General features: G+C 50.6%; 56 protein-coding genes (2 of these 56 only partly in view). 26 read left to right on the top strand and 30 right to left on the bottom strand.

Going from position 1 to position 57,671, the window contains the following annotated elements; translation table 11 throughout:
- Nucleotides 1-527, bottom strand: partial view of a superoxide dismutase gene (locus tag BGL48_RS15905; protein ID WP_069363558.1) — the 5' portion only. It extends 94 nt beyond the left edge of the window; only the first 527 of its 621 coding nucleotides appear in the window; the start codon lies at nucleotides 525-527; its stop codon lies off the left edge, out of view.
- Nucleotides 528-692: 165 nt separating this feature from the next.
- Here BGL48_RS15905 and BGL48_RS15900 point away from each other — a divergent pair, with 165 nt between their 5' ends.
- The 4 genes from BGL48_RS15900 (at nucleotide 693) to BGL48_RS15885 (ending at nucleotide 3,254) form a co-directional block, all read left to right on the top strand.
- Complete coding sequence (locus tag BGL48_RS15900) at nucleotides 693-1,823, top strand: patatin-like phospholipase family protein (protein ID WP_069363557.1); 1,131 nt, start codon at nucleotides 693-695, stop codon at nucleotides 1,821-1,823.
- 120 nt (nucleotides 1,824-1,943) lie between these two features.
- A complete protein-coding gene (locus BGL48_RS15895) occupies nucleotides 1,944-2,798 on the top strand; it encodes a GGDEF domain-containing protein (protein WP_069363556.1) in 855 nt (284 codons plus the stop codon).
- A 62-nt stretch (nucleotides 2,799-2,860) separates the two neighbouring features.
- Nucleotides 2,861-3,064, top strand: a complete 204-nt coding sequence (locus BGL48_RS15890; protein WP_069363555.1) for a YaeP family protein — start codon at nucleotides 2,861-2,863, stop codon at nucleotides 3,062-3,064.
- Nucleotide 3,065: 1 nt separating this feature from the next.
- Nucleotides 3,066-3,254 carry a DUF4250 domain-containing protein gene (locus tag BGL48_RS15885; protein WP_046074193.1) on the top strand — a complete coding sequence of 63 codons (189 nt, stop codon included), beginning with the start codon at nucleotides 3,066-3,068 and terminating at the stop codon, nucleotides 3,252-3,254.
- A 77-nt stretch (nucleotides 3,255-3,331) separates the two neighbouring features.
- On the opposite strand, the gene BGL48_RS15880 is transcribed toward BGL48_RS15885, so the two are convergent.
- The 19 genes from BGL48_RS15880 to rpsB form a co-directional block, all read right to left on the bottom strand.
- Entirely contained in the window at nucleotides 3,332-4,681 is a 1,350-nt protein-coding gene (locus tag BGL48_RS15880; protein ID WP_069363554.1) for a sodium-dependent transporter, read from the bottom strand.
- Nucleotides 4,682-4,876: 195 nt separating this feature from the next.
- The gene (gene tilS / locus BGL48_RS15875) at nucleotides 4,877-6,187 is read right to left on the bottom strand and encodes a tRNA lysidine(34) synthetase TilS (protein WP_069363553.1); all 1,311 of its coding nucleotides are present in this window, start codon (nucleotides 6,185-6,187) and stop codon (nucleotides 4,877-4,879) included.
- Between the two features lie 95 nt (nucleotides 6,188-6,282).
- Nucleotides 6,283-7,242: an acetyl-CoA carboxylase carboxyl transferase subunit alpha gene (gene accA / locus BGL48_RS15870; RefSeq protein ID WP_069363552.1), complete on the bottom strand. Its 960-nt coding sequence runs from the start codon at nucleotides 7,240-7,242 to the stop codon at nucleotides 6,283-6,285.
- A gap of 55 nt (nucleotides 7,243-7,297) precedes the next feature.
- Nucleotides 7,298-10,777 (bottom strand): DNA polymerase III subunit alpha, encoded by a 3,480-nt coding sequence (gene dnaE / locus BGL48_RS15865; RefSeq protein WP_069363551.1) that lies wholly within the window; start codon nucleotides 10,775-10,777, stop codon nucleotides 7,298-7,300.
- Between the two features lie 42 nt (nucleotides 10,778-10,819).
- A complete protein-coding gene (rnhB, locus tag BGL48_RS15860; RefSeq protein WP_069363580.1) occupies nucleotides 10,820-11,419 on the bottom strand; it encodes a ribonuclease HII in 600 nt (199 codons plus the stop codon).
- Nucleotides 11,412-12,566, bottom strand: coding sequence for a lipid-A-disaccharide synthase (gene lpxB / locus BGL48_RS15855; protein WP_069363550.1), 1,155 nt, complete (start codon nucleotides 12,564-12,566; stop codon nucleotides 11,412-11,414). The genes rnhB and lpxB overlap by 8 nt, the downstream gene beginning before the upstream one ends.
- Nucleotides 12,566-13,354, bottom strand: a complete 789-nt coding sequence (gene lpxA / locus BGL48_RS15850; protein WP_069363549.1) for an acyl-ACP--UDP-N-acetylglucosamine O-acyltransferase — start codon at nucleotides 13,352-13,354, stop codon at nucleotides 12,566-12,568. The genes lpxB and lpxA overlap by 1 nt, the downstream gene beginning before the upstream one ends.
- 2 nt (nucleotides 13,355-13,356) lie before the next feature.
- The gene (gene fabZ, locus BGL48_RS15845) at nucleotides 13,357-13,809 is read right to left on the bottom strand and encodes a 3-hydroxyacyl-ACP dehydratase FabZ (RefSeq protein ID WP_069363579.1); all 453 of its coding nucleotides are present in this window, start codon (nucleotides 13,807-13,809) and stop codon (nucleotides 13,357-13,359) included.
- Nucleotides 13,810-13,892: 83 nt separating this feature from the next.
- Nucleotides 13,893-14,918 carry a UDP-3-O-(3-hydroxymyristoyl)glucosamine N-acyltransferase gene (lpxD, locus tag BGL48_RS15840; protein ID WP_069363548.1) on the bottom strand — a complete coding sequence of 342 codons (1,026 nt, stop codon included), beginning with the start codon at nucleotides 14,916-14,918 and terminating at the stop codon, nucleotides 13,893-13,895.
- Between the two features lie 14 nt (nucleotides 14,919-14,932).
- Nucleotides 14,933-15,442, bottom strand: a complete 510-nt coding sequence (locus BGL48_RS15835) for an OmpH family outer membrane protein (RefSeq protein WP_069363547.1) — start codon at nucleotides 15,440-15,442, stop codon at nucleotides 14,933-14,935.
- 20 nt (nucleotides 15,443-15,462) lie between these two features.
- Nucleotides 15,463-17,895: an outer membrane protein assembly factor BamA gene (bamA, locus tag BGL48_RS15830; RefSeq protein WP_069363546.1), complete on the bottom strand. Its 2,433-nt coding sequence runs from the start codon at nucleotides 17,893-17,895 to the stop codon at nucleotides 15,463-15,465.
- A gap of 33 nt (nucleotides 17,896-17,928) precedes the next feature.
- Nucleotides 17,929-19,284, bottom strand: a complete 1,356-nt coding sequence (gene rseP, locus BGL48_RS15825; protein ID WP_069363545.1) for a sigma E protease regulator RseP — start codon at nucleotides 19,282-19,284, stop codon at nucleotides 17,929-17,931.
- Entirely contained in the window at nucleotides 19,281-20,477 is a 1,197-nt protein-coding gene (gene ispC, locus BGL48_RS15820; RefSeq protein WP_069363544.1) for a 1-deoxy-D-xylulose-5-phosphate reductoisomerase, read from the bottom strand. The genes rseP and ispC overlap by 4 nt, the downstream gene beginning before the upstream one ends.
- 18 nt (nucleotides 20,478-20,495) lie before the next feature.
- Nucleotides 20,496-21,347 (bottom strand): phosphatidate cytidylyltransferase, encoded by an 852-nt coding sequence (locus BGL48_RS15815; protein WP_069363543.1) that lies wholly within the window; start codon nucleotides 21,345-21,347, stop codon nucleotides 20,496-20,498.
- 15 nt (nucleotides 21,348-21,362) lie between these two features.
- Entirely contained in the window at nucleotides 21,363-22,133 is a 771-nt protein-coding gene (locus tag BGL48_RS15810; RefSeq protein WP_069363542.1) for an isoprenyl transferase, read from the bottom strand.
- Nucleotides 22,134-22,208: 75 nt separating this feature from the next.
- Nucleotides 22,209-22,766 (bottom strand): ribosome recycling factor, encoded by a 558-nt coding sequence (gene frr, locus BGL48_RS15805; RefSeq protein WP_069363541.1) that lies wholly within the window; start codon nucleotides 22,764-22,766, stop codon nucleotides 22,209-22,211.
- A gap of 53 nt (nucleotides 22,767-22,819) precedes the next feature.
- Nucleotides 22,820-23,548: a UMP kinase gene (gene pyrH, locus BGL48_RS15800; protein ID WP_046074177.1), complete on the bottom strand. Its 729-nt coding sequence runs from the start codon at nucleotides 23,546-23,548 to the stop codon at nucleotides 22,820-22,822.
- 82 nt (nucleotides 23,549-23,630) lie between these two features.
- Nucleotides 23,631-24,473, bottom strand: a complete 843-nt coding sequence (gene tsf / locus BGL48_RS15795) for a translation elongation factor Ts (RefSeq protein WP_069363540.1) — start codon at nucleotides 24,471-24,473, stop codon at nucleotides 23,631-23,633.
- Nucleotides 24,474-24,605: 132 nt separating this feature from the next.
- Nucleotides 24,606-25,334, bottom strand: coding sequence for a 30S ribosomal protein S2 (gene rpsB, locus BGL48_RS15790; protein ID WP_046074175.1), 729 nt, complete (start codon nucleotides 25,332-25,334; stop codon nucleotides 24,606-24,608).
- Nucleotides 25,335-25,781: 447 nt separating this feature from the next.
- Here rpsB and map point away from each other — a divergent pair, with 447 nt between their 5' ends.
- From map to BGL48_RS15775, 3 genes are all read left to right on the top strand, one after another.
- Nucleotides 25,782-26,576 carry a type I methionyl aminopeptidase gene (gene map / locus BGL48_RS15785; protein WP_069363539.1) on the top strand — a complete coding sequence of 265 codons (795 nt, stop codon included), beginning with the start codon at nucleotides 25,782-25,784 and terminating at the stop codon, nucleotides 26,574-26,576.
- Nucleotides 26,577-26,630: 54 nt separating this feature from the next.
- Nucleotides 26,631-29,249 carry a bifunctional uridylyltransferase/uridylyl-removing protein GlnD gene (gene glnD / locus BGL48_RS15780; RefSeq protein ID WP_069363538.1) on the top strand — a complete coding sequence of 873 codons (2,619 nt, stop codon included), beginning with the start codon at nucleotides 26,631-26,633 and terminating at the stop codon, nucleotides 29,247-29,249.
- A gap of 78 nt (nucleotides 29,250-29,327) precedes the next feature.
- Nucleotides 29,328-29,705: a DUF3461 family protein gene (locus BGL48_RS15775; protein WP_069363537.1), complete on the top strand. Its 378-nt coding sequence runs from the start codon at nucleotides 29,328-29,330 to the stop codon at nucleotides 29,703-29,705.
- 63 nt (nucleotides 29,706-29,768) lie between these two features.
- Here the strand turns inward: BGL48_RS15775 and truC are convergent, their stop codons facing one another.
- Both truC and BGL48_RS15765 read right to left on the bottom strand, forming a co-directional pair.
- On the bottom strand, nucleotides 29,769-30,521 hold the full coding sequence (gene truC / locus BGL48_RS15770; RefSeq protein WP_241824114.1) for a tRNA pseudouridine(65) synthase TruC: 753 nt from the start codon (nucleotides 30,519-30,521) through the stop codon (nucleotides 29,769-29,771).
- Nucleotides 30,518-30,835 (bottom strand): YqcC family protein, encoded by a 318-nt coding sequence (locus BGL48_RS15765; protein WP_069363535.1) that lies wholly within the window; start codon nucleotides 30,833-30,835, stop codon nucleotides 30,518-30,520. The genes truC and BGL48_RS15765 overlap by 4 nt, the downstream gene beginning before the upstream one ends.
- A gap of 139 nt (nucleotides 30,836-30,974) precedes the next feature.
- On the opposite strand from BGL48_RS15765, the gene BGL48_RS15760 reads away from it, so the two are divergent.
- The 4 genes from BGL48_RS15760 (at nucleotide 30,975) to BGL48_RS15740 (ending at nucleotide 33,752) form a co-directional block, all read left to right on the top strand.
- Nucleotides 30,975-32,027, top strand: a complete 1,053-nt coding sequence (locus tag BGL48_RS15760) for a DUF3549 family protein (protein WP_069363534.1) — start codon at nucleotides 30,975-30,977, stop codon at nucleotides 32,025-32,027.
- On the top strand, nucleotides 32,017-32,340 hold the full coding sequence (locus BGL48_RS15755; protein ID WP_069363533.1) for a DUF3301 domain-containing protein: 324 nt from the start codon (nucleotides 32,017-32,019) through the stop codon (nucleotides 32,338-32,340). Before BGL48_RS15760 ends, BGL48_RS15755 begins: the two co-directional genes overlap by 11 nt.
- Nucleotides 32,341-33,203: 863 nt before the next feature.
- Nucleotides 33,204-33,437, top strand: a complete 234-nt coding sequence (locus BGL48_RS15745; protein ID WP_069363531.1) for a DUF2789 domain-containing protein — start codon at nucleotides 33,204-33,206, stop codon at nucleotides 33,435-33,437.
- Between the two features lie 36 nt (nucleotides 33,438-33,473).
- A complete protein-coding gene (locus BGL48_RS15740) occupies nucleotides 33,474-33,752 on the top strand; it encodes a hypothetical protein (protein WP_069363530.1) in 279 nt (92 codons plus the stop codon).
- On the opposite strand, the gene BGL48_RS15735 is transcribed toward BGL48_RS15740, so the two are convergent.
- Both BGL48_RS15735 and syd read right to left on the bottom strand, forming a co-directional pair.
- A complete protein-coding gene (locus tag BGL48_RS15735; RefSeq protein ID WP_069363529.1) occupies nucleotides 33,749-34,528 on the bottom strand; it encodes a Zn-ribbon-containing protein in 780 nt (259 codons plus the stop codon). The genes BGL48_RS15740 and BGL48_RS15735 overlap by 4 nt on opposite strands.
- Complete coding sequence (gene syd / locus BGL48_RS15730) at nucleotides 34,525-35,073, bottom strand: SecY-interacting protein (RefSeq protein WP_069363528.1); 549 nt, start codon at nucleotides 35,071-35,073, stop codon at nucleotides 34,525-34,527. The genes BGL48_RS15735 and syd overlap by 4 nt, the downstream gene beginning before the upstream one ends.
- A gap of 63 nt (nucleotides 35,074-35,136) precedes the next feature.
- Between syd and queF the strand changes: the two genes are divergently transcribed.
- The 5 genes from queF to xni all read left to right on the top strand — a co-directional run bounded on the left by queF (nucleotide 35,137) and on the right by xni (nucleotide 42,407).
- Complete coding sequence (gene queF / locus BGL48_RS15725) at nucleotides 35,137-35,985, top strand: NADPH-dependent 7-cyano-7-deazaguanine reductase QueF (RefSeq protein ID WP_069363527.1); 849 nt, start codon at nucleotides 35,137-35,139, stop codon at nucleotides 35,983-35,985.
- A gap of 57 nt (nucleotides 35,986-36,042) precedes the next feature.
- Nucleotides 36,043-38,388: a tetratricopeptide repeat protein gene (locus tag BGL48_RS15720; protein WP_069363526.1), complete on the top strand. Its 2,346-nt coding sequence runs from the start codon at nucleotides 36,043-36,045 to the stop codon at nucleotides 38,386-38,388.
- A 77-nt stretch (nucleotides 38,389-38,465) separates the two neighbouring features.
- The gene (locus BGL48_RS15715; RefSeq protein WP_069363525.1) at nucleotides 38,466-40,022 is read left to right on the top strand and encodes a GGDEF domain-containing protein; all 1,557 of its coding nucleotides are present in this window, start codon (nucleotides 38,466-38,468) and stop codon (nucleotides 40,020-40,022) included.
- A 119-nt stretch (nucleotides 40,023-40,141) separates the two neighbouring features.
- On the top strand, nucleotides 40,142-41,497 hold the full coding sequence (ppnN, locus tag BGL48_RS15710) for a nucleotide 5'-monophosphate nucleosidase PpnN (RefSeq protein WP_069363524.1): 1,356 nt from the start codon (nucleotides 40,142-40,144) through the stop codon (nucleotides 41,495-41,497).
- 118 nt (nucleotides 41,498-41,615) lie between these two features.
- Nucleotides 41,616-42,407 (top strand): flap endonuclease Xni, encoded by a 792-nt coding sequence (gene xni / locus BGL48_RS15705; RefSeq protein WP_141698108.1) that lies wholly within the window; start codon nucleotides 41,616-41,618, stop codon nucleotides 42,405-42,407.
- Nucleotides 42,408-42,438: 31 nt separating this feature from the next.
- Here xni and rlmM read toward each other — a convergent pair whose 3' ends face one another.
- The 4 genes from rlmM to BGL48_RS15685 all read right to left on the bottom strand — a co-directional run bounded on the left by rlmM (nucleotide 42,439) and on the right by BGL48_RS15685 (nucleotide 45,552).
- Nucleotides 42,439-43,515: a 23S rRNA (cytidine(2498)-2'-O)-methyltransferase RlmM gene (gene rlmM / locus BGL48_RS15700; protein WP_069363578.1), complete on the bottom strand. Its 1,077-nt coding sequence runs from the start codon at nucleotides 43,513-43,515 to the stop codon at nucleotides 42,439-42,441.
- Between the two features lie 119 nt (nucleotides 43,516-43,634).
- Nucleotides 43,635-44,015: a DUF423 domain-containing protein gene (locus tag BGL48_RS15695; protein ID WP_069363522.1), complete on the bottom strand. Its 381-nt coding sequence runs from the start codon at nucleotides 44,013-44,015 to the stop codon at nucleotides 43,635-43,637.
- Complete coding sequence (locus BGL48_RS15690) at nucleotides 44,012-44,650, bottom strand: alpha/beta fold hydrolase (protein WP_069363521.1); 639 nt, start codon at nucleotides 44,648-44,650, stop codon at nucleotides 44,012-44,014. The genes BGL48_RS15695 and BGL48_RS15690 overlap by 4 nt, the downstream gene beginning before the upstream one ends.
- Complete coding sequence (locus tag BGL48_RS15685) at nucleotides 44,647-45,552, bottom strand: transcriptional regulator GcvA (RefSeq protein WP_069363520.1); 906 nt, start codon at nucleotides 45,550-45,552, stop codon at nucleotides 44,647-44,649. The genes BGL48_RS15690 and BGL48_RS15685 overlap by 4 nt, the downstream gene beginning before the upstream one ends.
- A 357-nt stretch (nucleotides 45,553-45,909) precedes the next feature.
- On the opposite strand from BGL48_RS15685, the gene BGL48_RS15680 reads away from it, so the two are divergent.
- The 8 genes from BGL48_RS15680 to BGL48_RS15645 all read left to right on the top strand — a co-directional run bounded on the left by BGL48_RS15680 (nucleotide 45,910) and on the right by BGL48_RS15645 (nucleotide 54,066).
- Entirely contained in the window at nucleotides 45,910-47,121 is a 1,212-nt protein-coding gene (locus tag BGL48_RS15680; protein ID WP_069363519.1) for an aminotransferase class V-fold PLP-dependent enzyme, read from the top strand.
- Nucleotides 47,122-47,140: 19 nt separating this feature from the next.
- Entirely contained in the window at nucleotides 47,141-47,566 is a 426-nt protein-coding gene (gene csdE, locus BGL48_RS15675) for a cysteine desulfurase sulfur acceptor subunit CsdE (protein WP_069363518.1), read from the top strand.
- Nucleotides 47,567-48,077: 511 nt separating this feature from the next.
- Nucleotides 48,078-48,818, top strand: a complete 741-nt coding sequence (locus tag BGL48_RS15670; protein WP_069363517.1) for an SDR family oxidoreductase — start codon at nucleotides 48,078-48,080, stop codon at nucleotides 48,816-48,818.
- A 15-nt stretch (nucleotides 48,819-48,833) separates the two neighbouring features.
- Nucleotides 48,834-50,045, top strand: a complete 1,212-nt coding sequence (locus tag BGL48_RS15665; RefSeq protein WP_069363516.1) for an acetyl-CoA C-acetyltransferase — start codon at nucleotides 48,834-48,836, stop codon at nucleotides 50,043-50,045.
- Nucleotides 50,046-50,103: 58 nt separating this feature from the next.
- The gene (locus tag BGL48_RS15660) at nucleotides 50,104-50,451 is read left to right on the top strand and encodes a phasin family protein (RefSeq protein WP_046074153.1); all 348 of its coding nucleotides are present in this window, start codon (nucleotides 50,104-50,106) and stop codon (nucleotides 50,449-50,451) included.
- A gap of 79 nt (nucleotides 50,452-50,530) precedes the next feature.
- Nucleotides 50,531-52,345 carry a class I poly(R)-hydroxyalkanoic acid synthase gene (phaC, locus tag BGL48_RS15655; RefSeq protein ID WP_069363515.1) on the top strand — a complete coding sequence of 605 codons (1,815 nt, stop codon included), beginning with the start codon at nucleotides 50,531-50,533 and terminating at the stop codon, nucleotides 52,343-52,345.
- A 116-nt stretch (nucleotides 52,346-52,461) separates the two neighbouring features.
- Nucleotides 52,462-53,226 (top strand): substrate-binding periplasmic protein, encoded by a 765-nt coding sequence (locus BGL48_RS15650; RefSeq protein ID WP_069363514.1) that lies wholly within the window; start codon nucleotides 52,462-52,464, stop codon nucleotides 53,224-53,226.
- 60 nt (nucleotides 53,227-53,286) lie between these two features.
- Nucleotides 53,287-54,066, top strand: a complete 780-nt coding sequence (locus BGL48_RS15645; protein ID WP_069363513.1) for a substrate-binding periplasmic protein — start codon at nucleotides 53,287-53,289, stop codon at nucleotides 54,064-54,066.
- 7 nt (nucleotides 54,067-54,073) lie between these two features.
- Here the strand turns inward: BGL48_RS15645 and tcdA are convergent, their stop codons facing one another.
- A complete protein-coding gene (gene tcdA / locus BGL48_RS15640) occupies nucleotides 54,074-54,889 on the bottom strand; it encodes a tRNA cyclic N6-threonylcarbamoyladenosine(37) synthase TcdA (protein WP_069363512.1) in 816 nt (271 codons plus the stop codon).
- 32 nt (nucleotides 54,890-54,921) lie between these two features.
- Nucleotides 54,922-55,839 carry a LysR substrate-binding domain-containing protein gene (locus BGL48_RS15635; protein ID WP_069363511.1) on the bottom strand — a complete coding sequence of 306 codons (918 nt, stop codon included), beginning with the start codon at nucleotides 55,837-55,839 and terminating at the stop codon, nucleotides 54,922-54,924.
- Nucleotides 55,840-55,938: 99 nt separating this feature from the next.
- On the opposite strand from BGL48_RS15635, the gene BGL48_RS15630 reads away from it, so the two are divergent.
- The gene (locus BGL48_RS15630; protein ID WP_069363510.1) at nucleotides 55,939-57,264 is read left to right on the top strand and encodes an aspartate aminotransferase family protein; all 1,326 of its coding nucleotides are present in this window, start codon (nucleotides 55,939-55,941) and stop codon (nucleotides 57,262-57,264) included.
- Between the two features lie 40 nt (nucleotides 57,265-57,304).
- On the top strand, nucleotides 57,305-57,671 hold the beginning of the coding sequence (locus BGL48_RS15625) for a 3-keto-5-aminohexanoate cleavage protein (protein ID WP_069363509.1). It continues 461 nt past the right edge of the window; the window shows 367 of its 828 coding nt (coding positions 1-367); the start codon lies at nucleotides 57,305-57,307; its stop codon lies beyond the right edge, outside the window.

Below are 57,671 nucleotides of genomic sequence, written 5' to 3'. Positions count from 1 at the left end.
TTCTGATAGTTAAGATAGTAAGCATGCTCCCACACATCACAGCCTAACAGCGGCTCTCCTTTCACCTCTGCAATATCCATCAATGGATTATCTTGATTAGGTGTCGATGTAATCGCAAGCTGTCCATCTTCTTTCACTACCAGCCACGCAAAGCCTGACCCAAACTGACCAATCGCCGCCTGACTAAAGGCCTCTTTAAACGCATCGAGTGAGCCGTAGGTCGCTACAATGGCATCATAGAGCGGTCCTTCTGGTGTCCCCTTAGGGTTGGGCGTCATCGATTGCCAATAAATCAAATGGTTGTAATAACCACCGCCATTATTACGAATGGCAGCAGGCAGCGTTGAAACCTCAGCAAATAAAGTCTCAAGCGATTCACCATTACGCGCCGTCTCTTCAATCGCCGCAACAAATTTATCGTAATAGGTTTTGTGGTGACGCTGATGATGAATGCGCATGGTTGCCTCATCAATGTGGGGCTCTAGCGCATCATAAGCATAAGGAAGATCGGGAAAAGAGTAAGTCATGGTGTTGCTCCATCGATGATTAAGACACCACCAGCCTAGATCGAATTGATAACAATTTTCAACCTCATTATCATTAATGATATTTGGGGTCTGTGATATACCGCCGCGCGTGAGATGAAAGAGCGTCTATAATCAAACTGTTAGCGTGGTAATAATGGTAGCCCTATGTCGAAAAACAAACCCAAAATTGCCTTGGTGCTCACTGGCGGCGGTGCACGAGCCGCTTACCAAGTAGGCGTACTCTCGGCGATCGCTCACTGGTACCCGCGGGTGCACACTAGCCCCTTTACCATTTATTGCGGCACATCCGCCGGTGCTATCAACGCGGTATCTTTGGCAAGCTATGCGTCATGTTTTCGACTAGGCGTCAAAAAACTGTCTTGGCTATGGCATCGATTGAACACCTCCCGGGTGCTCGCCAGTCAGCCCAGTGCACTTATCGGCCATCTTTTGTCGCAAACCGGGCAACGCTTTCAATCTCACTACCAACCCACTCAGCCTTTCGGGTTGCTCAATAATCGGCCATTAAGAGAATTACTGAATCAAACGATCAGCTTTAACAAGCTTAATTATCAATTGCTTGCTGGTCATTTAAATGGCTTGTCTGTCACTGCCTCAAACTACCAAACGGGGCAATCGGTGAGTTTCTTTCAAGGCGCATCTCATATCAAACCGTGGGAAAGAGCCCGCGCAGTGGGAAAGCGAAGTCAAATTTCCACCGAACACTTACTGGCCTCTTCAGCCATTCCTTTCGTTTTTCCTGCCTCCAGGATTGGCCACGAGTTTTATGGTGATGGGGCAATTCACCAAATTTCCCCGTTGCGTCCCGCTGTCAAAATGGACGCGGAGCGGATTTTAATTCTGGATCTGACCACAGGAATACGGCGGCCTGAACAAATTAAACACACCGCGCCAGGTTTAGCGATGCTCGGCGGTCATTTAATGAATGCTATCTTTGCGGATACGCTCTCGGCAGACTTAGAGCATTTACAACGGCTTAATCAGGTTGCCAGCGCTTTATCTCCCGACCAGAAAGAGCGTCTAGGGCTGCGCCACATTGATGTGCTTCATCTTCGGCCTTCAGAACCATTTGAACCCATGGCGAACCGCTACTACAGCCATATGCCACTCGCATTGCGCAGCTTGCTTAAGCTTTTGGGGATTAATGCCAGTCAAGATGCCACCTTTGCCAGTTATCTATTATTTGAGCCGGCATACCTTCGCCAGTTGATTGACATTGGCTACCGTGATGCACACAATCACCAATCTGAGATCCTCTCTCTATTGACAGATTAGTTACTTTAAAACAGTATCCTCACTCGCATCCACCCATCGCCATTAGCAAAAATATATAGACTGGCACGATACCTGCTTCATAGATTGAAACCGACGTTATTACTGAGTAGTTGATCACGCATGAATGCCTCGCACATCAAACAATATACAAACTCTGATCGCGCCCCGCGGATTGTCCCGCTCGGTGCCGATCAACGTTTGTTGTTGTTACAAAAGCTGCAAGGCCACCTTGATATCAAAGTGTTGTTTGAAGTCTACGCGCGTGAACTAGAAAAGCAGATCGATATTGGGCGCATTATTTGGGAGCATGATGATATCTCCAACATCATTCGTCGTGGCGCACAACACACATTTCGTCAGACGTTTTCCATCAAGTTCAATAAGCAGCCATTGGGTGTGTTGCAATACTCTACCCCTTACAAGCTCGATCCAGATGAAATCAGCTTGCTCCATACCTATCACAAGCTGCTCGCCGGCCCGCTGAATAATGCCGTTGAATATACACGCGTGAAAAACATGGCATTGCTCGATGGTCTCACTGGCCTACATAACCGCACCAGCTTTGAACAAGACCTTCAGCATGCCGTCGCCGTCTGTGAACGGGAAAATATTGGTCTGGTCATGGTGATGTTCGATATGGACAACTTCAAACAAGTTAATGATACCTATGGCCACTTGGATGGTGATAAGGTACTACGCCGCTTTTCATTGCTGGTCAAAGAAGCTGTGCGCGGCAGCGATCGTTGCTATCGACTCGGTGGCGATGAATTTGCCGTGATCTTGCAACCTGCCAGTAAAAGCTCGGTGAAACACGTGACCTCACGAGTGAAGAGCTTAGTTGGCCAAGATCATTTGTTATCAAGTCACCAGATCAGCGCGTCAGTTGGTTTCTCTGTCTATCGACAAGGTGATAATAACTTGTCGCTCTATGAACGTGCCGACCAAAGTATGTACCGGCAAAAACGCGCACGTTAGCGCTTTCCTCTCCCTAACCAGATTGGGTATAGTGATCCTCATCATTACGTGAGGAGAACACCATGAAAATAGCAGACTGCTGTGACTTGATTCGCCAACGCTACGCGGAAATTGGTAGTGGCGAGCAAGGCTATATACCAGCGGCGATCCATTGCGCATTAAAAGCCCTCAACGATATTGCACAAGACACTGAGATCCAGCAATCGCGTCGAGAGCAAGCCGCATTTGCCGCGGCCAACTTGTTGATCAGCGATCACGAGGACTAAGATGGATCTAAACAATTACGCCACCATGGACCCTGTCATGCTGATGAGCATTGTCAATATGAAGCTACGTGACGAGTTTGACAGCTTGGAGGATCTGGTTCGCTATTATGATATCGACAAAGCCGTACTGTGCACGCGGCTCGAAGAAGCAGGCTTTACGTATATCGAAGACGCCAACCAATTTCGTTAAGTCAACGTCTATACAACGCAAAAAGCGGACATTTCGTCCGCTTTTTTCATTATTGGTCGCGATCTCGACGGCTTTTGTTAGCCCAGTGACACCCACAGGACGGTCGCCACTAATATAGGACAAACGAACTTGACGTAGACAGGCCATATTTTCCAAAACAGGCTCTGCTCAATATCCGCATACCCCTCACGCAAGGCCGACAATTTGCGGTCACGCGACCAAATCCACCCACCAAACAAGCAGAACAATAGCGCTGCAAAGGGCTGGAAGTACTGTGTCGCCACTTTCGCCACCAAACCAAACAAGGTACCGAAATGGAAGACAATCACCGCACTAAACGCGGCAATCAGACCACCCAGGACCCAACTGGTGATTTTACGGCTTGAGCCTAGTCGTTCACTGGCAAGAGCAACCGGGCACTCGAGCATAGAAATCGAAGAGGTCAGCGCCGCAATAGTCATCAGTAAGAAAAAGACCAAAGACACGTAAGGCCCTGCCGCTCCGAGGCTTTCAAACAACAAAGGTAACACGGTAAATACCAGCGTATCGGCACTCAGCAAGCTACCATCTTGCGCGTATATTTCTACGCCTTGGTGCATGGCAACAAACATGGCAGGTAGCACCACCAGACCCGCAATGACTGCCACCGCGGTATCGACCAGCGTGACGCTCAATGCCATCTTAGGCAGATTTTCTTTCTGACTCAGATAAGAGCCATAAATCAGCATCGAGCACCCACCAATGGTCAGCGAGAAAAAGCCTTGTCCCATCGCGGCCAAGAGCAGATCTCTGTCCATGATCTTGGAGAAGTCAGGAATAAGGTAGTGCTTTAAACCCTCTGTCGCCCCAGGTAACGTCATGATGTAGATAAACATCGCGGCAAACAGCACGAATAACGCGGGCATCAACCGCGTCGACCAACGTTCAATCCCTTGTTTCACACCTGCTTGCACAATAAAGATCGTCAACACATAAAAGAGAATAGCGCCAAACAAGTTACGTGAAGCCGAGAAGCCTTTTAACCATGCTGCCGCGTCGGTAAAGTGCAAGATCTCTGCAACCGCCGCAAGGAGAAAAGACACTAACCAGCCGCCAACAATGCTATAGAACGCCAGCACCATACAAGGAACGGCCAGTCCCACTAAACCCACACCGCTTCCTAAGCGCTTCATCAAAGGATTATCACTGAGTGCACGCATGCTATCCAGTGGGTTCGCACGCCCATGACGGCCAATCGCCATTTCCACCACCAACATGGGAAATGCCACCAGCAAAATCATTAACAAGTAGACGAGTAAAAACGCGCCACCGCCATTACTGGCCGCTTGAGTGGGAAATCCCCAAATATTACCCAGTCCCACTGCAGCCCCTGCTGCAGCTAGAACAAAGCCAATCCTAGTACCGAATAATTCGCGACTTGATGCCATTACTGCTTACCTTATGTATCATTAGACTAGTACATTAAGTAATTCGTCACGATTAAGCAAGATAAGATAGTCTAACTGCTCAATTAATCATCACCCGTTCAGTATTCTGATCTCATCCAACTCGCCCGACGTTTGCTCTAGCACCTGGTGAGCGAGCGATGTTAAGTGAGCGAATCGCGCCGGGTGACAGGGAGATTAAGACTCATGCTGCCAAACAAGCCGCCATTGTTTACCGCTTGCGGCCTGACTAACATACCTATCGGCAATGGCCACCACTGTCTCGCCATCGCAAATAATCGGTTGGCGTCGACGTAACCAGCTGGGGATCTCGGCTTCTTGGTAGAGTTTTTTTAGCTTTCGGCGCCCTTGTCGGCCGGCAGGATGAATCGATAAGCCACGAGGGTTAAAGTGTACACGCAGTGCCCGCGACGTGAGATCCCCCAGCGCGAGCCCTTTCGCTTTCGACGAATACGGCAGTAAGTACAAGGTACCCAGTCCATCTGGCAGTGCTAACGGTGTTTCTGGCGTCAATGTGCCCTGCCATTGGGATAAATCGGCATAAGGCAGCACGATATAAAGCTGTTGCTGGAAGCGGCGAATACTCACCGTGCCCACGCTCAAGCTCGGGTTGGCATCCGGTTTAGCGTTGATGACATCAAAGAGCAATGTCTGTAACTGTGCTTGCGTCAAGGTAATACTGTGACGCTTTAGCCAATGGCGCAGCATGGCCTGCGTGAGTGCTAAGTCGTTCTGTGGTAACGCGGTAATAGCCAGGCTGCCCGCTTCTGTCTCCGCTTGTGTCACCATAGGCTCTATCAATCGCGCCAATAAGGACGCTTGTTCACCACACAAGCGCTGGGTGCGCTCAACGGCTTTACGAAAGCCAGGCCAACGAGCATCCGCTTGCGGTAACCAGTGCTGACGCAAAAAATTGCGATCAAAGCGCGTGTCTTGGTTGCTCGGATCGTCCACCCAATCGAGTTGGTGTTGCCGCGCATATGCCTCAAGGCTCGCTCTTGATAGCGTCAAAAAAGGACGTACCAGATAGCCCTGACCCAGAGCACGCACCGCTGGCATCCCAGCTAATCCTTCCAACCCACTGCCGCGCTTCAGGGCGAGGAAAAAGGTTTCAACCTGATCATCACTGTGCTGGGCGGTTAACACCAGTCCATTGGGCTTAAGCAGGTGCGCGATCGCCTGATACCTTGCTTGTCTCGCCGCATGTTCCACACTGAGCGATGTATCCAAGCTCACCCTTTCTACCCAGCAGCGAAATCCGGCGTTGTCCGCCCACATTTGGCACAGCTCAGCCCATTTATCGGCATCGGGATGCAAACCGTGATGAACATGAACCACAAGATAATCATGTTGGGGGTGCTGGTCGCGATACTGCGTCAATAATGCTAGCAACACGCGAGAGTCTAATCCGCCACTGAGCGCCAGTACCACCTGTCGCGGTGTCGATGTCAGCGGGGCTAATGTGTCACTCAGTTGATGGTAAAGCATAGCCATTCATCATTGATATAATGTGTCATTGTTGCCGCCCTTTACGTAAAAGAAAAGGGCCCGCAGGCCCTTTATCGCAGTTCATTCCATCACGATTAGCAGTAACCGTAATTGAGCAAGCGCTGATAGCGGCGATCCCGCAAGCTTTCGGTATCAAGACTGTCTAAATCGCTTAGCTGGGTAAGCAGTGTTTGCTTAATGCTATCCGCCATCGCGTTAATGTCGCGGTGTGCGCCACCCAGAGGCTCAGTGATTACACTATCAACCAAGCCAAGCTCTTTGAGGCGAGGCGCGGTTATCCCCATCGCATCAGCCGCTTGCGGCGCTTTCGCCGCATCACGCCACAAAATAGATGCACAACCCTCGGGGGAGATCACCGAGTAGGTGGAGTACTGCAGCATATTGACATAATCCCCCACGCCAATCGCCAACGCACCACCTGAACCACCTTCACCGACCACATTACAAATTACCGGCACGGTTAGGCCCGCCATTTCTTTGAGGTTACGTGCAATCGCCTCTGATTGGCCTCGCTCCTCGGCTCCGACACCTGGGTAAGCGCCTGCGGTATCGATAAAGGTAATCACCGGCATATTAAAACGCTCGGCCATTTTCATCAGGCGCAGTGCTTTGCGGTAGCCCTCGGGCTTGGGCATACCAAAGTTACGCTTGACCTTTTCATTGGTGTCTCGCCCTTTTTGGTGACCAATCACCATCACAGGACGCCCTTCTAATCGCGCCATTCCTCCCACCAATGCTTTGTCGTCAGCATAGGCGCGGTCGCCAGCCAATTCATCAAACTCATGGAAAATGCGATCCAGATAGTCGTAGGTATATGGGCGCTGCGGATGACGCGCAAGTTGTGCCACCTGCCACGCGCCTAAATCACCAAAGATTTTTCGCGTCAGCTCTAGGCTTTTTGTTTCCAGTTGTTCAATCTCTTTATCCAAGTTAACCGCGTCTTCTCCACCCCGCTTGGAAACAGCGCGAAGGGCCTCAATTTTGGCTTCTAATTCTGCGATAGGTTGTTCAAACTCTAAAAAATTAAGACTCATACCAAGAGAATCCTATTGGTCACCGCCAGTGTACGCGACACGTCACCAGCCTGGATTAGTTAAACTCTAATTCGACCTGCTCTTGACCGAGCAAGCCTTTCAAGGTGTCGATTAATTCATCGGTTGGCGTTACGCGCCACTCTGCGCCTAAGCGTAACCGCGCGCGCGCATCGTCGCGCTGATAGTAAAGATTCACAGGTACTGTACCGGAGCGGTAGGGTGCCAGTGCATCATGAAATCGTTCAAAAAAGGACGCATCGACCTGATCCGAGGTCATCGAAATCCCTAAACAACGCGCATACTTTTCCCGCGCCTGACTAATGTCCATCACTTCACGGGCGGTCATTTTAAGCCCCCCGTTGAAGTCATCAAAGCTGACCTGTCCTGAGACCACTAAAATCCGATCTTTCTCCACCAAGTCAAGATATTTGTCGAGCACATCAGAAAAAAGCATCACTTCCATGCGCCCCGAGCGATCATCAAGGGTTAAGATCCCTAATCGTGACCCCCGTTTGGTGGTCATTACCCGTGCAGCGATCACTAACCCTGCTACCGTCGAGACCACATCACGCTTGGTTGCATGGGCATCTTCTAACCGCCACGTGATGTAGTTTTTTAACTCTTTGCGATAGCTGTTGACCGGATGGCCGGTCAAATACAAGCCCAGTGTTTCTCGCTCCCCTTCTAGCCATACTTTATCTGGCCATGGGTCAGCGTGTGCATAGGCATGCTCTACTTCTTCGGGGGCATCAGTCAACACCCCAAACATATCGGTTTGCCCGTGGGCTTCCGCTTGATGATGTTGGCTTGCCGCACGGATAGCCTCATCAACCGAGGCCATCATTGCGGCACGGTGAGGACCCAACTTATCCATGGCACCGGCACGGATGAGGCGTTCAATCACTCGTTTATTAACTTTTTTGGTATCAATGCGAGCACAAAAATCAAACAAGTCTCGGAAATAACCGTCTTGCTCACGCGCAGCAACAATGGTATCGATAGGGCCTTCGCCGACCCCTTTTATCGCCCCAATACCGTAAACAATTTCCCCTTGCTCGTTGACGGTGAAATGGTGCAATCCCGCATTCACATCCGGCGGTAAAACCGTCAGTTTCATGCGCCGACACTCTTCCACCAGCCCCACGACTTTATCCGTGTTATCCATGTCTGCGGTCATTACCGCCGCCATGAACTCCGCGGGGTAATGCGCTTTTAACCACAGTGTTTGATATGAGACCAGTGCGTAAGCGGCGGAGTGCGATTTGTTGAAACCATAGCCAGCGAACTTCTCTACCAAATCAAAGATCCGCATCGCTAGCTCGCCATCAATGCCGTTGGCGATTGCCCCTTTTTCAAAAATGTCTCGCTGCTTGGCCATTTCTTCTGGCTTTTTCTTACCCATGGCACGACGCAACAAGTCCGCGCCGCCGAGAGTATAGCCTGCGAGTGTCTGAGCGATCTGCATCACCTGCTCTTGATAGAGAATGATGCCATAGGTGGGCTCAAGCGTTTCTTTCAACGAATCGTGTTGCCATTTTTCATCCGGGTAAGACACGACTTCACGGCCATGCTTACGGTCGATAAAGTTATCCACCATCCCTGATTGCAACGGGCCAGGACGGAACAAGGCCACCAAAGCGATCATATCTTCAAAGCAATCAGGCTGAAGCCGTTTAATCAGCTCTTTCATGCCCCGCGATTCCAGCTGGAAGACGGCGGTCGTCTCGGCTTTGCGCAGCATTTCAAATGAAGGTTGATCAGCCATCGGGATCGCGGCGATATCAATGGGATCTTTCCCTTGACGCTGTAAGCGCGGATTTATCATCCCCAACGCCCAGTCGATAATGGTCAGCGTCCGTAGGCCCAAAAAGTCAAACTTCACGAGACCGGCGGTTTCAACGTCGTTTTTATCAAACTGCGTAACTGGATGATGCCCTTCACTGTCGCAATAAAGGGGAGAAAAATCGGTAATCGTGGTGGGTGATATCACCACCCCGCCCGCGTGCTTACCCGCATTTCGAGTCACCCCTTCGAGCATCCGCGCCATATCAATCAGCGCTTTAACTTCCTCATCGCTGTTGTACACCTCGACCAACTGGGGCTCGGCGTCAAAGGCTTTCTCGAGGGTCATTCCAGGATCGGGTGGCACCAGCTTGGAAATCCGGTCCACAAAGCCATATGGGTGCCCTAACACGCGTCCTACATCACGGATCACGGCTTTCGCCGCCATGGTACCGAAGGTAATGATCTGCGATACCGCATCACGCCCGTACATTTCAGCGACGTGATCGATCACTAGATCACGCTTATCCATGCAAAAGTCGACATCGAAGTCGGGCATGGAAACCCGTTCGGGGTTCAAAAAGCGCTCGAAGAGAAGATCAAACTGGAGTGGATCGAGGTCGGTAATTTTTAGCGCATAAGCCACCAAAGAGCCGGCTCCTGAGCCTCGCCCTGGGCCCACAGGGATATCATTGTCTTTTGACCATTGGATAAACTCCATCACGATCAAAAAGTAGCCGGGAAACCCCATTTGGTTGATGACCCCAAGCTCGCGCTCTAGTCGTGCATCATAGTCGGGGCGTCGGCGCGCTCTTTCCACTTCATCAGGAAAGAGAAAGGCAAGACGCTCTTCCAAGCCTTCTTGTGAGCGCTTGACCAAGTATTGATCAATTTCCATTCCCTCTGTGGGGAAGTTCGGCAAAAAGTACTCATCCAATCGCACCGGCACGTTACAACGCTTGGCTATTTCTACGCTATTGGTCAATGCCTCGGGAATATCCGCGAAGAGCTCACACATCTCTTGCTCGGTACGCAAATACTGTTCGGCGCTGTATTTCTTGGGGCGACGAGGATCATCGAGCGTGAAACCATCATGAATCGCAACTCGGATCTCATGCGCATCAAACTCCTCAGATGAAATGAAGCAGACTTCATTGGTCGCCACCACAGGCAAGTCATGCTCGGTCGCGAAATCAACTGCAAAATGTAGATAGACTTCTTCATCCTGGCGCCCAGTGCGCACCAGCTCCATGTAATACGCATCCGGGAAATAGGTCTGGTAAAAGTGAGCACACTCTTTTGCCAGCGCTTGATTGCCTTTAAGCAAGGCTTTACCCAAGTCGCCGCGGCAGCCGCCGGATAACACAATCAACCCTTCCGAATGCTCAATCAGCCATTGCTGATCGATCACTGGGCGATGCTGAATATGTCCGCGTAAGTAGGCCTTGGAGATCAGCAAGGTCAGGTTCTTATAGCCCGTTTTGTCAGTCGCTAATAAGGTCAGCTGACAAAGCTCCTCGCCAAACGCCTCCGATTGCACCAAAAAATCAGCGCCAATTATCGGCTTCACACCGACATTGTTGGCAGTGTTGTAGAACTTAACCAACCCACACAGGTTGCTAAAGTCAGTCAGCGCCATGGCAGGCATGCCCATTTCCGCCACTTTTTTTACCAGTGGTGGCACCTTGGACAAACCATCAACCATGGAAAAGTCACTGTGAATACGTAAATGGACAAAACGTGGCTCAGACATACGGCTCGTTACTTAACGGTAATAAGGGCTGGGATCACACGACTAGTCAATGCCCAGTGCGCGCTTAACGGGTTTAAAACTTTTACGGTGCATAGGTAATGCGCCATGCTCGGCTAACGCTGCCATGTGGACCTTGGTGGGATAGCCCTTATGTTGCGCAAACCCATAATTCGGGTAAGCGGCGTCCAACATAGCCATTTCATGGTCACGATCGACTTTTGCCAAGATCGAGGCGGCGCTAATTTCTGCGACCCGCAAGTCACCTTTCACCACAGCCTCAGCAGGCATCGACAAGGGTGGCACCCGGTTGCCGTCAATTAATGCGTAATCCGGCGTCACCGACAAGCCATCAACCGCGCGCTGCATCGCCAGCATGGTGGCATGTAAAATATTCAGCGAATCGATTTCATCAGGCTCTGCGCGCCCGACTGACCAAGCCAAGGCTTTTTGTTTGATTTCATCATACAAGGCAAGACGCTTTTTCTCGCTCAGTTTTTTCGAATCTGTCAAACCCACAATAGGCTGCGCGGGATCGAGAATCACCGCGGCAGTGACCACAGCACCGACCAAGGGCCCACGTCCGACTTCGTCGACCCCCGCGATAAGCTGTGCATCAGGGTAGTGAAAAGGGTGTTCAGTCATGGTCATCTAATAAATTTAATACGGCATTGGCTGCAGACGTATCCGCATCTTTGCGGATGGTGTGATGCAACTCAGTAAAGGTGGTCAACAATGCCTGGTTATCACTGTCTAATTGCGCACTGACCGCGTCAGCCAGTGCGCCTGGTTCACACTCTTCTTGCAGCAGTTCCGGCACTAAAGGCGCGTCAGCGAGAATATTGGGTAAGGAAACATACTGCGTTTTAAGCAGGCGTTTGGCAAGCCATGCCGTGACCGGCTTGACCTTGTATCCCACCACCATCGGGCGCTTAAGTAACATGCACTCTAACGCTACGGTGCCCGAGGCAAGTAATACCGAGTCAGCCGCGCTAATCACTTGGCGCGCCGTATCGTCAACCAGCGTAAATGACAATTCAGGCGCAATCGTCTGCCAGATCTGTTCAAATTGCTGGCGTCGAGTCTCGTTAACAAGCGCCACCACAAAGCCCAGATCAGGGTGTCGTGCTGCCAGTTGCTGACACGCTTTTATAAACGGCGGGGCTAACATCGACATTTCACTGCCACGGCTACCGGGTAGCACGGCTAGCCAGCGCTTGCTGCTATCCAGCCCAAGCGCGCGCTGCGCGGCGAGTTTATCCACCTGCATCGGAATGCTATCGGCCATGGTGTGGCCGACAAAGGCACAAGGCACGTCAAACTTATCGTAAAACGCTTTCTCGAAGGGCAAAAAAGCCAGAACCAGATCCGTTGCCGCGGCAATCTTAAAAATCCGCTTTTGCCGCCATGCCCACACTGATGGGCTAACATAATGGACGGTTTTTATCCCCGCTTGTTTTAACGACGCCTCGAGGCGTAGATTAAAATCCGGGGCATCGATACCGATGAAGACATCTGGCGGATTGACGGTAAAGTGCTTAACCAACGCCGTTTTTACTTTCAGCAAACGTGGTAGCCGTCCCAGCACTTCTACCAGCCCCATGACCGACAGCTCTTCCATATCGAATAAGCTATGGCAGCCTTGAGCCATCATTCTTGGCCCCCCAATGCCGACAAACTCAACATGGGGGTGTTGGGTACGCATCGCTTTGATTAGGCCTTCACCTAAAACATCGCCGGAGATTTCCCCGGCGACAATTCCAACACGTAATGGGCGTTCACTGGGTAACATCAACGAATAACGCCTCGCGTCGAACGCTCAAAAAACTCAATAAACAGCGCTAGCGCCGGCTCACTATCCGCTTGCTCGGCCAGCTCTTTTTTCACTTCTTCCAGTGTTTTGCCTGAGCGATACATGTTTTTGTACACCGAGCGAATCGCCCGGATGGAGGACTTTTCAAAGCCACGGCGTTTGAGCCCTTCAACATTAATGCCAAATGGCGCGCAATGATTGCCCTGTGCCATCACATAAGGCGGAACATCTTGTACGACTATCGACCCACCACCGAGCATCGCGTGACTACCAATGACGCAGAACTGGTGAATGGCGGACATGCCACCGACAATCGCATAGTCATCGACATGAACGTGGCCCGCTAAGGTGGCGTTGTTGGCAAAAATACAATGATTACCGACCACACAATCATGGGCGACGTGGGCATTAATCATAAACAGGTTGTCACTACCAACTTTGGTTTCGCCTTTATCTTGGACCGTACCACGATGCATGGTCACGCTTTCACGAATGGTGTTGCGATCACCAATTTCTAGCGTGGTTGGCTCCCCAGCATATTTGAGATCTTGGCACGCCTCACCAATGGACGCGAATTGATAAATGCGGTTATCTGCGCCGATACGGGTCGGGCCTTTGATCACGACATGTGTCATCACCTCGGTGCCCGCGCCGATTTCAACCCCTTCGCCAATATAAGAAAAAGCGCCAATGTTGACATTTTCGCCCAATACGACGCCGTCTTCGACAACCGCAGTGGGGTGAATGTAAGCCGTTTCGTGGATCACAATTAGATCTCTCTTCTTGCGCACTTCAGTTCCGCCGAGCAGACAACTTCGCCATCTACTTTCGCGACCCCATTAAAGGCCGCAATACCTCGACGCTCTCTAATAAACTCCACCTCAAGCACCAATTGGTCGCCCGGTGAAACCGGACGGCGGAATTTCGCATTATCAATGCTTGCAAAGTAGTATAGCTCGTTGTCTTTCGGCTTACCGAAGGTCTTAAATGCCAATAAGCCTGTTGCTTGCGCCATGGCCTCTAGAATGAGTACGCCTGGTAAAACAGGCAACTGCGGGAAATGACCCGTAAATTGCGGCTCATTAACAGTGATGTTTTTAATCGCGTGAAGGTATTGCCCTTCTTCAAAATCGATAACGCGATCAATCAACAAAAAAGGATAGCGATGTGGTAACAGCTCTTTGATTTCGTTGATATGTAGAACTTTGTTTTCGCGAGTCAAGGTAGTATTCCCGTTCAAATCCAATATTGACTTCATTAACGCAAAACGGCCCGCGTTACTAAGGCGGGCCTGTCATCTCGGCGTTAATCTTGTTTATCGAGCTGATTTTCCAGCTCTTTGAGCCGCTTGTGCATCTCATCAATCTTGAGTACACGTGCGGCAGTCTTCCGCCACTCGCGGTTGGGCTGCAACGGAATGCCGGACGAATACATGCCCGGCTCAGTGATTGGCCGCATCACCATCGCCATTCCCGTGATGGTCACGTTATCTGTGATTTCCATATGGCCATTAAACACGCTGGCGCCGCCGATGATGCAGTGTTTGCCTACTTTGAGGCTGCCTGCCATCACAGTGGCACCCGCGATTGCTGTGTTCTCACCGATCGACACATTATGCGCAATCTGGCACTGGTTGTCGATAGTCACTCCATCAGCAATTTCGGTATCATCCAATGCCCCACGGTCAATGGTGGTACACGCACCAATTTCGACGCGATCCCCGATCACAACGCGGCCAAGCTGAGGGATTTTCACCCACTTGCCTTTATCATTGGCATAGCCAAACCCGTCCGCACCGATCACGGTACCCGCTTGAATCAAGCAGTCCTGCCCTATCACTACCTCATGATAAAGCGTGACATTCGCCCAAAGCTTGGTACGCGCGCCCACTTTTGCCCCTTTACCGACAAAGCAACCCGCACCGATTTGTGCTCCATCGCCAATAAGCGCGCCAGATTCAATCACCGCATTCGGGCCAATTGCCACGCCCTCTCCCAACACCGCATCGTCAGCCACCACCGCGGATGCGGCAATATCGGTGGCACAAGCGGGCGTCGAGTCGAGAATCTGCGCCACTTTGGCGTAAGCCAAGTAGGGGTCTGACACGACCAAGGCGTTGCCTTGGCAATACGACAGATCGCCCTCTTTTAGCATCACAGCACTGGCGCGGCACAGTGACAAGTTTTTACGGTATTTAGGGCTGGATAAGAAGGTAATTTGCCCTTCTCCCGCTGAATTCATCCCTGCAAGCGAGTTTATCGTTACAGCGCCATCTCCGTGGAGCTGTGCATCCAGTTTATCCGCTAATTCAGCGAGAGTAATCGAAACCATGGGCTCCTCGACGGTTATTTAACTGCGTTGATCACTTTTTCAGATAAGTCATCACTTGGGTTGGCGTATAAAACGGCATTAGCATCAATCACCATGTCATAGCCTTCTTGCTCGGCTACTTGGTCAACCGCTGTCTTGAGCTTTTTGACTAGTTTAGACTCTTCTTGACCACCACGCTTGCGTTGATCTTCTTGGAGCGCTTTCACTTTCAGCTTGTAATCCGACTCCATCGATTGGAGTTTGCGCTGCAGCTTCACGCGCTCGTCTTCACTCATCAGCTCACCATTACGCTTGAGCTTCTCTACGCCTTCAGAGAGCTTCTCTTTCAAGCGTTCAATTTCGGCCACTCGGTCTTTAAATTCACCGCGTAGCTTCTCATTGAGGTTGTTTTTCTTCGCCAGTTGCGACATCACGGCCCCGGTTGATACGTAGCCCACCTTCTGTGCAGCATCAGCCGCTGATGCGTACATGGACGTTGTCAATACCGCGACACTCAGTCCCGCTGCTTTCAAAAATGATTTCACAATAGTCTCCTTTCTGATCATCAGAATGTGCGCCCGATCGTGAAGGTAAAGAACTCTTCATCGTCGCCAGGCTGGCTTGTAATAGGTTTTGCGATGGAAAATACCAAAGGTGCCATCGGGGACATCCACTGCAATGCCATGCCGTAAGAGGCACTGATATTGGAGGGATCGGAATAATCCTTAATATTATCCCGACCACTGTAATCAGCAGCAGCGGATACGTCATACTCGGTATCCCACACTGAAGCGGCATCGATAAACACACTGGTACGGATTTGTTCACGCGCTTCCTCTGAAGCAAACGGTGTTGGCACAATCAACTCGGCACTGGCGCGTGCCATAGCATTACCGCCTACAGAGTCTGAAGAGCCGTAATCTCCTTCATTCTTTTCAACATCGTCACTACCAGGCTGTGTGGAGCCGCCGTTCTCATACACTGCTTTCGGCCCAACCGAGTTTGAGCGGAAGCCACGCAGTGACGAGAAGCCCCCTGCGTAATAGTTTTCATAAAACGGCAGCATATGATCTTGGCCATTGGTTTGACCATAACCGTTACCATACGCAAGTCGACCACGCATCAACAGCGTAAACTCGTGCTCTTGTGTCAGCGGCACGTATTGGCGGATGTCATACTGCATTTTAAAGTACTGCACATCCGAGCCAGGTACCGTCATCCGATACGATGCGCGTTGGTAGTTCCCCGCGGTTGGGAAGTAGCCGCGGTTGAGATTATTGCGCGTCCAGGATACCGACATATCAAAGTCGTCAACTTCCAGGCCTTCATTGTGATTAAGGTTATCTTGGTGAAGGTCTAAGAACTTATCAATTTGATAATAACTGCCGAGGTTCTCAATCTTGTTGTGGGTGTACCCAAGCGAGAAATCAATCGAGTTCAGCTCGTCAGTCCAAAAGCCCCATGTGAGGTTGGTACCGTAACTTTGGTTGGTGTACTCAACGATATTGGCGTCACGGGCTTCAAACTCGTTATAAAATACCTTACCGCCGAGGCTCACACCGTCGAGGGTAAAGTAAGGGTCACGGTACTCAAGCGTCAGGTTTTTGCGATAGTCGTTGACCATGGCGTTGATACCAAAGCGGTTCCCAGTGCCCGCAAAGTTATCTTGCTGTAAGCCGAGCTGTAAGCTCGCACCAGACTCGGTGCCATAACCGATACCAAAGTTGATACTGCCGGAGTTAGCTTCTTTAACCTTATAATTAACGTCGACTTGATCATCAGTGCCTGGCACCCGCTGGGTATCCACTTCCACGTTCTGGAAAAAGCCGGTACGACTGAGGCGCTCTTTACCACGAGTAACCGCTTTTGAGTTAAGCCAAGTGCCTTCAAGCTGTCGCATTTCACGGCGCAACACTTCATCTTTGGTGGTGGTGTTGCCTGAAAAACGCACATTGCGCACATAAATACGCTTACCGGGCTCAACGTTGACCGTTAACGACACCTGCTGATTATCATCATCAAAGCTGGGTAGGGTGTTCACTTTCGGATAAGCAAAGCCTGTCTCGCCCAGGTGCCGTTTAATCGCCTCTTCAAGTGCGGTCACTTTATCGCCGTTGTAGGTATCGCCACGGGTAAAGGTGACCAATGAGCGATAAGTGTCTTCATTCTGTGGATCGCCACGAAAGTCTAAATCAGCGACCTGATAAGGCTTGCCTTCATTGACATTTAAGGTGATGTACACCCCTTTTTTGTCAGGTGAAATCGCCACTTGTGTCGACTCAACACGGAACTTCAAATAACCACGGTTTAGATAAAAACTGCGTAGTTTCTCAAGATCGCCCGCAAGAACCTGTTTTTGATACTTTTCATTGGCGAGAAAGTTCCACCACGGCACATCGGCACGCAAATCAAAATTATCGCGTAATTGCTCATCACTGAACACATCATTACCGACAAAGTTAATTTGCTCAATTTTGGCAGACACACCTTCGGTGAAGACAAATTTCAAATCAGCGCGGTTGCGCGGCAAGGGCGTCACGACGGCTTTCACCGACGCACTGTATTTACCCACACTGTAGTAAAAGTCCTCGAGGCCTTTTTCGATTTTGCTCAGTTGGGTGCGATCGAGCGCTTCACCAACCCGAAGGCCTGACGACGTCAGGTTCTCTTTTAGCTGCTCTTCCTTGATTGCCTTGTTACCCGAAAAAGAGATACTGGCAATAGTCGGACGCTCCACCACTTTGACCAGCAGGGCGTCGTCATCGCGATACACGCGTACATCCTCAAAGTTACCTGAGGCAAAGAGCGCGTTGATGACGTCTGCGACATCTTCATCGTCAACCTTGTCGCCGACCCGCACAGGCATCGACAATAAAGCGGCCCCTAAACTGACGCGTTGTAGTCCCTCAAAGCGGATATCGCTGACTTGGAATGCGTCAGCATGCGCCATACTGCTGCTTACTAAAAGAGACGCTATTAATAGTTTTTTCATCGCCATCTGCTATCTGACTTATCCTTGAATACTAACCGTTTAAAGTCGGGCGAAGTCGTTAAACAATGCCACTGCCATTACCATCATCAACACGGCAGCGCCGATTCGATACCCAAAATCCTGCACACGCTCCGATACCGGTCGCCGTGTGACAGCCTCAATCCCAAAGAACAGCAAATGGCCGCCATCCAATACGGGCAGAGGGAGTAAATTGATAATGCCCAGGTTCACGCTAATCAGTGCCATAAACCCTAAAAATGAGATCAACCCGATCTCCGCGGTCATCCCCGCGCCTTTTGCTATCGATATAGGGCCGCTCAAGTTATTCACCCCTACATCGCCCGTAATCAGCTTTTTGATCATATTGACCGTCATACTGATCACTTGGCCTGTTTTATCTACCGCTTCAGGTATCGCGGCTAGTGGTCCATATTGCTGAGTGAACCGATATGAATCCGGCCACGGTTCCATTTGCGGCGCAATACCGGCATAACCTATCACTTTACCATCGCCTTGGCGCGCATCCGGCGTTAGCACCACAGACTGTTGCTGTCCTTCTCGCATGACCATCAGTGACAACGCTTGATTCGGGCTGGCTTTAATCACCTCGACCAAACGCTGCCATGACGACAGCTCGGTGTCACCCGCGGCAATAATTGTATCGCCTTGCTTGAGACCCGCCTGCTCTGCCGCGCTTCCCTCTACCACTTGCGCGATCGATAACGTTATCGCAGGGCGATAAGGCGTGATCCCTAATGTCGTCAGTGGCGATTGCTTTTCTGGATTAAACTGCCATCGGTCTAAGTCCAGTTGATAATCTCTATCATAACTGGATGTAGGCGTCGGCTTCGCGGTGAGGGTCATGCTCTCATCACCGATATGGCCGATCAACGCAAAATTCACAGCTTGCCAATCAGCGGTTTCGACGCCTGAAACTTGGGTTAGTTCCATCCCTGACTCAATTCCCGCGTCCGCCGCGATCGAGTTGGGTGCAATTTCACCAATCACTGGCTTTACCGCGGGCACACCTATCATCATCACCAGCCAGTATGCAAAAACGGCAAAGACGAAATTAGCGATGGGGCCAGCAGCAACAATCGCACTGCGCTGCCATAAAGGTTGGTTGTTGAAAGCAAGGGGTTTGTCCGCCTCAGGCACTGCCTCAATACGCTCGTCCAACATTTTGACATAGCCACCAAGAGGAATAGCAGCAATCACGTACTCAGTGCCGTCCTTGCCATATTTGCGCCATAGTGCACGGCCAAAACCAATGGAAAAGCGCTCTACCTTCACGCCACAACGACGAGCGACCCAGAAATGACCAAACTCATGAATCGCAACCAGTATTCCCAGTGCGACGATAAACGCCGCTGCATTCCATAGAAACCCACTCATCGTGCCACCTTAGCAATCTGCTCATTTGCAGTCATGCGCGCTATTCTATCCAGCTCAAATAAGCAATCCAAGCTTGTCGGTGTCGGGAGCGGCAACTGAGTCATAACCTGCTCATTAATACGGGCAATATCCATAAAACCCACTTTGCCTGCCAAGAAGGCCGCCACGGCTTGTTCATTGGCCGCATTCAAACTTGTCGTTGCCGCCTGTCCTTGCTCACACGCTGCCATGGCGAGCGATAAGCATGGGTAACGCCGGGCATCGGGGGCCATAAAGGTAAACTCACCAATTTGGGTAAAATCGAGGGGTGCGACAGGCGCTTGCACGCGTTCGGGGTGCCCCATCGCATGCGCAATAGGGGTGCACATATCCGGTGTCCCTAACTGTGCTAACACCGAGCCATCACACATCTGTACCATGGAGTGGATCACTGACTGAGGATGGATCACCACCTCCAACTGATCAGACTTGGCGTTGAATAACCAACGCGCTTCAATGTATTCCAAGCCTTTATTCATCATGGTGGCGGAATCAACCGAGATTTTCGGTCCCATCGACCAGTTAGGATGCGCGACCGCTTCTTCGATACTGACAGCCGCCAAGCTGTCCGGATCGCGATAACGGAACGGGCCGCCCGATCCCGTTAATAAGATTTTGTTGACCCCTGCGGCGTTAAGATCGCAGCGTCCAGGTGCTTGCTGTACCGCGTCAGGCAAGCATTGAAAAATGGCATTGTGTTCGCTATCTATCGGCAGCAGTTCTGCACCATACTGATGTACCGCATCAATAAAGAACTGCCCTGACATCACCAAGGCCTCTTTATTGGCCAGTAGCACACGCTTTCCTGCCTTAACCGCAGCCATGGTCGAAGGTAACCCTGCTGCGCCGACAACAGCAGCCATCACCATATCAACGTCCGGTAGTGAGGCGAGGTGGCACAGGCTCTCTGCGCCGCCAAGGACTTCGGTACGCAGGCCTTTCTCCGCAAGCGCTTTGCGCAATTGATGTGCCGCACCGTCATCCGCCATTGCGGCGTATGCGGGCTGCCAACGGACACACAAGGCGACCATTTTCTCAACATTGGTATGCGCCGCCAGTGCGGTGACGTCATACTGCTCAGGGTTCGCTTCCACCACTTTCAATGTGCTGGTACCAATCGAACCTGTCGCGCCTAAAACGGTGATTTTTTGCATGTAAACGACTCGTTTCACTTAATTCGCAAACGCGAAATACAACACGGTAAACACGGGGAATGCGGCTGTTAGACTGTCAATACGGTCGAGAATACCGCCATGACCAGGAAGAAGGTTACCACTGTCTTTGACCCCTGCCACACGCTTAAACATGCTTTCAGCAAGATCCCCCAACACCGAGGCTAAAGCAGTTACCACCGCAATCGCTAACAAGACCCCAAGGTTGGCAAAGTGAAGCTCTAACGCGTAGGCACCCAACCAGGTCACCCCGACCGCCGCGGCCAGCCCGCCCAGCAATCCTTCAAGGGTCTTGTTCGGGCTCACCGCCGGTGCCATTTTGTGTTTGCCAAACTTCTTTCCAGCAAAGTAAGCACCGCTGTCCGCACACCAAACCAGCACAAATACCAGCAGTACTAATTTGGCACCGTAGTAAGTGGAAAATTGATAATCCGCGGCGCGCAGTAACAACACACTCCACATAAAGGGCAACATAGTGAGCAAGCCAAACACCAAACGAAGGAGTTTACTGTGGGTCCAATAGCTGCCGGAGCGCGGGAATGCGAGCACAAGAACAGTAGCAAATAGCCACCAAGCCGCCCCTGTGGCGGCGACCGCAAAAGGCGGTAAACGGACGTGCCCTAATGCCATGGCGTCAAAAGGGAGAGCAAACAGAGACAATGCCAACGCCGCAGCGGGAATGATAAAAGTCAGCAGGCGTGACGACGCCGAAACAAATTGCGTCCACTCCCAAAGTCCAATAAGCGTGACGACCGCTATCGCTGCCACAAAGGCAGGAAACGGTAAGTAGAAAACGCCCGCGACCACTAACGGGACTAAAAAGGCCGCGGTTAAAACTCGTTGTTTGAGCAAACTGATTCCTCGTGGTTACTTATCCGTGGTTATCATGGCTTTAATTTGCTCGCCCGTGCAGCCAAACCGTCGTTCTCGGTTGACGTACCAAGCCACAGCATCATACAAACTCTGTTCGTTGAAGTCCGGCCAATACTGCTCAGTAAAACACAGCTCGGCATAAGCGGCTTGCCATAAAATAAAGTTACTGATGCGACACTCCCCGCTGGTGCGGATCATCAAATCCACGTCCGGTAAGTCAGCCAACATCAAATGGCGAGCAATATCTTGCTCACCGATATCGTTCGGTTGCAACTGCCCCGCGGCGACCTCTTCGGCCACTCGGCGTGTTGCCTGGGTAATATCCCACTGCCCACCATAGTTAGCAGCAATATTGAGCACCAAGCGATCATTGTTTGCCGTCAGCGCTTCGGCTTCAGCGATTTTGGTTTGCAGGGACGGGCTAAAGCGAGAGGTATCACCGATAATGCGTAATTGTACACCGTGACTGTCTAGCCGCTTGACTTCACGAGAAAGCACATTGATAAATAGCTCCATCAATACGCTTACTTCATCTTCAGGACGACGCCAGTTCTCGCTGCTAAATGCAAATAACGTCAGGGCTTTTACCCCGAGTTCAGACGCCGCTTTCACCGTTTTACGCACCGCTTTGACACCCGCTTTATGTCCAAACACACGGGCTTTGCCTCGTGCTTTGGCCCAACGTCCATTGCCGTCCATGATCACGGCAATGTGCTGCGGTAAAGCGGCAGATTCGAGCTGCGCATCAAGAGACTGGGAACTCATGTTTCTCCTTGGCAAATAAAAAGCGCTGTACTGCACGCACAGCGCTTTAGCATCGGCGGTAAAGTCTAATGAGATTTAGACTTCCATCAACTCTTTTTCTTTTGCATCAAGAAGTGCATCAACATTCTTGACCGCTTCATCGGTCAACTTTTGAATGTCATCTTGCGCGCGACGCTCATCATCTTCAGAGATTTCTTTGTCTTTAAGCAGCGCTTTAAGATCATTGTTAGCATCACGGCGAATGTTACGAATGGCTACACGACCTTGCTCGCCTTCGGCACGCACCACTTTCACCATGTCTTTGCGACGCTCTTCGGTCAACGGGGGCAAAGGAACACGGATCACTGTGCCGGCAGAGGCTGGGTTGAGGCCCAAGTCTGAGGTCATGATTGCTTTTTCAACCGCTTGTGTCACTTGCTTGTCGTACACGCTGATCGCCAACGTACGCGCATCTTCTGCAACAATAGAGGCCAGCTGATTCAAAGGGGTCGGTGCACCGTAGTACTCAACCGTGATCCCTTCAAGCAAGCTTGGGTGGGCACGGCCTGTGCGCAATTTACCTAGCGTGTGTTTTAGCGCGTCTACACTTTTATCCATACGCGCTTTGGCGTCGTCTTTTATGTCATTAATCACGGGAGTATCCTTGCGATTGAATTAGTTTGTAAGATTATGCCACCAATATCGGCTTAGCTGTTAGTGATCAAGGTGCCTTCTGCCTCGCCCATCACGACACGGCGTAATGCACCTGGCTTGTTCATATTAAAGACACGAAGGGGCAGCTTATGATCACGTGCTAGCGTAAATGCGGCCAAATCCATCACTTTCAACTCTTTTTCTAACACATCTTGGTATGTCAGCGAGTCATAAAGCGTTGCATCTGGGTTTTTGGTTGGGTCATCGCTGTACACACCATCGACCTTGGTTGCTTTAATCACGATATCAGATTCGATTTCAATACCGCGTAAACAGGCAGCTGAATCCGTGGTGAAGAAAGGGTTACCTGTCCCGGCGGAGAATATCACCACACGACCATTGCGAAGCTGGCTAATCGCTTCTGCCCAATTATAGCTATCACATACACCATTCAAGGGAATGGCCGACATCACTCGCGCGTTCACATAGGCACGATGAAGTGCGTCACGCATTGCCAACCCGTTCATCACGGTGGCTAACATACCCATGTGATCGCCCACAACACGGTTCATTCCCGCCTCAGCAAGACCAGCACCCCGGAATAGATTACCGCCACCGATAACCAAACCCACCTGAACACCCAGCTCGACCAGTTCTTTGATTTCTTGTGCCATACGATCTAGCACAGCGGGATCAATCCCGAATCCATCATCGCCCTGCAGGGCTTCACCGCTAAGTTTAAGTAAAATTCGTTGATAAGCTGGCTTAGGATTTGTGGTCATTTCACTACCTTTCTATTAGGCACTCGTTGGGGAAGAAGGTTATGGAAGACCGCGGCGAGTACCGCGGTCTGAGTCAGAAAAATTAGCTTTGTTGCGCCGCAGCAACTTCTGCAGCAAAGTCTACTTCTTCTTTCTCGATGCCTTCGCCCACTTCAAAGCGGATGAAGTCGGTCACTTCGGCACCTTTTTCTTTCAGCATTTGGCCCACAGTTTGTGATGGGTCCATCACGAATGCTTGACCTGTCAGAGAAATTTCACCGGTGAATTTCTTCATGCGACCAGCAACCATTTTCTCTGCGATCTCAGCAGGCTTGCCTGATTCCATTGCGATATCAACCTGAATTTGCTTCTCTTTCTCTACCACGTCGGCAGGTACATCTTCAGGGTTAACATAGTCAGGCTTAGACGCGGCAATGTGCATCGCCACGTGCTTGATGGTTTCTTCGTCCGCTTTTGCCGCAACGATAACACCGATGCGACCACCGTGACGGTAAGAACCCACTTTCTCGCCTTCGATGAATGAAACACGGCGGATATCCATGTTTTCACCGATTTTCGCAACTAGGTCAGCACGCTGCTGTTCAAATTTTTCTTTCAGCGCGTCGATGTCAAGGCCTTCGGCCAGTGCGGCTTCAGCAACTTGATCAGCAAACTCTACGAAGTTTGCGTCTTTTGCAACGAAGTCAGTTTCACAGTTGATCTCAACGATCGCTGCTTTGCCTTCGTTTTCTTTCACTAGGATCACGCCTTCAGCAGCAACACGGCCAGCTTTCTTCGCTGCTTTTGCCGCACCGCTCTTACGCATGTTCTCGATTGCTACTTCGATATCTGCGTTCGCTTCAACCAGTGCTTTTTTACATTCCATCATGCCAGCGCCAGTGCGCTCGCGAAGTTCTTTAACCAGGGCAGCGGTAACAGTTGCCATTGTTCAATCCTCGATTCGAAACTATTTGGGTAAAAAACAGGGGCCCGAAATCGGCCCCTGCTAACCATACTTAGCTTACAGCATGAAAGATGACACGCTGATGGCTAAGAACGCTCACAAGGAGCTGTCGTCTTATTCAGCGACTTCAACCAGCTCGTCTTCTGCTTGCGCAACGATGTCTTGGCTACGGCCTTCTTTGTAAGCGTCAGACGCGGCATTCAGGTAAAGCTGGATAGCGCGGATTGCGTCATCGTTACCTGGAATGACGTGGTCAACGCCGTCTGGGTTAGAGTTAGTATCTACCACTGCAAATACTGGGATACCCAGGTTGTTCGCTTCTTTGATGGCAATGTGCTCGTGATCCGCATCGATAACGAACATTGCATCAGGCAGGCCGTTCATGTTTTTGATACCACCCAGTGATTTGTCGAGCTTTTCCATCTCACGGGTGTACATCAGTGCTTCTTTCTTGGTCAGCTTCTCAAACGTACCGTCAGTAGACTGAGTTTCCAGGTCTTTCAGACGCTTGATAGATGTACGAACGGTTTTCCAGTTAGTGAGCATGCCGCCCAACCAACGGTTGCTTACATAAAACTGCTCGCAGTTTTCTGCTGCCGCTTTTACCGCTTCGCTTGCTGCGCGCTTAGTACCAACGAACAGGACTTTACCTTTACGCTCACCGATTTTTGACAGTTCAGCCAAAGCATCGTTAAACATTGGTACAGTTTTCTCAAGGTTGATGATGTGCACCTTGTTACGTGAACCAAAGATGAAAGGCTTCATTTTTGGGTTCCAGTAACGAGTTTGGTGACCGAAGTGTACGCCCGCCTTGAGCATGTCGCGCATTGAAACAGTAGCCATGATAATTTCCTCTTGGGGTTAGGCCTCCACATATCCCATCCACCGACCCGCTTGAGGGCACCCCGGTCAATGTGTCGATATGTGTGTGATTTAAAATAAAAAATGTTGAGTGAAGACCATCAAACTGAAACCCGGCTCAGCCAGATTGATCACAATGACGGTTTTCGGCGCGCTTTATACCACAAAAACACCAGTAAAATCCAGCAATATTGCGCATTCGGTCAAGCTTGGTTGCCACCGCCTCTCATCGGGATCCCGCCCCTTTTGGTTTCCAGAACGCAGATGGCTTGGTACCATAGCACCACGATCATACGGCTGCTCACCTCAGTCGCTGCGACAAGCGTAGCAGCTCTGGGCGGCTGTGCTCGATGATACCGAGCGTGAAAAGATCCGGCTCTCGTTCTCATCGTCATCATTGAGCGACCCAAATTAAAGTGAGAAAGCAAAATGACAATCCCGATTAAAACAGAAGAAGAAATTGAAAAAATGCGCGTCGCTGGCCGCTTGGCTTCCGACGTGCTCGTCATGCTTGGCGACCATGTAAAACCCGGCGTCACCACCCGTGAGCTGGATGACATTGCCCACCAATACATGACTGAAGTGCAAGGCACGACACCGGCCACCTTGGATTATCATGGTTTTCCCAAATCCATGTGCACCTCGATTAACCATGTGGTTTGCCATGGCATTCCGAACGATGACGATGTGCTGCAAGAGGGCGATATCGTCAACATCGATGTCACTGTGATCAAAGATGGCTACCATGGCGACACCTCAAAGATGTTTTTAGTCGGTGAGGTGTCTTTGGAAGACAAACGTCTATGTCGTGTCACACAAGAAAGCCTCTATCACGCGATCAAAAAGGTCAAACCCGGGGCAACCGTGGGCGAGCTTGGCTCCGCCATTCAAAAATTCATTAAAAATAGCAATACACGCTACTCGATCGTGAAAGAGTACTGTGGGCATGGCATTGGTGCGAGCTTCCATGAAGATCCTCAAGTGGTGCACTACAAAAATAATGATCGCACTGTACTCAAACCTGGCATGTGCTTCACCATCGAGCCTATGATTAATGCAGGTAAATACGGTACCGTGCTTGATGAAGACGACGGCTGGACGGTGTATACCATCGACGGTAAGAAATCGGCCCAGTGGGAGCACACCCTGCTGGTCACCGAGACTGGCGTCGAGGTATTAACGCTGAGAGAGGAAGAAAACCTCCCGCGTTACATCAACCACTAATCCACCCCATAAAAGCCGGCTTCGCTCCGGCTTTTTTTTGCGCAAAGGATCGCCATGACAGACACAGTGATTACGCCACAACATCTCGGGGATGATCAGCTCGACCCCATTACTCTAAAAGCCCAATTCCAGCAATTGCTTGAGCAGCAAAAACAGGACTTTTTGGCCAATGTCCCTGTGGCGGAATTGGTATACCAGCGCACCGATTATATGGATGCCTTATTGGCGCGCTTGTGGCATCACTTTGGGTTTGCACAAACCTCACTTGCCCTCGTCGCGGTAGGGGGATACGGCCGGCGTGAGCTGCACCCCCTGTCGGATATCGATTTACTCCTACTTTGCCAATCCCCACTGGATACCCATCAGCAACAACGTTTAAGCGATCTGCTGACCCTCTTATGGGATTTAAAGCTTGAAGTCGGCCACAGTGTACGCACCGTCGACGAGTGCATTCGTGTTGGGCTGGACGATTTGACTGTCGCCACCAACTTGCAAGAATCTCGCTTATTATGTGGTGACGCTCAGCTTTTTGAGGCGCTTGAAGCGCGCGTGCATGATGACAGTTTTTGGCCCAGTGAGCGCTTTTATCGAGCCAAAGTCGACGAGCAAAAAGCGCGTCATCGCCGCTACCATGATACGGCCTACAAGCTTGAGCCTGATTTGAAACTCAGCCCTGGCAGTCTGAGAGACATCCATACCTTGTCTTGGATTGCGCGCCGTCACTTTGGCGCCACCAGCTTACGAGAGATGAGCGACTTTGGCTTTTTGACCGACGCGGAATTTCGCGAACTCAATGAGTGTCAAAACGTATTGTGGCGTATTCGCTTTGCGCTTCACCTTGAGCTGCGCCGTTACGACAACCGCCTGACCTTTGCACACCAAACATCGGTCGCGGCGCTGCTTGGCTATCGTGGTGAAGGCAACCGTGCAGTCGAAACCATGATGAAAGACTTCTTCCGCACGCTTGGACGCGTCGGCGAGCTTAACAAAATGCTGCTACAAATCTTTGATCAAGTGATCATCGACAATGGCCGCACGGGTGACGTTGAGGTGTTAAGTGACGATTTTCAGCGCTGCGGACGCACCATCGAAGCGCGTAAACCCGCGCTATTTCAAGCGCGACCGGAAACCATTCTCGATATGATGCTGCATATCGCTAACGACACCTCGATTGAAGCGATTGCGGCGCCTACCCTGCGGCAGTTGCGTACAGCAAGACGTCGACTCAATCACTTTTTGTGTCAGCAAGAAGACGCACGTGAAAAATTCATGGCCTTGGTTCGTCACCCCAATGCGCTGCACAAAGCGTTCGGTTTAATGCACCGCCACGGGGTGATGTCCGCCTACCTGCCGCAGTGGAGTCAAATTGTCGGCCAAATGCAATTTGACTTGTTTCATGTCTATACCGTCGACGAACATACCATTCGCCTACTCAAACATATGCGCTTGTTTGATTACGAGGCCAACCGAGATCGCCATCCCATTTGTTGTGATGTTTTCCCCCGCCTAGCACGCCGCGAGCTTTTACTGATTGCGGCCATTTTTCATGACATTGGCAAGGGGCGCGGTGGCGATCATAGCGAGATTGGCGCCATTGAATCGCATGATTTTTGTTTAGAGCATGGTTTATCCAAACCAGAAGCAAACATTGTCAGCTGGCTGGTCCGTAACCACTTACTGATGTCCGTCACCGCGCAGCGCCGTGATATTTATGATCCTGATGTGATTACTGACTTTGCCAAAGAGGTGCGTGATGAAGAGCGGCTGGATCTTCTCCTTTGTCTTACCGTGGCCGACATCAATGCCACCAACCCAGATTTATGGAACAGTTGGAAACGCACACTGATCGCAGAGCTATATTACTCGACACAAAAAGCACTGCGCCGCGGCTTAGAAAACCCACCAGATGTACGTGAACGCATTCGTCATAACAAACACTTAGCAGCTGCCATATTGCGTAAACAAGGCCATAGTCCCAGGGATATAGAAGTCTTATGGCAGCGTTTTAAGGCGGACTACTTTCTGCGCCATACCCATAAACAAATTGCTTGGCACAGTGAACATCTCCTTCATCACGCCGGCGACACCCCACTAGTGCTGGTCAGTAAAAAAGCAACCCGTGGCGGGACCGAGATTTTTGTTTACTGCCAAGATAGGCCCAGCTTGTTTGCACGCGTGGTGGCGGCACTCGATAAGAAAAACCTGAGCGTCCATGATGCACAAGTGATGACCAGTAAAGATGGTCACGCCCTCGATACCTTTATGGTGCTAGACCAAAATGACGAGGCCATTCCTCTTGACCGTCACCCAAGCATTATCGAAGGGGTCAGCAAGGCACTGGCAGAAACCGGGACAATGACTATCCCCAAACGGCGAGCACCGCAAAAGCTTCAGCATTTTTCGGTTAAAACCCAGGTCCTTTTCTTACCCACGAAAAACGGTCGTCGCACATTGATGGAGCTGGTGGCACTCGACACACCTGGACTACTGGCTCGGGTCGGGGCCGTCTTTGCGCGCCAAAATGTCAGTGTCCATGCCGCTAAAATCACCACCATTGGTGAGCGCGCCGAAGACTTTTTTATCGTCACCGACGCAGAGAACCAAGCATTAACCTCCGAGCATCAGGCACAGTTAAAAGCGGCACTGGAAAAAGCGCTCGCGCGCGCCAAATAACAAGCGCCCCCTATCAATCATGCAAAGCGACAATGAGTGCGTCGCTTAATAGAGGCAACATTCAACCATGAGGTGGCTATGTATCAGCAGTTGAAAAACATTGGCATTGAACATCCGGAAAAAATTGAGCGTTATTCACTGCGTCAAGAAGCCAGTTATGACACGCTCAAAGTCTACTTCAGCAAGCAAAAGGGCGATCTTTTTGCGCGAAGCATGAAGTTTAAGTATCCACGCCAGCGGAAAAATGTGGTTGTCGACAGCGGCACCGGCCGGTCTCGAGAAGTCACTGAGATCAATCGCAGCCTGTCTCTGGTGATCGATGAACTGGATCGTATCGTTCAGCACGAGCAAACAGAGCAAGACGTGAAGCAAAAGGTACTCACCGATCTCCGTCATCTGGAAAAAGTGGTTGCTAGTAAGATTGCCGAAATCGAAGCCGAGCTAGATAAGCTCTAACACAACCTATGTGGGAGCGGCCTGCAAGGTGCGGCCTGCAAGGGATTACCGACACGGGGCGATTTACCCCGAACAGGTGATGCCAGGCACATCCCACTCCAGTGCCGATAGAACATGCTGCCACCTAGTATCGAACGGTGCCTGTACCTTGACCGTCTCAGCGCTAACGGGATGGATAAACTGTATCTCGCTAGCATGAAGTAACAGCTGATGGCAGTGAAAGTGCTCGCGGAAAACACGATTGTGTCTCCCGTCGCCATGGGTAGTATCGCCAATAATCGGATGGCTGAGGTGATGCATATGACGACGCAATTGGTGTTTTCTTCCCGTTTGCGGCTGCATCGCCACCAGGCTATAGCGGCTGGTCGCATACCGCCCCGTTGCGATGGGAAGCTCCACCGATGCCAGTGGTTGATAGTCCGTCACGGCCGGCTTGGCCGTCGGTGTCTGGCTCGCGTCTTTGTCCGCGATCTTGTCTTGCTCTTCCACCAGTGGGTAATCGAGTCGACCAGGCTCTGTGATCCAGCCTCTGACCACCGCATAGTAGGCTTTTTTTATCTGCCCTTGCGCAAACTGAGGCATCATCAAGGATGCCACTTCGCGAGAAAGCGCAAAAACTAAGACCCCGGAGGTGGGTTTATCGAGCCGGTGTAAAGGATAAACATGCTGACCGATCTGATCCCTCAATGTCTGCATCACAAAGCGTGTTTCCCCTTTATCCAGCCACGAACGATGGACCAGCATCCCTGCGGGCTTATTCACCACAACCAACGACGCATCACGGTATAAAATAGATAAAGGTTGTTCACTCATCATTGGGTTAACAGCGCGTCAATACGATAAGTCACTTTGACCACCGCCGTCGCCCCTTGATGATCTTTCATCGCTTCTTCCACATAGGGGGCGATTTCAAAATTGCTTGGCAACGGCTGGCGAGCAACAACCAAGGCACGCATTTTGGGTAAAAAGATCCACTGTAGCCACTCATGGCAATCAAGCGTATCCACCGCAAACGGCTCGGTACTGGCTAGTCGTTTAGATGATGGTGGCTCGGATTGGAGCAGATCACAGGCGTCGAGCAACTGTTCGAGTTCATCAAGAAGTTGCTCACATTGTTGGTGAAGAGTCATTGACAACCTCATCATTAATCAAATTAGAAACCGCGAAGCATAGCACGTTCCCAGCCAAGACAACATCAACTCGACAAGCATCTCACCGGTAAAAACTGATATACTCGCGCGCATTAAGCGATAACCAAGAGCGGACATCATGGAAACGGTTCACGCCCTCAGCGCCCTATTTGACCACGCCGATTGCCAATTCAGTGTTTACGACTTAGGTCGTCGTGTTTGTCAGCTGGATGAAACGACCTTTCGCGCGGTTGAGGCCAATCAACAGCCTTACCCTCACCCCTTGCGTCAACATGCCCACATAGCTGTCGCTTTCTGGCCACCAGGGGGTGCCCCTTGGGTATGGTTTTTAAAAATGCCTCTTGATGAGCGGGGCTTGCTCAACCACACCGCAATGGGAGACTTTTTGCAGTATGTCAGCGCGGCCATGGGCGAGCGCCTAACCGCGACACCGAATAAAGAGCAACGTGAAAAACTGGCCAACAACCCCTATACCTTTACTCCCACCGACGACAAGATGGCAATGTTTCATGCCACATTGACTTATCAACTGGGCCGGCCAGCCAGCCAGTATTATGATCATGCCCAACATTATTTAAATGGCGAGCTTGGCTGGGATAACTGGCAAGGGGTTGGCCTGCAGGGGCTCGCTGATACCTGTGTACGCATGGCCGAGCAAAACAATGCCACTCGTATCCGCAAAGCGCTGAACAACCTTCCAACGACGCCGCTGTATGCCCTGCTGGGCTGCTTAGAGCATTGCCAAATCAATGAAAAGCTCGCGGCAAGCGTACGCGACATGTTTAGCCAAATGTGTCAGGCTCAGGAAGTGGATCTTTTCTTGGTTAGCGCCTTACTCCGCGCACATGCGGGTGCCCCAACAGCTACGCGTCATCATTTGATCGCGGCCGTGCTGGACAAACCCGAACTACACCATCGCGAGATTTTTGTTGCGATTGCAGGGCGCTGTTGGGAGAGTTTAACGGACGACACCGTGCTGGATCGCTTTTTGATTGCGCTTGCCGATCAGCACGATACGGCACTGTTTCAACAAATCTATGCCGATCTTGTGATGCTGCCACCGCTTCGCGGCGCACTGCTTAGCCGTTTGCACGGTGATACCTCGCCAGCGCTGACCCAGGCGATGGCACGTATGCAACAAGCTGTTAGACAGACCCCTAATGATCACTGATCTGTTGACCATTGTCTTAGTCGTTGTCGCCGCCTTGCTGTTTTGGCAACAGCGGCGACAATCCGAGCAAGCACACCAGTACATTCGCCAATACTGCCAGCGGATGGAGTTGCAATTATTGTCTATCGCACGAGGTCACCACACCCTACGCAGAACCGAACAAGGGTGGCAATGGCTCACCCAATACTGGTTCGAGTTTTCTGCCACCGGGGATGATCATTACATCGGTCACGCTCAGCTTCGAGGGTTAAGGTTAAAGGCGATAGACACTCCCGTTCATGCGATGCCGAGATCTGGCCAAACCAACGGCTAGCTCTCACTCAATATTGATAATAAAAAGGCAGGGAGAATTATTCGCGCGACGTGAAAAGCTGTACTAGATTGGAAGTATGGTGCACACGCAAGGTTAGTGCTAACGGTGCGTGACAGGGAGTCGCCAGTGTCGGGTTAACCGGCCAGAAAAAAGGAAAGGGCGCAGCTTGCGCCGCGCCCCAGAGTTTTACTTGCAGCCATCCTGCTACTAAAAGGTGCTCCCTGCATCATTCCTTGATCAGTCGCCGATTCCTTCAGCGTCGTTCCATGTCTCTCCGTCTTGGAGGTGTCCTTTCGTCATCCTGACAAACCGAAATTCCCGTTTTCGATAAGCTCTCCATCCTGGAGGTGTCCATGACTTCGTCCTGAAGTTGTCCTTAAGCCCCCATCCTGGGTTGTCCTAAGTCTTCCTGACGTACAAGCTCCCTGCTTGTAGAGAACGGCTCCATCCGTTGTCCTTTTCGCAATCCATGCCAGCGCTTCTTCCTGAAGTACTGCCTCATCCTGAGGTACCAAGTCCTTGGTGATTCCTGTTCCCTGTGTCAGTTCCCTTCCGACACCCATAAGATTACGCGACTGAGCGTTTGGTACAAGCCATTCTCGCCTGCTTAATCTCTCATTTTTTATCTTGAACAAAGAAATATTATGTAAGTCCATATAATAAAATAAAAAATAAAAAATAGGAGGTCGATTTTCGTAGCAAGATTCTGCTTTTGTCCCACGCCCTTGTAAGAGATATCGCACACTGAGCAGGGAGCTTTTCTATTCTTTGTTCTTTGCTCACCGACACCGCTTTCATCAAGCACAGAGTAGCGGCTGCTACTATAGTGAGTATAGACGCTTATCAAGCAAGTAGGAGTGGCAATGGAAACCTTTCAACATGACTTACAGCACCTGTTTGAACAACTGGGCTTAGCGACCGATAAGGCCTCGATTGAACACTTCCTATCCAGCCACTGCTTGGTGGAAGGACAAACACTGGTCGATGCCCCATTTTGGAGTGCGGCACAACGGGCATTTATTGATGAAGCCATCAAGGAAGACGCCGATTGGGCGGAACAGGTTGATATGCTTGATGCGCGACTGAGAAAGCCCTAATCTTTCCTTCTCCTGTCATGTCGCTAGGATTAACTGATGAGCTATCAAGCTGAGCTGGCGCGAGCACTCAAGGTGCTCGACGCAAAAGGGCAAACCGTCACCGTGGCGAAAGTAAAAGCCCAATTGACCACGCAAGTCCCTTTACCCTTGATTATCCAAGCGGTGAAAAGTGCGAAAGCCAATACACCACTCCCCGAAATGCCTAGCGATGACGCGAGGCTATCCGATGCTGAGCGTATCAGCCAACTCGAACAACAAGTGGCCGAGTTGAGCGAGCGATTAGCGACGCTAGAAGCCCAGCATTTAAACCGCTAAGCCAGCTTAAAGTCCCAAGAAAGATTGGATACTAACCGGCAACGATCGCACTTAAACAGGAAGATATCGTGTAGTGGGGTTTCAAGCCGCCAAGGCTCGCCACACTGGGGGCATGAGCGTTCAAGCTCACTCTCTTTGTCTTTACCGCCCACACGATATTGATAATAGTAAGTCGGCGTGCCCGTTAAGTACTCTATCCGCCCACGTAAATCCCAACCGCGCTGAAATAGGCGCGTATTGGGACATCCAATTTCATTCAAGCCTGCAAATTCGGCATCGCTGGCACCGGCCATTTGTAATTCATCACAGGCTTGCCATTCTGTTTGCCATTTGATGACCGCTTTGTGATCACCGTTAAAGGTGGCGGGTAAGCGATAAAGCGGGATGGGTAGCAGGGTATCGCCACAACGCAGCGGCGAACACGTGTGAACAAAGGTGGTGTAAAGCACTTGCCAAGTCGGTGAGGCACTCGGAGCGGCTTGTTCCGAGTTCAAATCGCGCCCTAGCACGCGCACTTTCGGTTGGGTTAAGCACGCCTCGACGAGCTGCTGCAACGCGCGTTTCACTTGTGGGCTGTGAAAGCGTGGGTGCAAGGCGTCTTCATCTGGGCACACCACACGAAGCTGAAACTGGCCTTCTTGCATCAAGATCGGAAACTCGCGTCCGAGCACCTGGCCATTATAACGCAATGCATCCATGAGGCCGTTGATGGTGCGGTCGACCGCACTAACGGTGGTATTATCAAAGCACTCAAAGGTCAATTCCGTGAGAATCATGCCACATCAACCTCTAGTGCTGCGAGAAATGTTTCCAGATTGGGGGCAATCACATCACGCGTCCCTTTATTCAGGGTTTCTCTGATCACTTCCCCACTCATGTTATCAATCGCAATGATCACCATTTCATCGTCTGTGGTCGCGATAAAGACACTCGGCGTAAGCTTGCGCTGACGCTGCATCATCAGATGTCCCAAGATGTTTTCTTGTAAGCGCGCCAAGTCATCGTCACTCCACACCTGAAGCAAGCTTATCGACTCCCCCTGATAACGCACCGATAAATCTGCACAATAAAATGCGTTATAAAAATCTTTAATATCACTGTGCAAACGTAAGGCTATCGCTTGTTCTACATTGGAAAAATCAGCCAACGCGTCGCGCTTGACTGGTTGCCATTGTAGTTGGTGGTCATTTTCGCTCACGACACAGGGAGATGGCAGTCCAATGTAAGCCTCTGTACAGGGTAAATGTTGATACTTACCCTGCCATACCGCCATATAATTCTGTGTTAGCGCCCAAAGGGCACGATGTACTGTGTTCTCCATTCGCAACCTATAGCAAGATTCAGTAAACTTTACCCATTCTACTTGAATCAATAGCAGATCCGTATGAGCAATTATCAAGATGCCGATGCCCTCGCCAATTTATCGCTTGGCGAAAAAACAGATTACCCAACCCAGTACGATCCGTCACAACTGCGTGCTGTCCCTCGCGCGCTAAATCGTCAGGCCATCGGACTCGATAATGCGCCGATGCCCTTTACCGGTTACGACACCTGGACCTTGTATGAGCTGTCATGGCTCAACCAAAATGGTTTGCCCCAAGTGGCGATTGGCGAAGTCCGTCTCCCGGCCTCTAGCCCCAACTTGATCGAGTCAAAATCATTTAAGCTTTACCTCAATAGCTTTAATCAAACCCGCTTTGATAACTGGCAACAGGTAGCTAACGCATTGCAAACCGATTTATCCGCCTGTGCGGGCGAAGAGGTAGATGTCACTTTATCCCCGCTCAGTGAGTTAGAGGGAGAAACCATCGCTGGCCTCGCGGGTGAATGTATCGATCACCAAGACATCAGCATCGACGACTATACCTTTAATCCAGACTGGCTCGACGGTGCCGCTCAAGGCGCGGTTGTGTCTGAGACCCTTCACAGCCATTTACTCAAATCAAACTGCCTGATTACCAATCAGCCAGACTGGGGCTCGGTGAGAATCGCTTATAAAGGTAACAAGATAAACCGTGAGAAGCTGCTTCGCTACTTGGTGTCATTTCGTGAGCACAATGAGTTTCATGAGCAATGCGTGGAGCGCATTTTTATGGATATCATGCGTTTTTGTCAGCCGGAAAAACTCACCGTTTATGCCCGTTACACGCGTCGCGGTGGTTTAGATATTAATCCATACCGTACGAACATGGGTAAAACGCCAAGCGAAAACAACCGTTTGGCAAGACAATAACACCACAGGCTGCCTGCGGGCAGCCTTTCTCTCATCGCTTTATTTAGAGGATGGCGCATGCGCATCAGCCGACTACTCGTAGGCCTGCTTTTTTGGTTAACGTCGATAACGGCGTTTGCCGCTATCCACTCCTCACCTGTGCTAACCAATGCCGAAAAGCTTCTCGAAACGTCTCCAGCGCAATCGTTGGAAATCAGCAATCGGTTTTTAGCCCAACGCCGCCTAACCACAGGCGCCAATCGCTCACATGTGAATAACGACACGGATCGTTCGATTCGCACGCCATTGCATACCGTGTATGCCTATTTGATCAGTGCTCGAGCTTATGCTTATCTCGATCAACCGGTTGAGGCTAAAGCGGCGCTACAAAAAGCCTATCAAGTGGTCGATGAATACGACTTAAAACACGTACAAGTGCAAGTTTTACTGACCGAAGCCTCTCTTATCTGGCACCTTGATCGCGATTCAACGCGCGCCCTCGCGACACTCAATGCCGCCCAAAAAGCGATTGAAGCCTTGCCGGAAAACAGCTTAAACGGTCAAGAAAGTCGTTTTAAAAGTGCTTTACTGCGCGCCAATATTCTCGCCGCCACCGCAGACAGTGACACCGCGCTTGTCGCCTATGAAAATGCGCGCAGCCAGCTTAATAGTGATCCCCAAGATTTACGGGATAAAGTCGAGTTTCAGCTCTCACTGGGTGGCTTTTTACTCGACCAGAAGCAACATGAGAGTGCCCTGACCGAGTTACTCAGCGCTTTCTGGATAGCCAGCGAGAACGAATACACAGCATTGATTGCTGGTGCCAATATGAAACTGGCCAGGCTGTATAATCAGCAAGGCGCGCTTAAGCAAGCCCTTGAGCACGCGAACCAAGCCGCTGCCTTTTTTGAGCATTATTCATTAAGCCGACGCTTATCAGCATCACAGCGCCTCTTGGCCACCATTTACGAGCAACAAGCCCGTTATAATTTTGCCTTGGTGCATTATTTTAATGCACTTGAAATTGAGCAAGCACTCGGTCGTCTCCAACCGCTTGCACAAGTCCATCTGGCCATCGCCCGCACCTATTATCAGCTAGAGCATTTCCCGCTCAGTGACAGATACATCCAAGATGCGTTAAGACTGGTCGGTAGCCTACCCAACTCGCCCCTGACCACACAGGCAATGTTGTTGCAAGGACGTATTCATCTTGCGCTTTCTCAACCCAAGCAAGCAGAGAAAGAAATTCGCACCGCGCTAGAGCGAGCAGAGGAAGAAAAAGACTTTCAAACCATGACGATGGCGCATCATGCCCTCTCCAAAGCTTTGGAGTCGCAAGGCAAGTATCAAGCGGCCCTGATGATGCAACGTGATTATGAAAAGCTGCGCGCGCAGCAACTGCAATCAGAGCGACAGCAACAAGCCGATACCTTTAAACAACAACAGCGTGTGGTCGAGCGGCAGCTACAGATGGATGAGCTGCAGCGCCAGCTAGATAGCGCACATCAAGAACAGCTTCACTTACAAAAGGTCAACTATTTCCTATTAGGCAGCCTTGGGGTGTTAGTGGCCATTGTTTACCTTCGTCATCGTGCCGCGGTGATGCGTCAGGGAGAACTCGAAGAGCTGCGTGATGATTTTTATACGCACCCACGTACTGGGCTGAGAAACTTACGCATGCTCAATGCCAAGTTACCGCGTTCGTTGGAAAAAAGTAACGCCAACTTTGAGCAATGGTATCTGAACGACATGATCCATCAGCCACTGAGTGATCGGCTCCGCTTTGCCATGTTCGACGTTGCCTTTCTTAAAGCGTTATTTTTGCGTCTCGGCTATCAAAGGGCGCAAGATATCGAGCGTCAGCTTGGCGACTATTTGTCCGAGCGCGTCACTCAATCTGGCCGCTTATATCATTTCGCCGATACCTTGTTTATTTATATCGAGACCAATTGGGAGCAAGATACCCAGCCTGATGCACTTGCTCATTTTGTGCAGTCTTTGATCGCAGACTTTGTCAGCCACTACCAAAGCAGTCAGGCACACACGATGAGTGAAGGTGACTCATCCCCGGCGCTCACGCCGCAAGTCGCCATTGGTCTCGCGGAGTATCCTTTTTTACCACGTGCGTACACATCGATTAATGACCAAGAGTTGATCGAGATTTTATTAACGGCGACCCATCAAGCCAGTGATCTCGCGCAACAGACCGGAGAAAGTCATTGGGTACACTTTAGCGCAATTAACACAGCGCCCGCCGCGAGCTTCGTCAATACCAACTTACGTCATGCTTGCTTGAAAGGCATTGATTCTGGATTAGTGAAGGTTAAATCTTCAGCTAACGACTTGTTGAACTGGCAGAAGGATCACGAATCTGATAAAAAGCCAGCGTCAGTTATTGATGACCAGAGCAATAAGTCGGTATAGCTACGGGTAGTTAGTGAAGCTGTTTTCGCTACCAATGGCACCAAAACGCGAACATAATCAGGTATTTACTCGATAAAATGACTAAGTCCACCCCATCACCGTTGTCGGCCCAGACCGCTCAGGCGGGTAGTAATGCGTCGCCCTCAGCGTATCGGGAGCTGGCGCTCAGGTCGCGTCGAGAAATCCATAGCCTTAAACGGCTGGTGTCGCGCTTTATCGCCACGTGCTCGGGTAAAAATAACTTGGTCGACCAAAAGCTGGCCGAGTTCCGTGACGTATTGTATTCAACGCAGGATGTTAGCGCGTTGCTCCCGCGTTTAGCCGTTATTGAACGCATGGTGGGTCATCAAAACATGACACAAGCAAAAGCACAGTCACACCTCGATGAGCAATTTCACACCAGTGGTGAAACACTACAGCGAGTGACAGGTCTCCCCGTTCAATTGAAACGCGACTTGCGAGATCTATTGGCGCAACCGGCGAACGGTGATACCGAACGCACACAGCACCTCATTAAGTTACTTCAACTTTACGAACGCGCCGTGACCTTGCAAGTTGCCAGGCCCCGTACTCAGCAAATACCAGACATCGACAACGATCAAATACGTCGCGTCGCTGACGAACTACAAAATCTGATTACAGAACTCGATATCGACGGTCAAGCAGGCGACAGGTTGCTTGAAATCCGCCGTGAACTGCTAACCGATATATCACCGGCTACCGTGGTGTCTTTAACGTTAGCGGCGCTCAAACTGATTCTGGAAGCCACCCAATCTGAGCGGCGCGCTTCGCAGCAATTTCTCAGTCAAGTCAATGATGACCTCGTATCAATAAGCCAACAAAATACCCGTGCGCATGATCATGCCAGCCAGCTGCGACTGGCACACCAAAGTGTCGATCAGCGACTCGATCGCACCATTACCGATATTGAACACGAACTCAAACTAAAAGGCGCGGCAAAAGCCAACCCAGAAGCCGCATTAACCCAAGCGCTTGCAGAGCTGCAAGTGATCGCGCAAGAAAATAAAGCGCTCAAAAATCGCGAGCAAGCCTTGGAAGAGCAATTAGCACACAATCAAAACCAGCTTAGCGCCTTAGCAGAGCAAACCCTCGATCAACACCGCCGTATCGGTGATCAGGAGCGCAAACGTCTGTTAGATCCACTTACCCGTGTCTACAACCGTGCCGCCCTAAACGATCGTTTGGAACATGAGTATCGATTATGGAAAAAGTACCAGCGTGAGTTTTGCCTTGCCGTCGTTGATCTTGACCACTTTAAACAAGTGAATCAGCAATTTGGCTACGAAGTCGGTGATAAAGCGTTGAAAGTTATCGCGCGCACCATCTACCAATGCTTACGCGACACCGACTTTATTGCCCGCTTTGGTGGCGAAGAGTTTGTGATTTTGTTACCTGATGCCGACGATGAAACGCGCACTGATATTTTGGCTAATATTAGCCACACCATTCGTAAACTCCCGCTGAAGTTTAAAAACGAGCGCGTGTCAATTAGCGTCTCAATTGGTGCCACCCTCTTCCAAGGTGAAGATACCCCCACACCGGTGCTAGAGCGTGCTGACCAAGCGCTCTATCAAGCGAAAAACAGTGGTCGCAACCAAATCATCTGGTGTTAATTTTTACTGGTCAATTATGGCTAGCGTGTGTATTTTTAATTAACACACTGATTTTTATAGCACCGCTCGACAGCCTTGCTTGCGTTAAACAGGATGTCGGCGTGTAAGAGGTTGTCGCTATGATCACACACATTAGTCCGATTGGAACGATGGATCTGCTTTCTCAAATCGAGGTCGATCGTTTAAAAGCCAGCGCCAGCAGTGATCTGTACCGCTTATACCGCAACTGCTCATTGGCCGTTTTAAATTCAGGCAGCCATACAGACAGCTCCAAAGCACTTCTCGAAAAGCACGCCAACTTTGAAATTCGCGTGTTACGCCGAGAGCGGGGGATCAAACTCGAGCTGGTTAACCCACCCGATCATGCCTTTGTCGACGGCAAGATCATTCGCGGCATTCAAGAACATATGTTCTCTGTCCTCCGCGACATTATTCACGTTAATGTGCAGCTCGAGCATAGTCCTGCCCTCAACCTCGATAGCTCACCGCATATCACTAACTTAATATTCGGTATATTGCGTAATGCGAAAACGCTCCGTCCACGGGTCGATCCTAATTTAGTGGTTTGCTGGGGGGGGCATTCAATCAACGACATCGAATATCAATACACGCGTGAAGTGGGTCATGAGCTTGGTCTGCGTGAACTAGATATTTGTACGGGGTGTGGCCCTGGTGCGATGGAGGGGCCAATGAAAGGCGCAGCCATCGGCCATGCCAAGCAGCGCACGTATGACAGCCGCTTTATTGGCTTAACCGAGCCCTCTATTATCGCTGCTGAGCCGCCGAACCCTATGGTTAACGAGCTGGTGATCATGCCCGATATTGAAAAGCGCCTAGAGGCATTTGTCCGTATCGCGCATGGGATTGTCATTTTCCCAGGTGGCGCAGGGACAGCGGAAGAGCTGCTGTATATTCTTGGCATCATGATGCACCCTGATAACCGCTCACAGCCTTTGCCTATCGTGTTAACCGGCCCGAAAGAAAGTGAAGATTACTTTCGCGATATCGATGCCTTTATTCGTGATGTATTGGGCGAGGAAGCCACCCAATATTATGAAATCGTGATTGACGATCCAGCCAAAGCCGCACGATTAATGAAAAATGCCATGCCTGCCGTCAAAGAGCATCGCAAAGCCACCGGCGATGCCTACTCGTACAATTGGTCATTAAAAATCGAGCCGGATTTCCAACATCCCTTCGCACCAACACATGACAATATGGCTAATCTTAACTTGCACATGGATCAGCGCCCAGAGTTGCTCGCTTCCGCGTTACGTCAAGCATTCTCGGGCATTGTGGCGGGGAATGTGAAAGACGAGGGAATGCGCAATATCGAGCAACATGGCCCGTTTAAAATCGATGGTGACAAATATTTGATGGAAAAAATGGACAAACTATTACAAAGCTTCGTCGACCAACAACGGATGAAGCTGCCAGGCACCGCCTATGTGCCGTGCTACGAGATTGTCTCCTAACCCAAATACGCGCACTGAGCCGGCGAGTAATCAATAACCTGCATTGCGCACACTGCGTTATGCCACCAACACAGGTATAATGCGCGGCTCATGCTGCGCGTTATTACTGGTTTTTATTATGTCTAGCCTCCATGTTGTCATTATCGATGCAATGAACCTCATTCGCCGTGTCCACGCGGCTCAGCCTGAGGGCGATGCCATCGACATCACGGTGAATGCCTGCATCAAAACCCTCAATAAAATCATCAATCATAGCCAACCGAGCCATATTGTTGCTGTTTTTGATCATATGGGCAGTGATCGTGGCTGGCGCGCAGAGATCCTGCCGGCATACAAACAGCACCGTAAACCGATGCCTACGGTGCTCGAACATGGGTTAGATGCGATTCAAGATGCATTTTGGCAGCACGGCGTTGATTCGTTGCTTTCTCAGGGCGATGAAGCTGACGACATGATTGCCACTTTGGCTTTAAAGGTGGCAGAACATCAGCAACAAGTGACCATAGTGTCGACCGATAAAGGCTACTGTCAGCTTTTGCAACCGATGATTAGGATCCGCGATTATTTTCAGCAGCGCTGGCTAGATCTCGCCTTCGTCCAAGCGCAATTCGGCGTTCGTCCGGACCAGCTTTGCGATTTTTGGGGGCTCGCGGGGATCAGCAGCAGTGAGATCAGTGGCGTACCCGGGATTGGCCCCAAAACGGCCACCAGCCTGCTGAGCGATTATGCTGATATCGATGCTATTTTTGCTGCGGACGATCTCGCACCAAAGTGGCAGAAAAAACTCACCGGCCATTATGAATTGGCGCAACAATGTAAACAGGTCGCACAACTGAAAACGGATATCCCACTCGGCTTTAACTTGCAAGATATCCGTTTTGACTCCGTCAGCCAGAGCCAATCTTCGTAAATCAGTGCGTCACACACCTAGTGACTCTCGGTTAACGTTGGCGTTTAACCCGCCGTAAATGCACCGTGATTTCCTCGCGATCATGGTACAGATGCTTCGCGCGCATTTCATACGCCACGTTGTAGTCATCAAGAAAGGCGCCTAGGGTGTCGAGGTTCTCCGTCACCTGCTCATAGCGGCGGCTCATCGGCAATTTCAAATTAAATATTGCCTCTTTCGCCCACCCTTCAATCAGCCACTCACCCATCAATTGGGCTACACGAGAAGGCTTTTCAATCATATCGCATACCAGCCAAGTGACATTCTTACGCGTCGGCTCGAACTTAAATCCATCTTCAGCGTGGTGAAAGACTTGTCCGGTTTCCATCAATTGCTCATCCATTGCGCCGTTATCGACCGCGTGGACAAACATCGAGCGTTTAACCAACTGATAGGTCCAGCCTCCAGGGCTCGCCCCTAAGTCGACCGCCCACATGCCAGGCGCTAAACGCGTCTCCCATTCTTGCTTGGGAATAAAGTGATGAAACGCCTCTTCCAACTTTAAGGTCGATCGGCTCGGCGCATCAGCAGGAAACTTCATTCGCGGCAACCCCATATAATGCGGGGAGTTATTGGTTGTCAGAGAGTAGCCAATCAAGCAGGTGCCTGGGGCGGTAAAACACAGATGGATCACCGGCTTTTTGGGGTTATCTTTTGCAAGCAGTACCCCTTTTTTACGTAAGGCTTGGCGCAATGGCACGGTGAATTTACGACAAAACTTCAACAGGGCTTTCGCTTCGTCATTATCTGGGGTTTCCACCCGTAGGTCGCCGCCTTTGGGTAAGTGCTCGCCCACCGCCAAAATCGGTGAAATACGATCGTCAGGGTCAAGCTCAGAAAGAGAGGCGGTGATAGCGATCATTTGCCGGGCAAAAATCAGTGAGTCTAGCGGGAGATCACGCACAACACGCTCGGCATCGCCCTCTTGATAACACTCAAACAGGACATACGCACTATGATTAACCACGCGCGGGAACCCATATACCCCCATGTCGGTGGTTTTTTGTTGGATCTCTGCGGCACAGTCTTTCTCAAACCCCGCACGACAATAAAGCAGAACCTGATTCATAACACCCTCTGGCTCGAACATATCACCACGCTGTGTGGCGGTAAAAATAAGCTGCGCATTATATCTGCCATCCAGACCAGAAAGAAATGCCCGCAAGGCTTTTATTCATGTAGACAGACTCAGCGCTGATAAGAACGCCAAGCCCCTATTGCGAGTCCTACCCAGCCGATCAGAAAGCTCACACCGCCCATGGGTGTAATGGGTCCAAGCCAATACCAAGATGTCAGCGCCAGGAGGTATAAGCTACCACTAAACGCCACCACACCGATAAGCCAGGCCCAAGCCACAATGGCAAAACAGCGAGAAGAAAGCTGAGAGGCGACACCGCAAATCCCCAATAACGCAAGACTGTGCCACATTTGGTAGTTAACGCCCGTTTTAAAAATGGCTAACTGGTAGTCTGATAGCACCGCTTTGAGTCCATGCGCGGCAAAGGCGCCTAGCCCTACCGCTAACCCTGCACCGATCGCCGCCACACTCACCCAATGATGTAACTTCATCCTTGCTCACCTTGTTGTTTAATAAACTGGTATAGGCTATCCACCGCCCACTGGCGATTATCTGACTCTGTATACCCTGAGGCTTTACGGGGCTTCAAACTATGATCACCATCCGGTGCGATGACCACCTCAATCGATGGCGATAAAGAATAACTTTTGATTTCTTCTTCACGGCCAAAGGTGTCACGTGCACCTTGTACAATCAGCAGTGGACGCTCCACGGACGCCAAATGCTCACCTTTATACTTTTCTGGCTTCCCTGGCGGATGGAATGGAAAGCCAAAGCAAATAACCCCGCTGACGGAGCCGTGATCCGTCAAATGGCTCGCCATACGTCCCCCCATTGATTTACCCGCTAACCATAATCGGCTACCGGCTGGCCTTACGTCATCCACGTGCTCAATCACAGATTCAAAATGGGCAAGCAGTTTTGGGGCGCGATCGGGCGGGCGCTTTTTACCTTCTTGTTCGCGCTTACCCATATAGGGAAAGTTAAATCGCACCACTTTGCAGTGTTTCCCTATCCGCGCGGCCATATCAGCCATGAACTCGTGATCCTTTCCAGCGCCCGCCCCATGGGCAAAAATCACCCAGTCTGTTGCCGTTTCTGGCCCGTCAATATTTAAACCTGTCATAAATTCATGTTCTCTTGTTCTTTCGCTGCCGTCGCCAACATCCATTCTCGGAACGCGGTGATACGTCCAGTGTCCGCATCACGCTGCTGGCTGACCAAGTAGAAACCGTTATCGCTTTTTAATACTTGCTCGAAAGGCTGCACCAAGCGTCCAGATGCTAGCTCTGGTTGAGAAAGCACATTGTTTCCTAGTGCGACCCCTTGCCCATGTGCCGCCGCCTGCAACACCATGGATGAGTGACTAAAAATCGGCCCATGCTCAACATTCACCTCGCTGAGTTGATGGGCTTTTGCAAAGGCTTTCCATTCTTTACGCGAGCGGTCATGCAATAAAACATGATGAACCAAATCATCTGGAGTTTTTAGCGGCTGCCCAGACTCCAGTAGCAGTGGCGAACATACAGGCAGCAAGCATTCTTGATACAAAAGATCACAGCGTAATCCCGACCAGTGACCTCGGCCATAGTAAATGGCAACATCGACATCATCGGTCAGAGACCCTTCTTCCAAATCAACCGCTTTTATCCGAACATCAATATCAGGGTGCGCGGTATTAAAATCAGCTAATCGAGGTACTAGCCACTGAATCGCAAAACTGGGCGGCAAACTAATCGTCAGCGCCCCTTTGGCACTGCGCTCCAGCACTTTATCCGTCGCATAGGAAAGCTCAGAGAAAATATCTTTTATATCAAGAAAATACCCTTGTCCTTCTTCGGTCAATAGTAACGAACGATTACGCCGGCGAAACAGCTTCAAACCGAGAAACTCTTCTAATGCCTTGATTTGATGACTAACGGCCGCTTGAGTGACAAACAGCTCTTCTGCCGCTCGTGTAAAGCTCAAATGTCGTGCGGCTGCTTCAAACACACGCAGCGCGTTGAGTGGAGGAAGACGCCTCGCCATATTGCTGACACCTCTATGCATTAATTTTTCTAATCATTGGCATTATAAATTGTCGATTGCTGATATACCAGCAAACTCCTATAGTGCTCCCCGCATCCACTTGTGACGTCTCTCTATTTAGACTGTTTCCGTGGTTGCGATGTTGTGTTTGCATTTGTCTAACACTGGTTAGACAGGTAGTCGTATCTACCACTTTTAACTTCCTGTATTTTGACATTGTCTGTCATTACATATTTGTTGGCACTGAGCCTCGCTCAGTGCTTTTTTTTGTCTGTAATAAGGTGAGAGCCAACAACAGGCTTGAGTTACATCCACGAGATAGCGATCATAGACGGGATTTTATTTCGGACGATGACTATGACCGACGGTTTTGATCCCCATTCCCTACGCGCCCAGTTTCCCGCTTTCAATACGCCAGGCTGGGTATATCTAGACAGTGCCGCTACCGCCCAAAAGCCGCAGCCAGTGATTGATGCGATCAGTCGCAGCTATATGATGCCGGTTGCAAACGTCCATCGAGGCCAGCACCAAGCGTCCCTCTCCGCAACCGAACAGTTTGAGCAAGCGCGGCGAGATGTGGCACATTTTATCGGTGCCAACCCACACAATATCGTCTGGACCCGCGGCGCGACAGAAGCCATTAATCTGATCGCCTATGGCCTAAGCCACTCGCTTATCCCACAAGACGAGATCCTGGTTAGCGAAATGGAGCACCATGCCAACCTGATCCCTTGGCAATTGATGGCGCAACGCACTGGCGCTCAACTGGTAAAAATCCCCTGCTGCCCTCGCACGGGGACAATAGACATGAAGGTGTATCAGCAACGCTTAACCGCACGGACACGCATTGTTGCGATCAGTCATGTTAGCAATGTCACCGGCACCCGCCATCCTATCGAGGAAATGACCCAAGTTGCGCACAAATTTGGTGCAACCGTGATCATTGATGGCGCACAGGGCATCGTCCATGAACCTGTCTGTATGCAAACACTGGACACTGACTACTATGTTTTTTCTGGCCATAAACTTTATGGGCCCACAGGGATTGGTGTCTTGTATGGAAAACCAGAAGCGCTGAGCGCGCTCTCGCCTTTCCACGGGGGCGGGAAGATGATCACAGACGTGTCGTTTGACCATCATACCCTCGCATCCATCCCCGCACGTTTTGAAGCAGGCACGCCTAACACCGCAGGCGCAATCGGCCTTGCCGCTGCCATTGATTGGCTCAAGCAGCAAGACAGCCAAGCAATAGACGCACATATAACAAGCTGTTACCAACAACTCATAGACGCTTTGCGCGCACGGCCACGCATTCGTTTGATCGCGCCACAGGCGACCAGCTCCATGGTCTCTTTTGTCGTTGGCGACGAGCATCATGCAGACGTGGCTGAATTATTGGCCCAACAAGGTATTGCCGTTCGCTCTGGCCATCATTGTGCCCATCCTTTTATTAAGGCGCTTGGTGTCGATGGCACCATCAGGGTCTCTTTAGCGGCCTATAATACATACCAGGACATCGCACAGTTTATTGCAGCATTAGATAAGACCCTGGATCTACTCGATATTTAATCATAAGGCAGGATAGACAATGGCGTTACCCCATCACCCTTTTGGCACCGAGCTTAACCAAACGACGGTCACCGAGATGCTCGCGCAACACACCAGCTGGGAAGATAAATACCGACAATTAATTTTGTGGGGAAAACGGCTGCCAACCTTTACCGATGCGCAAAAACAAACAGCAAACCAAGTGCACGGCTGTGAGAGTGCGGTTTGGTTTCTCCATCAGGCCGAGGGGGACACCCATTACTTTGCCGCCGACTCCAATGCCAGAATTGTTAAAGGTTTATTAGCGATCGTGCTTGCCTGTGTTCACGGCCAACACGGTAATGCCATTCACACCCTCGACATAGACCGCGTTTTCCAGCAAGCGGGACTGGCGCACCATTTAAGTGAGTCACGCACCAATGGCTTGCACGCCATCATTGAATACATTCATCAGATCACTCGTTAGCCCTTTGCACACGTGGTGGCCTGTCGCCACCGCGATCGCTCGCCACTCACCTCACAAGCAGTGTTTGTTTTTTGACCGCCATGACTATTTAACAAGGCATTACCAACCAAAAAGCCGCAAGTTACACCGCTAATGCAATCCATTTCATGGACTTAGCCGAGCACTGAGCAACTCGATGACAAACCCACAAAAAAAAACACAAAACAAACATACTATTAACAATTAATTGCAGTGTTTCCCTATTAGTTTGACCAAGATCTCGAATGCAGAACATCAGGTTTTTATACTTTGCGTATTTGTCTAGATTCGTTAGCTTAGAAGCAGGCAGTCATAAAAGGGTCACACCCATCCGTTAGGCTGCCTAACAATATCGGCAGATATGATAAGTTGATTTTTGGCACAACTATTGCTGCTGTGAGAAAAAGATGACTGTAATTCTGGTTTGAAGTGGTTCCAGATGCGGCTTCAGGCATCTCGTTTAGTTTGCTTGTTGTAGTGAATGGAGTCATAAATGAAAAAACTGGCATTAGTAACCGGCGCGAAAGGTGGGATCGGATCGGCAATTACCGAGAAATTGGTAGAAGACGGATATCGCGTCATCGCGACCCACTTTACAGGGGGAGCAGAGTGCGCCCAAGAGTGGTTTGACGAAAAGAAATTTAACCACGACCAAGTTCGTCTATTTGAGCTTGATGTCACCGACACCGAACAATGCGCCTCACGGATTGCTAAGCTTTTAGAAGAAGAAGGCACGGTGGATGTACTGGTAAACAATGCGGGGATTACCCGCGACAGTGTGTTCAAGAAAATGAATGCCTCACAATGGCATGATGTCATCAATACCAACCTCAACAGCCTCTTTAACGTCACTCAGCCCTTATTCGCCGCCATGTGCGAAAAAGGAGGAGGACGCATCATCAACATCTCATCGGTCAATGGCCAAAAAGGTCAGTTTGGTCAAGCCAACTATGCCGCCGCCAAGGCCGGTATGATGGGCTTTAGTAAGTCTCTCGCGGCAGAGGGAGCACGGGCCGGTGTCACTGTCAATGTTGTGGCGCCAGGCTATACCGCCACACCGATGGTTACCGCCATGCGCGACGATGTGTTGGAGTCAATCACCAGCCAGATCCCGATGAAGCGCTTGGCTAAGCCAGAAGAAATTGCAGCCTCAGTGGCTTACCTTGCCAGCGACGCAGGCGCTTACATTACGGGTGAGACGCTGTCGGTAAACGGCGGCCTCTACATGCAATAAATCAAGGAAAGATTGATGGAACGTATTTTTATCGTGGCGGCAAAACGTACCGCCATCGGTGCCTTTTCAGGCACACTCAAAGACGTCCCAACGGGGCAACTCGCCGCTTACGCCATTAAAGGTGCGCTGAGTGAAACATCGCTTGCCCCAACCGCGATTGATGAAGTCATCGTGGGTAACGTGGTCAGCGCAGGACAAGGAATGGGGATCGGTCGTCAGGCTGCGATTTACGCAGATATCCCGCCCCATGTTCCCGCCTATTCAATCAATATGGTCTGTGGCAGCGGCATGAAAAGCATCATGGATGCCGTGACGCACATCCGAGCTGGCGATGCGCAGGTTGTGGTCGCGGCTGGGGTTGAAAACATGTCACAAATCCCGTTTGCGGCAGCAGGCAACCTCCGCGATGGGCAGAAAATGGGCAATTTCGCCATGAAAGACTTGCTCATTAATGACGGCCTCACGGATGTGTACAACCAGTATCACATGGGAGTGACCGCGGAGAATGTCGCCAAAGAAGTCGGGATTACCCGTGAGCAACAAGATAGCTTTGCGCTTAGCAGCCAACAAAAAGCCGTTTCAGCGATTGAAGCAGGTCGATTTAAAGATGAAATCACTCCGATTGAGATAAAGCAGCGTAAGCAAACCGTGACGTTTGATACCGATGAGTACCCAAAAGCAGACGCCACGCTAGAGGGCCTCAGCAAGTTGCGCCCCGCCTTTGATAAAGAAGGCTCAGTAACGGCCGGTAATGCTTCCGGCATCAACGATGGCGCGAGTGCCGTGATCCTCGCGTCTGAGTCGGCAGTGAAAGAACACGGGCTAACCCCACTTGCAGAAGTTGCCGCCTACGCTCAGCACGGTGTCGATCCAAGCATTATGGGCTTAGGCCCTGTGGGAGCGGTCAATACGGCGTTGGAGAAAGCCAACCTGACCCTCGACAACATTGATTTACTTGAGCTTAACGAAGCATTTGCTGCACAAGCGCTGGGGGTCATACACCAACTGGCGGCGCACCATAAAACAACACCTGATGCGATATTGGCGCGTGCCAATGTCAACGGCGGTGCCATTGCACTCGGTCACCCACTCGGGGCATCAGGTAATCGGATTGTGGTGACCTTGCTACACGAGCTCGCGCGAAGAGGCGAAACCCACGGGGTTGCTTCTTTGTGTATTGGCGGCGGCATGGGTACAGCTTTAATTGTTAAGCGTACACAAGCATAAACGGACACTTGCGACCTTGGGTTAACAACCCATACACAACACTATCAGGAGATACACCATGTACACAGATATGTTTAAAGCGTTTTCTGAGCAATCTGAAAAAGCCCTGGCTCCCTACGTTAATTTCAACAAGTTGGTAGCCAAAAATGTTGAGACGCTGACTGAGCTACAAATGAATGCCATGCGCACCTATAGCGAACTCGGCCTAGAGCAGATGAAAGCAGCGAGCGAAGTGAAGGATGTCTCTAGCATGACGTCATTCAGCAGCCAGCAACTGGCCGCTTTGACCAAGCTGTCTCAGCAAATGATGGATGACAGCGCCAAGCTGCAAAACATCGCCAAAGAGTTTAAAGAAGATATCGACAAACTCACGGCTGAAAATATGAAAGCCGGCACCCCAGCATAAAGGCAGGGTTTTTGCACTAGTGCCTGCTGTCGCTGACAGCAGGCCTTTGTAGTGCTTATCCGATCAAGAGGGCAAGACTATGTTTCATCACTTCTTTTCGGACTACCTTGCCAGGCTGCAAGAACAAAACCAGCAATGGTGGCAGGATCTTGAGCAGGGCAAGGCAGCCGTAAACACACCGTTCAATCAAGCCATGCAGGAAGTCAGCCTGCAAGACACTGCTCAGTTGCTGGAAGGCGCGGCTCAACAACCCGCTGCACTTCTACAAGTGCAAATGCAGTGGTGGGAACAGCAAATGCAAATCTGGCAGAACGCCATGCTCGCGCGTGATAACACGGAAGAGGTAGTGAGCGAAGGCAGTGACGATAAACGTTTTAAGGATAAGGCTTGGCAGGAAGATGTCCTTTATAACTTTATCAAACAGTCTTATCTGCTGTTTGGACGTACCTATATGGAAACCATCGACGCCATTGAAGGCCTTGATGACAAAACCCGTGAACGTCTCTCATTTTTCTCACGGCAAGCGATTAACGCCATGGCCCCGAGTAACTATATTGCGACTAACCCTGAACTGCTCAAAATGACGCTGGAGTCTCAGGGTGAAAATCTACTGCGCGGCATGGAACAGCTTAAGCAGGATATGGAGTCTAGCGCGGATATTCTTAAAGTGCGCATGACCAATAATAACGCGTTTCGCGTGGGTGATGATGTCGCCAACACACCTGGCGACGTGGTGTATAAAAACGAGTTATTCGAACTCATTCAATATCGTCCGGTAACGGAAAAAGTATATACCACCCCCATCTTGGTCGTGCCTCCGTTCATTAACAAGTACTATATTCTCGACTTACGCGAGAAAAACTCACTGATTCGTTGGTTGGTTGAGCAAGGGCATACGGTATTCTTGATGTCGTGGCGTAACCCCTCTGCCGAACAAGCAGAGATTGGCTTCGAAGACTACGTGACCCAAGGCACCGTCAAGGCAGTCAGTGCTATCGAAGACATTACCGGTCAATCGCAGATTAACGGCGTTGGCTACTGTATTGGTGGGACCGTTTTAGCCTGTACCATCGCTTACTATGCGGCGAAGCGCATGAAAGCACGGATTAAATCGGCGAGTTTCTTCACCACCTTATTGGACTTCTCGCAGCCAGGGGAAATTGGTGCCTACATCAATGACAGCTTGATTCGAGCCATTGAAGCGCAAAATACGGCACGCGGCTACATGGATGGCCGTTCACTCAGCGTTACCTTTAGCTTATTGCGCGAGAACAGCTTGTACTGGAACTATTACATTGAGAATTACCTCAAAGGTAACAGTCCTGTCGACTTTGATTTGCTGTATTGGAACAGTGATAGCACCAACGTGGCCGCGAAGACACACAACTTTATCCTGCGCGATTTGTACCTTGAAAACAAACTGGTGCAAGACAAGGGAGTAAAAGTCGGCGGTGTCTGGATTGATCTGAATAAGATCAAGGTGCCGAGCTATTTCATCTCGACCAAAGAAGATCATATCGCCCTTTGGCAAGGGACCTATCGCGGTGCACTGAATGTTGGCGGCAATAAAACCTTTGTACTGGGCGAATCAGGGCATATTGCCGGTATCGTCAACCATCCCGTTAAGAAAAAATACGGTTTTTGGACCAATGATAGCCTGCCTGATAGTGCCGATGAGTGGCTCGATAATGCGTCACATCACACTGGCTCTTGGTGGACCCACTGGGAAAAATGGTTACGTAGCTATAGTCCGGAAGAGCAAGTGGAACCATACTCAATAGGGTCTGAGACCTATCCGGTTCTTTGTGCGGCGCCGGGTGAATACGTTCGTCAGGTTTTGCCGATTCACACAGAGGCTAAAACCGAACCTGAGCCTGAAGAAACCAACGCTTAACCAGCTATCTCAATAATAAGAATGGCGGCGCAATTGTGGCTCATAGAGTGCGACGGCGCCGCTTTTTTTCTCCTGCTATACTCATCTCATAGTCACGAGAACGCTCAGGAGGCAGTATGAGACTGATGGTGCGATGGGGAGGTGTATTGTTGCTGATCCTCCCAATGCTCACACATGCGCAATCAATCCGCCTGACATCAGGTGAGTACCCTCCTTTTATTTCACAACATCTCCCCAACCAAGGCCCATTAACTGAAATTATTGTGTTGGCCGCCGAAGAAGCAAACCTCGATATAACGTTTGGTTATTTTCCTTGGCATGAGTCGATGGCACTGGCTCAGCAAGGTCAGTGGAACGGTACGGTTGGATGGGCTTTCACCAAAGAGCGCGCACTGGATTTTATCTATTCAGATGCAATATATACCGAAAGTGCTGTCTTCTTTCATCGCAAAGATAAAGCGTTTAATTGGTCAAAGCCCGAGGATTTAGCCGGCCTTGCGGTCGGTGTTGGCCTAGGATATATCGACGTCAATACACTGACCCAGTTGCAAAAATCCGGTATCGATGTGAAGTTACAAGAGTTTGAAACAGAAGAGGACCAAGTTCACGCCTTATTGAATAATCAGATTGATATTGCGCTAGGCAACAAAGATGTTTTGCTCTACATCATTAAAACGACGCTCAGTGCAGAGCAAACTCGTCAGTTGACGTACCATCCCCATCCCTTTCGCGTTACTCCCTTACATGTGCTGTTTAGTCGTAAGATTAAACAAGCGTACGATCATTCTCGTGCATTCAACAAAGGGTTACGACGCATAAAAACGGATGGTCGCTATAAAGCAGTTTGGAATCAATTTCGACGGCAAAAGTTGCCTGAATAGGTTCAATTAAAGGCTCATCAATATGGGTTATGGTAGACGTCCGTTGACGCTGGAGTTGTTATGTGGCGATGGCTAATCATTTTATTCGCGTTCAGCCTCCCGGTGGTTGGTGTTGCCACGCCCAATTTAGTGCTGACGTCTGGCGAATACCAGCCGTTTATTTCCAATCAATTAGTACATCAAGGGGTGTTAGCGCATATCGTTAAAGAAGCTGGAAAGCGACAGGATATGGAGATAGAGATTGAGTTTATGCTTTGGCAGCAAGCGAAAGAAGAGGCACAAACGGGCAAAGCCCACGGTACGGTTGGCTGGGGCTACACCTCTAAACGTGAAAAAGACTTTATATACTCTGCGCCTATCTATACCGAAACCGTGGTGTTTTTTCACCTCAAAAACCGACACTTTGATTGGCAATCGTTGGCTAGCCTGAACGGCTTACGCGTTGGGATTAGCGAGAGCTATATAGAGGATGCCATGCTGGCAAACTTTAATCAGCAAGGTGGCGACGTGGTGGTTCGCCGCTACCCCAACGAAGTAGAAAAGCTGCGCAGCTTACTCACGGGCGACACGGATGTGATTATTGGTAACCAATATGTGGTGATGAACACCCTACGCACTGTGATGCCTGATGACACGCGTCAGCACATCACCTTTCACCCTAAACCGCTGCGTGTTACGCCCCTCCATGTTTTATTGAGTCGCCAACATCCTGATAGCGCACGCTGGGTAGCGCGATTAAACCGTGGTATTAATCAACTCAAAAACAGTGGCGATTACCAAAGAGCATGGACTGCGTTTCGCATGGGCGAATTTGGCGTACGCGCGCTCCCTTCAGAGTAAAGCAGGCTCAGCCAGCCTGCTCGCGACGCTGATCAGCCGCGATTAGCTTTTGTAAAATGCGCGAAACAGCGACGAAACCAAAACTCGCGGTCACCATGGTTGCCGCCCCAAAACCACTGGCACAATCCATGCGTTTGGGGCCTTCGGCTGACACTTTGCTTTCACAGACACTGCCATCAGGCTGAGGATATTTGAGCTGCTCGGTGGAATAAACACAATCAATGCCAAACTTACGCCCTTGGGTTTTCGTGAAACCATGAAAACGACGAAGGTTGTTACGCAGCTTCGCCGCGAGCGGATCTTGAATCGTTTTAGTCAAATCTGCCACTTGGATTTGAGTTGGATCGATTTGACCGCCTGCCCCTCCAACGGTCAACACCTTAATTTTATGCCGCTTGCAGTAAGCAAGTAACGCCGTTTTCGGTTTAATACTGTCAATCGCATCCAACACATAATCAAACCCAGAATGGATATAGTCAGCGAGGTTATCGGCACTAATAAAATCATCGACGACGGTGACCTGACACTCTGGGTTAATCTCCGTTAGGCGCGCAGCCATCACCTCGCTTTTACTTTGTCCGACGGTCTCTTTCAGTGCATGAATTTGGCGATTGGTGTTGGTGACACACACATCATCCATATCAATTAATGTGATGGCTCCAACCCCTGTGCGCGCTAACGATTCTGCCGCCCACGAGCCAACACCACCAATGCCAATCACACAGATGTGGCTTTGACTAAATACCTCGAGCGCACGCTGGCCGTAGAGCCTTGCGGTGCCACCAAAACGTTGCCAATAGGCATCTGATAACTGGCGTGTCATACCCGTCTCTTTGTTCATCAAACCGAGGGGCGTTATACCGACTTGCTCGATAATTGTCTAGCGGGATCCCGTGCAAAGCGGTCACTAAGCCACTGCACCACTTGGCTAACACCTGACGCTCGCTGCTTGTAGCTTGCACTGTAGAGGTAATAACCGTAGCCGCTATCAATGCCCAGCCCCAAAGGGTTAACCACTTTTCCTTGCCGTAAACTGGTTGTCGCCATAAAGGTAGGAATTAATGCCATCCCCATACCTTGCTGCACCCCCTCCAATGCCATAAAAAAGTGCTCAAACCCCGCGCCATACTGCGGGTTGCTATCCGTTAAGCCAAATTGCTGCCAAAAATGCTCCCACAGTGTCGGCCTAGTCAGATGAGAAAGCACCGGCACCGTGGCAAGTAGCGCGGCACGTTCAATGGGCTCAGGGACAATCGCGGCAGCGGCTAATAAAGCTAGGTGTTCATTAGCCAGGCAGATTGACTGGGAGCCTGCTTGTTGACGCGGCTGGCAACGAATGAGGATATCAACCTCTTTTTCTTTCCCTTGCGGGATAGAATCACTGGCGCTGACCGTCACCGATACCGACGGATAACGCGCCTTAAAGTCTTGCAGTTGCGGAATCAACCACAGACTGGCAAAAGATGGCGGCACCAGCAAGCTGACCGACTCTTGCTGGACACTCTGTTGACGCGCGTAAGCCGTGGCATTGGCGATTTCATGGATCCCTGAGGAGACCGATTGAAGATACGTCTCTCCAATCGCATTAAGCCCTACCCCATACGCGGTCCGCGCAAACAAAGGTTGTCCAATCCACTGCTCTAACTGTTGGATTTGTTTACTGATGGTACTTTGGCTGACATGCAATACCTTGGCCGCTTCCGAAAAGCTGCCTTGCTGGGCGACCACGACAAACGCTTGTAACGCTCGCATCGATGGCAAACGCGCTTCCATTCCCATTCCTTTTTTTCATACCTGGTGAAAATATATCCTTTGTCGCGCAAAATACAATCGGTTCATACTCATGGGCAAACGTCACTATGAGGCCATCGTATGAGCCACGTATTCCATCGCCACTGTCATCAAGCCCTTCCCACTATCGCCAGTGGTCAAGGGGTTTATTTAACGGATACCCAGGGTAAGCGGTATCTGGATGCGTGCGGAGGTGCAGCCGTTTCTTGTCTCGGACATAACCACCCAGCCGTGTTAGAGGCTATCCACCGTCAGCTTGATTCGATTCCCTATGCGCATACTGGCTTTTTTACCTCAGAAAGCAGTGAAGCGCTCGCCAATATATTAGCCGACCTCGCGCCTCCCTTGATTAATCGCGCTTACTTGGTCAGTGGTGGCTCAGAGGCGATGGAAACCGCATTAAAACTGGCACGCCAGTATTGGGTGGAAGTTGGTCAGCCGCAGCGCCAACACTTTATTGCTCGACGCCAAAGCTACCACGGCAACACGCTTGGCGCGCTATCCGTTGGAGGTAACGCATGGCGTCGTGCGCCCTTTGCGCCTTTGTTAATGGACACCAGTCTGATTGCTCCCTGTTACGCCTATCGCGATCAAGGTCCCGATGAGAGCGCTTACCAATATGGTCAGCGAGTGGCCAACGAGCTTGAAACCATGCTGTTAGAAAAAGGACCCGAAACCGTGATTGGCTTTATCGCTGAGCCCGTCGTCGGTGCCACTGCGGGCGCATTGACCGCCGAAACAGGCTACTTTACACGGATTCGAGAGATCTGCGACCAATACAACATTTTGCTGATCCTCGATGAAGTGATGTGCGGAACAGGACGCACCGGGCGCTTTTTCGCCTTTGAGCATGAACATATCGTTCCAGATATAGTCGCTATCGCGAAAGGGCTTGCTGCTGGTTATCAGCCTATTGGCGCGACGCTTGTGGCTGACCCTGTCTATAACGCAATCGCTCACGGCTCGGGTTTTTTCCAACATGGCCACACCTTTATGGCACATCCGACTACCTGTGCCGCTGCCTTAGCAACACTCACCACACTTGAGCAAGAAGGACTCGTTGACGCGGCGGAAAAACAAGGCAAGGCGCTTAAAACGGCGCTACATCATCAATTTGATTCATCCCCTTTTGTCGGCGACATCCGAGGTCGTGGTCTATTTTTGGCACTCGAGTTGGTCGCGGATAAAGAGACAAAGCAGCCTTTTTCGTCCACATTGCCGCTAGCGAAACAAATCAAACAAACCGCGCTGGAAAACGGCCTGATGTGCTATCCCATGGGCGGTACCATCGATGGCAAACAAGGTCACCATATTTTATTGGCGCCTCCCTACATCATTAAAGCGCCACATATTGATGAGATAGCCGACAAACTACGGATAACCCTAGACACCTGTCTGCCACACTAAGCAGTCAGTCTTGCGCTCAAACTAGGCTTAAGGAAAAAAGATGACCGATACACTCACCATCATGGTTGCTCCCAACGGCGCGCGGCTGCAGCCTTCGCAGCATAGCGCCGTCCCGATTGATGCACTATCACTGATTGACTGCCTGCACGCATGCGCTGACGCCGGTGCCGCCATGGCGCACATTCATGCACGCGATGAGTCTGGCGCGCATAGTTTGGACCCCACTCTCAATCGTCGGCTTTACCAGCAAGTCCAAGATGCGGTCGGTGATCGCATGGTCATCCAACTCACCACCGAAGCCGTGGGTCGCTATCGCCCGTCAGAGCAAATCGGATTAGTGAAGGCCGTTAAGCCTGAGGCCGTGTCCATTGCGCTAAGAGAACTAGTGCCTGACCGTTCCGAAACGA

Source organism: Salinivibrio sp. SS3, assembly GCF_001722105.1.
Taxonomy (GTDB): Bacteria; Pseudomonadota; Gammaproteobacteria; order Enterobacterales; family Vibrionaceae; genus Salinivibrio; species Salinivibrio kushneri.
This window is presented reverse-complemented; position numbering and strand designations above follow the sequence as displayed.

Bases quoted from the DNA above. Each gene is read 5' to 3' on its own strand.
- BGL48_RS15900 (WP_069363557.1), top strand. From the start codon at position 693: ATGTCGAAAAACAAACCCAAAATTGCCTTGGTGCTCACTGGCGGCGGT.
- BGL48_RS15895 (WP_069363556.1), top strand. From the start codon at position 1,944: ATGAATGCCTCGCACATCAAACAATATACAAACTCTGATCGCGCCCCG.
- BGL48_RS15890 (WP_069363555.1), top strand. From the start codon at position 2,861: ATGAAAATAGCAGACTGCTGTGACTTGATTCGCCAACGCTACGCGGAA.
- BGL48_RS15885 (WP_046074193.1), top strand. From the start codon at position 3,066: ATGGATCTAAACAATTACGCCACCATGGACCCTGTCATGCTGATGAGC.
- BGL48_RS15880 (WP_069363554.1), bottom strand. From the start codon at position 4,681: ATGGCATCAAGTCGCGAATTATTCGGTACTAGGATTGGCTTTGTTCTA.
- tilS (WP_069363553.1), bottom strand. From the start codon at position 6,187: ATGCTTTACCATCAACTGAGTGACACATTAGCCCCGCTGACATCGACA.
- accA (WP_069363552.1), bottom strand. From the start codon at position 7,242: ATGAGTCTTAATTTTTTAGAGTTTGAACAACCTATCGCAGAATTAGAA.
- dnaE (WP_069363551.1), bottom strand. From the start codon at position 10,777: ATGTCTGAGCCACGTTTTGTCCATTTACGTATTCACAGTGACTTTTCC.
- rnhB (WP_069363580.1), bottom strand. From the start codon at position 11,419: ATGACTGAACACCCTTTTCACTACCCTGATGCACAGCTTATCGCGGGG.
- lpxB (WP_069363550.1), bottom strand. From the start codon at position 12,566: ATGTTACCCAGTGAACGCCCATTACGTGTTGGAATTGTCGCCGGGGAA.
- lpxD (WP_069363548.1), bottom strand. From the start codon at position 14,918: ATGGTTTCGATTACTCTCGCTGAATTAGCGGATAAACTGGATGCACAG.
- bamA (WP_069363546.1), bottom strand. From the start codon at position 17,895: ATGGCGATGAAAAAACTATTAATAGCGTCTCTTTTAGTAAGCAGCAGT.
- rseP (WP_069363545.1), bottom strand. From the start codon at position 19,284: ATGAGTGGGTTTCTATGGAATGCAGCGGCGTTTATCGTCGCACTGGGA.
- ispC (WP_069363544.1), bottom strand. From the start codon at position 20,477: ATGCAAAAAATCACCGTTTTAGGCGCGACAGGTTCGATTGGTACCAGC.
- BGL48_RS15810 (WP_069363542.1), bottom strand. From the start codon at position 22,133: ATGAGTTCCCAGTCTCTTGATGCGCAGCTCGAATCTGCCGCTTTACCG.
- pyrH (WP_046074177.1), bottom strand. From the start codon at position 23,548: ATGACCACAAATCCTAAGCCAGCTTATCAACGAATTTTACTTAAACTT.
- tsf (WP_069363540.1), bottom strand. From the start codon at position 24,473: ATGGCAACTGTTACCGCTGCCCTGGTTAAAGAACTTCGCGAGCGCACT.
- rpsB (WP_046074175.1), bottom strand. From the start codon at position 25,334: ATGGCTACTGTTTCAATGCGCGACATGCTCAAGGCGGGCGTACACTTC.
- map (WP_069363539.1), top strand. From the start codon at position 25,782: ATGACAATCCCGATTAAAACAGAAGAAGAAATTGAAAAAATGCGCGTC.
- glnD (WP_069363538.1), top strand. From the start codon at position 26,631: ATGACAGACACAGTGATTACGCCACAACATCTCGGGGATGATCAGCTC.
- BGL48_RS15775 (WP_069363537.1), top strand. From the start codon at position 29,328: ATGTATCAGCAGTTGAAAAACATTGGCATTGAACATCCGGAAAAAATT.
- truC (WP_241824114.1), bottom strand. From the start codon at position 30,521: ATGATGAGTGAACAACCTTTATCTATTTTATACCGTGATGCGTCGTTG.
- BGL48_RS15765 (WP_069363535.1), bottom strand. From the start codon at position 30,835: ATGACTCTTCACCAACAATGTGAGCAACTTCTTGATGAACTCGAACAG.
- BGL48_RS15760 (WP_069363534.1), top strand. From the start codon at position 30,975: ATGGAAACGGTTCACGCCCTCAGCGCCCTATTTGACCACGCCGATTGC.
- BGL48_RS15755 (WP_069363533.1), top strand. From the start codon at position 32,017: ATGATCACTGATCTGTTGACCATTGTCTTAGTCGTTGTCGCCGCCTTG.
- BGL48_RS15745 (WP_069363531.1), top strand. From the start codon at position 33,204: ATGGAAACCTTTCAACATGACTTACAGCACCTGTTTGAACAACTGGGC.
- BGL48_RS15740 (WP_069363530.1), top strand. From the start codon at position 33,474: ATGAGCTATCAAGCTGAGCTGGCGCGAGCACTCAAGGTGCTCGACGCA.
- BGL48_RS15735 (WP_069363529.1), bottom strand. From the start codon at position 34,528: ATGATTCTCACGGAATTGACCTTTGAGTGCTTTGATAATACCACCGTT.
- syd (WP_069363528.1), bottom strand. From the start codon at position 35,073: ATGGAGAACACAGTACATCGTGCCCTTTGGGCGCTAACACAGAATTAT.
- queF (WP_069363527.1), top strand. From the start codon at position 35,137: ATGAGCAATTATCAAGATGCCGATGCCCTCGCCAATTTATCGCTTGGC.
- BGL48_RS15720 (WP_069363526.1), top strand. From the start codon at position 36,043: ATGCGCATCAGCCGACTACTCGTAGGCCTGCTTTTTTGGTTAACGTCG.
- BGL48_RS15715 (WP_069363525.1), top strand. From the start codon at position 38,466: ATGACTAAGTCCACCCCATCACCGTTGTCGGCCCAGACCGCTCAGGCG.
- ppnN (WP_069363524.1), top strand. From the start codon at position 40,142: ATGATCACACACATTAGTCCGATTGGAACGATGGATCTGCTTTCTCAA.
- xni (WP_141698108.1), top strand. From the start codon at position 41,616: ATGTCTAGCCTCCATGTTGTCATTATCGATGCAATGAACCTCATTCGC.
- rlmM (WP_069363578.1), bottom strand. From the start codon at position 43,515: ATGAATCAGGTTCTGCTTTATTGTCGTGCGGGGTTTGAGAAAGACTGT.
- BGL48_RS15695 (WP_069363522.1), bottom strand. From the start codon at position 44,015: ATGAAGTTACATCATTGGGTGAGTGTGGCGGCGATCGGTGCAGGGTTA.
- BGL48_RS15690 (WP_069363521.1), bottom strand. From the start codon at position 44,650: ATGACAGGTTTAAATATTGACGGGCCAGAAACGGCAACAGACTGGGTG.
- BGL48_RS15685 (WP_069363520.1), bottom strand. From the start codon at position 45,552: ATGGCGAGGCGTCTTCCTCCACTCAACGCGCTGCGTGTGTTTGAAGCA.
- BGL48_RS15680 (WP_069363519.1), top strand. From the start codon at position 45,910: ATGACCGACGGTTTTGATCCCCATTCCCTACGCGCCCAGTTTCCCGCT.
- csdE (WP_069363518.1), top strand. From the start codon at position 47,141: ATGGCGTTACCCCATCACCCTTTTGGCACCGAGCTTAACCAAACGACG.
- BGL48_RS15670 (WP_069363517.1), top strand. From the start codon at position 48,078: ATGAAAAAACTGGCATTAGTAACCGGCGCGAAAGGTGGGATCGGATCG.
- BGL48_RS15665 (WP_069363516.1), top strand. From the start codon at position 48,834: ATGGAACGTATTTTTATCGTGGCGGCAAAACGTACCGCCATCGGTGCC.
- BGL48_RS15660 (WP_046074153.1), top strand. From the start codon at position 50,104: ATGTACACAGATATGTTTAAAGCGTTTTCTGAGCAATCTGAAAAAGCC.
- phaC (WP_069363515.1), top strand. From the start codon at position 50,531: ATGTTTCATCACTTCTTTTCGGACTACCTTGCCAGGCTGCAAGAACAA.
- BGL48_RS15650 (WP_069363514.1), top strand. From the start codon at position 52,462: ATGAGACTGATGGTGCGATGGGGAGGTGTATTGTTGCTGATCCTCCCA.
- BGL48_RS15645 (WP_069363513.1), top strand. From the start codon at position 53,287: ATGTGGCGATGGCTAATCATTTTATTCGCGTTCAGCCTCCCGGTGGTT.
- tcdA (WP_069363512.1), bottom strand. From the start codon at position 54,889: ATGACACGCCAGTTATCAGATGCCTATTGGCAACGTTTTGGTGGCACC.
- BGL48_RS15635 (WP_069363511.1), bottom strand. From the start codon at position 55,839: ATGGAAGCGCGTTTGCCATCGATGCGAGCGTTACAAGCGTTTGTCGTG.
- BGL48_RS15630 (WP_069363510.1), top strand. From the start codon at position 55,939: ATGAGCCACGTATTCCATCGCCACTGTCATCAAGCCCTTCCCACTATC.